This is a genomic window from Fischerella sp. JS2 (assembly GCF_032393985.1).
Classification (GTDB): domain Bacteria; phylum Cyanobacteriota; class Cyanobacteriia; order Cyanobacteriales; family Nostocaceae; genus Fischerella.
This window is the reverse complement of record NZ_CP135918.1, coordinates 2364535-2422205: the sequence shown is the minus strand read 5'-3', so window position 1 is coordinate 2422205 and position 57671 is coordinate 2364535. Positions and strand designations below refer to the sequence as shown.

Here is a 57671-nt window from a genome sequence, read left to right as displayed (position 1 = left end):
CTGCTAAATAAAACGCATAGTTAGGAATACCCGAATTAATATGTACCCCGCCGTTATCTTCAAAACCAGTGTATTTATCATTCATATGTGCGGGCTGGGGGTCCTTACCTAAGACTGGGTCATCATATGCTGTTCCTGGTGCTTTCATGGAACGAATACCCACACCATTAACCTTATCTGTAAAAATACCCTCTCCAATAATCCAGTCAGCTTCCTGAGCAGTCTGTTTTTTAACCCATTGTTTCACCAATGAACCAAATACATCGGAAAATGACTCATTGAGCGCTCCAGATTCACCGTAATATTGCAGTCCTGCTTCGTATTGAGTTACACCATGTGTTAGCTCATGACCAATAACATCTATGCACTTAGTGAATCGTTGAAATATTTCACCATCTCCATCACCATAAACCATTTGATCGCCATTCCAAAAGGCGTTATCATATCTGACGCCATAATGTACGGTTGAGTCTAAACGCAGACCTTTATCATCAATAGAATTACGCTCAAATACCTCATAATACAAATCGTAAGTAGCCCCAGCCCCATCGTAAGCTTCGTCAACTTCGATATCATTGCTAGGAGGATCGCCCTCACTACGTGCCAATGTACCTGGGAGTTGTTCAGTGCTTTTAGCATCGTAGACAGTGCGGCGCTTTTCACCAGGAGAGACTGCAAAATTGACTGCGCCTACCACATTTCGCCGTCCCCGAAATTGTGACGAAATATTTAAGGTGTGAAACGCCCAACTACGTTGTTGTTCATTACCATTGACTACGATATGTTCTAGCATATGAGGTGGCACAACACAACAAATAGGGCATCTTGAATATTGTTGATGCTCACACCTAAATCCTAATGGTCTTTTATTCTTTCGAGCCATCCTACATATTCTCCTTCTGTATTAAATAGAGTGATGGCAAATAACTGTTTTAACTCTAATGTGTACTCATGTACTTAACGGGTTAATATGATAGTCCCTGTATCTGGTTATTGTGTAAATTTTTACGTTTTTTAACTACAAATCTATCAAACAAGCATATTTCACTGTCCGTGGCGATCGCTTCTAGCAAAAGAGTATCAACTTAAGGCATATCTTTTTGGACTAAATCCTATGATTTATTTAACATAGTTGTAGACCTCACTAGTTATGTGTGGTTGTGTGTTGTAAAACTTGATTAAGTTTGGTCAAGGAGTTACACTCCTTGACTTTTTCTTTTTTTGAATTACCCTGAATAAAATGTATAAATAAATACAACGAATCATATATTCTCTGCTTTCAATAGCTGGTTGCAACGTTCTCAAAAAACAGTGCTGTTATTTGATTCGATTACTGCTGCTCATGAAATTGCCTTTATGCTCAACGGGGAGTGGGATCAGTGTAACGGTGTGAGCATGTCTAAGTTTGACAAAGTAGCCATTAATACTGCCGCTTGTCTAGTAGACACCTCATGGTGTTATCAAGGTACTTCAGTTGCTGTTTTAAGTAAATTAACAACCGATGAACTTCTACGTCGTTATGCAATCGGAGAAAGAAATTTTACTAATGTGAATTTGAGATGTGCCAATCTCTGTTCGCTTTTGTTGAGTGAAGTTCATTTCAATTGGGCTAAACTAAATTGGGCTAATTTCAGTGGAGCGAACCTAAGCAACTCAGATTTAATCGCGGCGGATATGCAAAATGCTAATTTAAGCGATGTCAACTTGAGTAAGTCACGCTTGATTAGAGCTAACTTAGTATCCGCAAATCTATCAAAAGCAGATTTGAAGGGAGCAGATTTAAGTCACGCTTGCTTAAGAAATGCTAATTTATATCAAGCAGATTTGAGAGGTGCAAAAGTTTTCCAGACAGACTTCCAAGGTGCTGATTGTAGTGGAGCTATTTTTGATCCTGTAATTTCCCAATAAATAAAAAGCCTGGTTACTTTAATGCAACCAGGCTAAAATTTATCTCACACAATCATACACAATGAGGCTCAAGTTAGAGGACTAATGGCAACTAATTAAGCTGTAGTTTCTTACAGATTAACTTTGACAACCTTATTCTTTTCTGCTTCGGTTTTTGGTAGTGTCAGATTCAATATTCCGTCTTTATAATCAGCAGTAACATTGGTATTTTGAATGCGAGCAGGAAGAGGAATCACACGTTGGAATTTACCATAGTGGAATTCGCTTTTAGTATAACCTTTTTCTTCTGTTTTGCTTTCAGATTTACGTTCACCACTGACATAAACTGCATCTTCTGTCACTTGTACATCCAAGTCTTTAGCTTCCATACCAGGAATTTCTAACTTCAGAAGAATTGCTTCTTCTGTTTCTTGCAACTCAGCAGCAGGAACTTTCACATCATCATCTTTCCACAGTCCAGATGGGATAAAACTTTCATCAAATAAACGATTTAGTTGACTTTGGAGAGCATTAATTTCTTGCCAGGGATTGTAACGAACCAGTGCCATAATTATTCCTCTCTTTACGATATTTTTTACTACTTAATTCAGGTATTTATCCTTTGATTCTTATCTTAATGAAGGATAACAACGAAGTAAATTCGGTTTTTGTCACTTTCAAAATGATGATTGCCGAACTTGAAGAACTATTAACAAATGTGTGGAAAACTGGAGTGTTATTGGTTCGGTAAACCCTATGATCTCAAACTTACATCAATGTTAGTAAGCCTTAAATCCTACTCAGAACTCAAGTTCTGGGCTAGTAGCTTAACTTTATAAAATAGAGTGAACTTCCTTAGCAGTCTTGTTTAGAAAACTTTCGCTATCAGGCTGGGGTTGAACCCCAAGCAGGTAATCACATAAGTCGCAATTACCCTTTTTGGGTTGCATTACACAAAATTTGATGGTTTGGATAGTTCAAGATAAGCTTTAAATTGAAAAATATGTGTTTAGTGCTACAAAAATAATTATTAATTAACTCCTTCTTCAAGTAGAAGCTAATAAGTATTAATAATCAATATGATGCTTATTTAATAAGCATATAAGTATTTGCTAACAGATACTAAACTTAGTTGTTATAATTTAATTGCTAAAAAGTTTAATATTCAAAAATTAATCCATTATAAAGTGGTAATTTATATTTAGTTTACTTTTATAATAGGAGTAAATCATAGTGCAACATAATCAAAAAGATTTAAACAAGTTTCTTTATCCCCATAGTTCTTATCGTGGTCAAGTTAAACCAGAAAATCTATTATTTAATGCCAATTTACAGGAATTTGCTCAAAAAGTTAGTTACATTGCAAATTTAGAAACAAGCGGAAAACTTTCTCCTGAGGAAGCCTACAGCCAAATTAAGATGCTGTGGAAAAAGTTAAAACTTAGCAAAAAGGAACTAAAAATTGGTAGTCAAGCACTGTTAGATAATCAATAAATTGTCTTTAAACTACTTCCATTAAATTGGAATTATTTGGAGTAAATAAAATTAAAAATATTAAGTGATAAATATTAAACCTTTAGCAAAAATATTTTTACCCCACCCTAACCCTGGGTAAAATCGCTTAGGGAACAAAATCTTCCATCCATGAACGGGGGGATTAAGAGGGTTAATTCAACTTTTGCAAGAGGACTATTAATAATTAGCTAAACTTTTATCTGTGTTTACCAAACAACAATGAGGCAAAAACGCCTCATTTTTTTGCCTCATTGTCATTCAATCTTCATAGATTAACTAACCTATATGAGGTAGATCTTTGACGATTATGTGTTTTTTGTGGTCAAAACAAATTTTTCCTTGTTTTTTTAACTGAGATAACAATCGTGTAACCGTGACTCGGGTAGTACAACAGGCGTTGGCTAAATCTTCATGAGTTAAGCGAACTGAGAGGCGGGTTCCTTGGGCTACCTTTTCACCAATTTCGCGTTTGAGAAGCTGTAAAAGACCATATAAGCGGTCTTGTACTCGTCGCAACCCAGAAATTACTAAAAAAGATTCTGTTTGCTGTAGCCGTTGATTTATTTTTGGTAAAAAGGCATGACTTAAGGCTGGGGAAGCTAGTATTTCTGACACATCAATTGCTACTAACCTCACATCCGATATAGCTGTGGCTTGGTAAGTATGCAGGGAAGTTAAATAAGAGCCGAAAACCATTCCTGGGACTGCCAATCCTACTAGTACTTCTTCACTGGTTTCACCAAGGGTAGTCAGTTTTACTAGGCCTTGACGAACATACCAAATTATTTGTGTGTTGAGAGGAATGGTATCTCCTTTGGAATACTTATGTATGGGGCGATCGCCATCAAAATCACGGTCTTTTGTAATCTTTACTAATTCTGCTCGTTTGCTTTCATTAATGCTGCGTAGCAGCCAGCGCAGGGTTTGAGCTTTACCCTGATTGTTATAGGAAATCGCCACTGTTAATGCTGCATTAAAGAGTTCATTGCCATGTTGTTGCAAGGCTATGATTAACTCCTGGCTTCTACCGTTTTGACTTACTTGGGTGAGGAAATTGCGAAACTCATGTTTCTGTTTTAAGGCAACGAAATTAATAATTGGTTTACCCACCAAAGATTCTTTTTTTAAATTAAGCAATTTGGTAGCCTTACGGTTAGCTAGTTGGATTTTACCTTGGGCATCAGTCACTAAATAGCCGTCTGGTGCTTCCTCAAATAATTCCTCATAACGTTTGCACTCTGCTTGTAAAGTTTTTTTTGTTTCTTCTAACTGCTCATGTTGATGGTAAAGTTCCTCAATAGCAAAATGTACTGATTGTGAAGCCCAGCTGAGTTCGGTCAAAGCTTCCGGCATTTCATGTGACATCACAGGCTTTTTGACAACATTTTCGTACAGTCTAGCTATACGTTTGTCCATTTCCTGTGTTGACTGTGCAAATTTGTCTATTTTTATCTTATCCACGTTAAATTTCTACCACTTGTTTGCAGAAATGGGACAAAAATATTGATTTGAAAAAGGCAAGCTACGCTTAGACGGATAGGATAAGCTATCGTAGTCGCATCATGTCAGCAACTAAGTCTAAGTAGCACTTCAAATTGTCTTGGTAGATGACATGCACTATTTCAAAATCAATCTGGCATAAACAGTTTACGGATGCGATCGCGATTCATTCAACTTTCATACAAAAACATTGCAACATGCTTCAAAAATATTGCAAAACAAAAAATTGCTGAGGTTAGCACTCCTCACTATGTACTCGCATTCTAAAAAGATTTTCTAAGTTAGATAAATTTGAGAGTACTCTCTTTCTAAATATTATGACCTTGTTGCTCCAACAGATTATTATGCCATATTTGTGAAAACAAAGTGAATAATTGAGATTTTAATTTTTGCTAAATGATACTTATTATCCGTATAAAATATTTGTTTGTATCAATAATGAGTTGCCTAGAATCAGCACAAATAATTTAGATTAACGAAAAAACTAATAAGCAAGAGATTGGTAAAACTGTATCAATTGACTATCAGTTTCTATTTGATACAAACATACTTTTAATACTTAAATCTCAAGCAGACTCCTTTACCTGATTAATATAGAATTCTAGGCACTTAAAAAGAGATGTAATAAGGCTTTGACTGACTTTTGTTCTATCTAGCTCAAAAGCTTTATATTGATAATACTGTTAGTTAATAAATGAGGGGTTTCGCCCCTCATAATTAAAATTCTAATTTTGCCTTGTTATCTTAATTTAAGATAAATGAGCGATTCTAATAGACATAATTATAGACTAATAGCTTAATTGCACTAAAAGTACTGAAATGAATATAGAGTAAAAATTAAAAGTTAGACCATCCATTGCTCAGCAACATTCATTCATAGATAATTTTCTATGCCATAATTTCATTCTTTCTTATTAAATCAATTTTCATGCTCTAAGAAAGCAATAATAATCTGCCACATTTTTCAGCAGACCGACACATAAAGTTAACTCATGAATACGATCATTTGTCAAAAGTCATTCGTTATTAGTAGAGATTTTATATCAAGTTCGGTCAATCGCTTCCGAGATCGTGTTTGATAGTTGGAAATTGGGTAGGTAACTTTGTTTTAAACTACTAACTCGAGATCAAGCATGTTTACTGTTCAAAGTATTAAAATCTTATTAATTAAAAATAATGAAAAAATAAGAAGAAAATAAGAATGAAATAAGCTAAAAAATTAGCAATATATATTTAGCTCAAGTTTAATAAGCTGTTTGTAGATTATTGGGATCTACACCTAATACCAATTTGAAAAAAGAATGCAACACATAAATAATGATAAAATCCCTCCCCAATCCTCCTCAATCTTGGGGCTACCATATACATAGAAGTTGGATTTACCCCTCTTAATTCCCCAAAATATCGTGGGGAAACAACAAATCCAGTCTCCTCTTGTAAAGGGGAGGGTTAGAGTGGGGTAAACCCAGGATTCATAAGCTATTTCAGACTTGTGTGTCTAAGGTAGGATCTCGCTTAAGGTAATGTTAGGCGGGTGGGGTGGGGTGGGGATCTGCCCTTAAATATTTTTTGAATTAGTATAAGGAACTGCAAGTTCCAATGGTACTGCTTTGACTATGGCATGCAACCATCTTTCCTGTATCTTTTGCTGCAACCCAATCAAGCGCAGCTTTACAAAATGCAGTTGCGATCGCCTATCTAACACTGAAGTAATCCCGGCGCGTTAGATATACTTTAATATCCAGTTGATGCTAAGCTGCTATAGCTAATTTCTTCAGCTATATAATTTCCCACAGGTAGGTATTGCCTTCTACAACAACGACAATCCCACAACTCACCAGTAGCTCAACTCTATCGTTTATTCCTAGAGTTTGATTATGGTACTCTTTCTTGAAGCGGGTAACGCGATTCGAACGCGCGACATTCACCTTGGCAAGGTGACGCTCTACCACTGAGCTATACCCGCAAACTTGCATATATACAAATATGTCAAATGAAGAGATGATTGTCAAGAGGTAAAGGAAAATTTTTTGGTGGCTGCTGCAATTCTCTTCCCCTTCTCTGTTAACCTTGACTCAACTGCGAAAGTCATGAAGCTAAGACACTAAAGTATTTGATTTACTTCCATAGGTATATTTGATGTATTTTGTATAAATGTAAAGCTATAACTGATCATCTGTTATTGTTACTTGACATCAAGCAACGTGAGTGCTAAGCGTTTACCACAAACAACTGCCCATGTTAGGATTACCCGTCAATCTTGGCAACAGGGCTTACTGGAAGGAGAAGTCAGAGCGGGAGATTTTGAGTGGCAGTTTCAATGGCATTTTCCCCGAGGAGAATTGTCTGTCAAACCATCACAAGGTCGTGCTTTAATTAAAGAGCCTCTTGGTCGTTTTTTAGAGCAAAAAGATTATCAACTAGAACCAGGAGGAGACTATGCTTTTACTATTCGGGCAGAACTGTAAAAATTATGAATGATGAGTTATGAAATATAAAATTTTATTATTCATAATTCATCATTTATTTTACTGACTCTGTCAGGCGACTAAGATATCTTTCGATGAGGAGAATAGCAACAATGTCATCTATTGGTCTTGGAGGTGTTCTCATTCCTTGTGGTAACAGTTTAGTGATTCCCTGGGGTGGGAACATTTGCCAATAGCGATCACGTGCTTCTAAACTGGTGTAGCGTTCATCGACCAACATAATATTTAACGGATCTGACAATTGTTGCTGTAGTTGCTGTTTCCAGCCTTTAGCTGTGGTTTGATCGCCCATAACCATTAGAGAGATGGGAAATTTTTGTCGCAGTGTTTCAATGGTAGCGATCGCTTCAGTCGAAGGTACAACCCGATGATAGTGTAGCTTTCGATCCAGTCCCATCACTGCTAAGCCACATTTATCTTTACCCGGGTCGAATCCTAAGATCACTGGTTGAGTTGGTGTAAATTCATTTAAATTCATATTAAATACGATTTTAGATAATGGTTATTGGTTAGTGGTTAGTGATGATTGGTTAATGGTTATTGGTTATTGGTTATTATTTATTGGCTACTAACTACTAATGTACAGACGCGATTAATCGTAATGTACAGACGCGATTAATCGTAATGTACAGACGCGATTAATCGCGTCTCTACCTACTAAAAAATTAAGTACTAAAAATCACTTGTCCATTTTTAATTGCTAACAATCTTACTTTCAACGGCCCGGCGGTATATGTGTCTTGTGCGGCAACTGCTTTAATATCTATTGCTTGGTCATATTGTCGCAACTGGGCAATAAAGCGCAGAAAAGTACCATCTATTTGAATATCTTCTAAAATTCCAGCATTCCGTGCGCGAAATTGAGAAGCAGAAATCAACAGTTCTAGGCGCTGTCGCAGTTGGTAGGATGTCATGTTTTTGGGATCAGCTGTAGTTGTAGCTAGTACTTCGCCTCCAGAGAACACAATTTGATTTAGTGATGCATCAGCAAAAAATTCGATTGGTTTTTCTCCTCTGACGTAGTTACCCGCAGAGAAAATCCGCACCACGTAATCTCGACCATCTTTAATCTGATTACTTAACTGTTCAACTTGTTCTTCAGTGACACGTAGTATCTGCAAATTTGGAGGGGTGGTAGTGCCAGGTTCACTTAATTCCATACTGGCATTTTTATTAGCTTCTTTTAATAGCTGGATTACTGCTTGGCGCGCAGCAGCAGGTTTTTCTATACGCACAACCCCAGCCGCTAGAACTTGACCCCGGGCTATAGCCAGTTTTCCTAAACGAAGATCACGATAAGACCGATAATATTTCTCTAGACGTGCAACTTCCTGTTCGAGAAAATCCTGTTGTGTTTCTAGTTCTTTGAGGCGGGTTTCTCGTTGAGCAATAATTTTCTCCCTAGCTGTAATTTCGAGATTACGCTTTTGAATAACCGCATCCAGTTTGGCAATTGTCTGGTCACGCTGTTGAATCACTTCCTGACGCTTGGCTAGTTCGCGATCGCGTTTGTCTATAGCAGCTTGCGCTTCAGCAACGGCTTGTTTCGCTTGCTCATAAAGTTTTTGGCGTTCTGCTTTTAGTCGTTTAATTTCCTCTAGTTGTCTGTTCCTTTCTTGATAAACGTTTTGTAGCTGGGCTATGGCTTTTTCATATTGATTTGCCACTTGACTCAATTGCTTTTGAGTGCCTTGGAGTTGGGTTTGAGTTTTTGCTTGTTGATTAATTGTACGGTTGAGTTGGGCTTGCGTTTGCTGTTGCTTAGCGTTGGCTGCTTGTAAAGATTTGTTAATTTCTTGCAGATCCTGCTGAGCTTTGGCTTGTTCTTTCCTGGCTTGCTCTAGTTCGGTTTTGGTTGTATCAAGTTGCTGGGTCGTATTTTCTAGTTGTACGCGTTTACGCCTAAGGTCTTTTTGAATATCTTCTAACTCAAAAACTCCTTTACGCAAACCTTCATCAGCTAAAAATAAAATGCCCAGGGTTGATGCAGAAATGCCCAACCCTGTCAAGATTGTTACTAATACAGCTGTATTTTTGGGTCTAAGGTTGAAAAGTGAGAGCCGTTTTTTGCCAACCCGCGTGCCAATGCGATCGCCGACGGTGGCAATAACGCCTCCCAAAATTAAGATTGCAATAATGAGGATGTACCCGGTGGCCATCTGTTTGTATTTACCGAAGAAATCCTTCCAGATACAGCCTACTACTTTCAGGCATTTTCTGTGGCGAATTGCAGGTTGATAAATTACTGGGTAAAGGGGTAAAGAGAAAGGGGAAAAGGAATTAACAAGTATTTATCCATTACCCATTACCTATTACTCATTACCCATTACCTATTTCTACAAGAGTGTCTATATTTCTGAATGCCGCTCTCTGTGTACAATTAAGTGAATTGCCGACTTAGTGTCACAGGTTTGTGGACAGTAATTTTTTTCTTGTGTATGGAAATCATCTTCTTTTCGCGCAAATCGCCTAGTAGTCTAGTGACAGTCACACGAGTCGAACCAATTGCTTCAGCGATCGCCTGATGAGATAGCTTGAGATCAATTGTGATTCCATCTGCACAAGGAAGACCAAAATCTCGACAAAGAATTAATAAGAAACTTATTAATCTTGAACCCATATCGCGGTGAGCGAGAGTTTCAATCATCATCTCTGTCTGAAGAATGCGCGAAGATAAACCCCGCAGCATTAACATCGATAATTCTGGATTTTCCTTGAGTGCTTGTTCCACCTGTTCGATAGGTGCTGAAAGCAATTCCACAGGCGTAAAAGCAACTGCATGATAAAAACGATCAGACTTGTTTCCCGTTAGTAGGGACAAAACCCCAAATACACTGTTTTCTCGCAGTAGCGCTACAGTTATCTCTTCTCCTGCTTCGTACACCCTGGAGAGTTTAACTGCACCTTTTAAGAGAAAATAAACTCTTTCAGCAGGATCGCCGGGGAAAAAGATCGTCTTGTTGCGCTCGAACGATTCCACCACTGGCGGAAACGCTCCAGTCGCCATCTGACGAAAAACATTTGCTAGGGCTTTATCTTGTGTCACGATCATCTATCTCCCTTCCCCTACCCAATGCCAGAAAAACGAATATGGATTTCCTAAGAATACACTCGAAAATTCAATAAAACATTGTCAACCTTTCTGTACTTTCCTATACTTAACCCTTTATCTAATTGATGTTTGTTTAACATGATACAAAATTTGTAGTGCAGGAATCTAGTACTTTTTGTTAGGTACTTCCAAAATTGTAGACAATAAGTTTTTTAAGAAAAAAGTAAGATTCATAGAGAATTTATGAAAACATAAAATGGTAAATTGATGGTAAAAAGCAATTTTGGCACGATGGATGTTGAAAATACGGATGTAAAAACTTAGGGTAATGGAGACGCAAGGGAAACCACAAATAAATTTAGTTACTTACAAAAGAAAAATATCTTTTTCTAAAACCTTTACTCTGTTTAAAAATCCTTTTGATCATTCATCTTTAAAAGAAGCAGTTTGTATCCAATTTTAGTTGGTGCAAGATAGAGTCTCTTCTGTTACATCTACCCTGAAGTACAATCAAAAATCAAATTTATAAAACGAAGACAAACCAAGCTCAGATTCATGTATGCTCCTAATGAAACATCACATCAATAATTTCTATGCTGGATCTGACTGGAAAAAATGCCCTTGTTACAGGCATTGTCAACAACCGCTCTATAGCCTGGGGTATTGCCCAACAACTGCACAAAGCCGGAGCTAACTTGGGGATCACCTACCTACCAGATGAGCGTGGCAAAATGGAGAAAAAGGTTGCTGAACTTGTCGAACCTCTCAACCCAAGTCTGTTTCTCCCTTGCAATGTCCAAGATGACGAACAGATTCAATCTACTTTTGAGACGATCCGCGATAAATGGGGCAAGTTGGACCTTCTCATCCATTCCATTGCCTTTGCCAATAAAGATGATTTGAGTGGAGACTTTAGCCAAACCTCTCGTGAAGGATTTCGTACAGCTTTAGATGTCAGCACCTATTCTTTGGTGCAACTAGCTGGTGCAGCTAAACCTTTGATGATCGCAGGTGGAAGCATAGTTACTCTCTCTTATTTAGGAGCCGTAAGAGCAGTTCCTAACTATAATGTGATGGGAGTTGCCAAGGCAGGATTAGAAGCTAGTGTGCGTTATTTAGCAGCAGAACTCGGTTCTGCCAATATCCGCGTCAATGCCATCTCCGCCGGGCCAATCCGTACTTTAGCTTCTAGTGCCGTTGGCGGTATTTTAGATATGATTCATCATGTCGAGCAAGTAGCTCCCTTGGGACGCACCGTCACACAGATCGAGGTAGGTAATGCAGCAGCGTTCTTGTGTAGCGACTTGGCAAGTGGAATTACAGGACAAGTCCTGTATGTTGATGCAGGATATGAAATTATGGGAATGTAAGAATTTGTTAGTAGTTAGTGGTTAGTAGTTAGTAGTAAATCACTAACCACTAACCACTAACCACTAACTATTAACCACTAACCAAATACTATGCAAATCAGCGATCGCCAAACTCTATCTTCACCCAACAACCTCACACAAACTCCCCGTATTGCTTCTGTACATCGCACTACGGAGGAAACAGATGTCCAGGTTACGATTAATTTGGATGGTACAGGAGTTTGTAATGCAGCTACAGGTATTCCATTTTTAGATCACATGCTACATCAAATTGCCTCCCACGGACTAATAGACTTGGATATCCAAGCCACAGGAGACTTGCACATTGATGACCATCATACCAACGAAGATGTAGGCATTACCTTAGGAAAAGCTATCAGCAAAGCATTAGGTGACAAAAAAGGCATTGTCCGGTTTGGTAATTTTCTTGCACCTCTTGATGAAGCCTTAATTCAGGTAGCACTGGATTTTTCGGGTCGTCCTCATCTCAGCTACGGTTTGCAAATTCCTACCCAGCGAGTTGGGACTTATGACACCCAGCTAGTACGAGAATTTTTTGTCGCCTTGGCAGGTAATAGTCAGATGACGCTGCACATTCGTCAGTTGGATGGGATTAATTCTCATCACATTATTGAAGCCACATTTAAGGCATTTGCGAGGGCGATGCGGATGGCAATGGAGATTGATCCCCGTCGTGCTGGGTTGATCCCCAGTTCCAAAGGGGTGTTATAGAAGGTAGAAGAAGTACAATGATTTCGCACGAGACAAGTTCTTGTTTCTCCTCTGGTATTTTATTATGGGTTCTGTCCCCCTATTCGCCAGCCGTATATTCATAAGGGGAGGGGACTTGATTTGTTGTTTCCCCTCAAGATTTAGGGGGATGAAGGGGGATAAATTTAATACCAATTTGAAAAAAGAATACAACATATGGATTATATAACACCCCACCCCAATCCTCCCCTTTCTAAGGGGAGGGTGGGGTTATCTGTCGCAAACATTATTTGAATTGGTATAACTTGTGTATACACGATAAGATAAATTTGGCACAGGGTATAGAGTAGTTATTTAAATTTTTTGTGCGCCTGGTTGACCATTTTCAACTATAAACGAAGCTAGGGTACTGATAGAGGCGTTTTGCTCAGTAATTGTTGAGACAACACGGTAATCACTTTGCCAGCGATCGCGTGTGAGATTGCAACGGACATAACCCCGATAAGCACCATCAAAAAATTTAGTGTGGGGATTGTCACTCAAAGCAGCTTTGATTGGAGAAATAAATTCGGTGGAAAAATCTGATGTAATTGAGGTTCCCACAAATTCGGTACCGACTGTAGCTGAGTCTGGGTTTTTGAAGTTTACTTTGAGGTCATGTACCCAACTAGAATGGATATCTCCGCTAATCACTACTAGGTTGGAAGGTCGGCGTTGAGCTAAAAAATTCAAAATGCGATTCCGTGCAGCTACGTAACCATCCCACTGATCCATGTTGAACAGTCCTGTTTCTGGACGAGGATCAAAATCGTATTCAGCAAACATAACTTGTTGAGCAATCACATTCCAGCGTGCTGATGAGTTATCTAGACCTTTGAGTAACCACTGCTGTTGTTCTTTGCCTGTCATCGTAGCTTCTTCAGCCAAAGCTTGGGAGCAACGGGGCTTAAGTCCGTCATCACAAGGCTGATCAGTCCGATATTGACGGGTATCCAAGACGTTAAACTCAGCTAAATCACCAAAAGTAAAGCGTCGATATAACTGCATGTCAAGCCCTTTAGGCAACGAAAAGCGGCGTAGCGGCATATGTTCGTAGTAAGCTTGGTAAGCGTAAGCCCGCCGAGTCACAAAGGCTTCCTGACTTTGATTGTCTTCTGGTATCAAACCAGCGTAATTGTTTTCCACTTCATGATCATCCCAGGTAACAATCCAAGGAAACTTGGCATGAACAGCTTGCAGATTTGGGTCAGTTTTGTACTGGGCGTGACGGTTACGATAGTCTTCTAGGGTAAGAATTTCAGAACCAATATGCTGGCGTAGCTTGTCAGGTTGGGCCTCGTACTCGTAAATATAGTCACCTAAATGCACCACTAGATCGAGTTCTTCATCCGCCATGTGCTTGTAGGCTGTGTAGTAGCCGTTTTGCCAATCTTGACAAGAAGCAAAAGCAAAGTTTAGTTGTGGGATAGAGGTATTCAAGGCTGGCGCTGTGCGAGTCCGCCCAATTGGGCTAACTTCATTACCCACCCGGAATTGATACCAATACCAACGATCAGGTTCTAATCCGCGCACATCAACGTGTACTGAGTGGGCTAGTTCAGGAGTTGCCAAGGTTTGCCCACGTCGCACTATCTTGGTCATGTTTTTGTCAAGGGCAATCAACCACCGCACTACGATATTTTCTGGTGGCATTCCACCACCATGAAGTGGGTCGATCGCTAGACGTGTCCATAACACTACACTATTGGGTAATGGATCACCAGAGGCCACACCAAGACTGAAAGGATAGCTAGAAAACCTTGGTTGCGCTATTACTGGACGCCATTGACTAGCTACTGCTAACCCTGTGAAGAATCCTGCACCCAGTAAAAAATCTCGCCGTCTGCACCGAATTGGTAGCAAGCGATCACCATCCATCAGTTTCATATTGCCCCACTTAGTAGTATTAATTAATTCGTTTCTAGGTAATTTGTCCATGCAAAATGAACATACCAATTCATAACCAAATGGGGATTAAGGTAATGTTAAAGTTGATCTATAAATTAATAATTCACCGTACTTTTACTAGTAGTGGTAAAAATTAATTATGATTTGTTCACTAAGTGGTGGCAGTTACTCCAATCTTTTCAAGTAGAACAAACTGTTGCTGAAGAAGCCTTTTCGCAACTAGTTGCAGCTTATTCTGCTCCGGGTCGCTATTATCACACCTTAGAACACATCTACTATGTACTCTCTACAATAGAGACATTACAAAACCAGGTTCAAGATTTGCCTCCTGTTCAACTTGCGGTTTGGTTTCATGATGTAGTGTATAATACTCTGACACAAGATAATGAACAACAGAGTGCTAGTTATGCTCTTGAAGTTTTAGGTTCGCTGCAAATTCCTCATAGTATTATTGCTAGAGTTATAAGTCTAATTTTAAACACCAAGCATGATCAAGCCGAACCAGATGATTTTGATGCTCAAGTGTTCTTGGATGCAGATTTAGAAATTTTAGGTAGCAATCCCCAACGCTACCATCAATATGCACTTTTAATTCGTCAGGAATATCTTTGGATGCCAGATGTAGAGTATCTTGCAGGGAGAAAGCAAGTTTTGCGGCAGTTTTTACATAGAGATCGCATTTACCTGACAGACTTGATGTTTAATAAATTTGAATCATCTGCTCGGCAAAACCTACGAGCAGAGATCATGAGGATTGAACAGATTTCTCAAGCAAATCAATTATAGTGTCAATGATGCGATCGCCTTTCATTGGTATTATATTCTCACCATGCAGCACTTCCTGCGTAATATGGAAATGCACTAAAGATCCAAGTAAAATTCTCGCCATTGCCTCTGAATCTGCTATTTTCAGTTCTGGATGAGATGCTAAATATTGATTGAGAGCATCCAAGGTTGGCTTAATCATTGAATTCACACAAATTTGAGCTAACTCTGGGAAGCGACCAGATTCCCCAATTAACACACGCATAAACGCAGAATGTTCTTGGTCAGTACTCATCTGTTCTAAAGCTCTAGTTCCTACCTGGCGCAAAACTTGTAGTGGTTCCCCTTCTAAAGGTTCGCTACCAAATATCAACTGAAACTTCTTGCGTGCTAGTTGCTCGATTAATGCTTTGAATAGCCCCTCTTTATCTGCAAAGTGGCTGTAAACAGTAGCTTTAGAAACGCCTGCTGCTGCTGCTACCCTATCCATACTTGTACCAGCAAAGCCATGCGCCAGAAATTCCTGCATTGCTCCTTGGAGAATTTGTTCTACTTTCTCAGGTGAACTCTCACGCTCAATTTCATTTGCTTTTACACGTATCATTTTTTACTCATTCCTGCTATGTACCAGAGATATTAGGGTAAGGGGTAAAGGAAAATTTCATTCCTTTCACATGCATCCCGACTTCTATAAGAGACACCATGAACAGAGTTTACAATCAAGGAGCAAAATTTCTCTTCCTCTACACCCCACACCCTTTCTCCCTTATATCTTTACACCCTAAACCCCTAGCACCTTATTTTTTCTATAAATTTTTGTCTATAGATTGTGATGCTTAAAGAGAGAAACACGCACACGACAATAGTATTTCTGAAAAAGCCAGAGGTTAACCCTTAACCTTTTCCCTAATATTTGTCGTGCCGTGTTTATCAAGAAACTGCAAGGAATATGACTAAACGATACAGTTTAGTTTATTTACATTATAGTACTTGCAAAACTAAACTGTTCGGTTTAGTCTAGTTATATTATAAAACTAAACAGTTTAGTTTTGGGGCAAAGATGCTATGCTGCAAAACATCAAAGAGGGTTCTTTCTTCCCACAATCGATATTTCGTCCGTCAATTGCGATCGCAGCAGTTGTAACTTTAACTATAGGTGGCATCAGTGTTTACACGCTTCAGCAGTCTCGGAGTGCTGAACAACAGAAAGCACAACAACAGTTAGTGCAACTACCAGAAGTCAAAACAGTCACAGCTTTGGGTAGATTAGAACCAAAGGGAGAAGTGATCAAACTATCCGCACCTGCTTCCTCAGAAGGGAGTCGGGTAGAACAATTGTTGGTGCAAGAGGGGGATACAGTCAAAACAGGACAAATAGTCGCAATTTTAGACAGTCGCGATCGCCTAGCAGCTGCCTTAGAAGAAGCCAAAGAAGCAGTACAAGTAGCCCAAGCTAATCTGTTGCAAGTTAAGGCAGGTGCAAAGCAAGGTGAAATTGCCGCCCAGACAGCAGAGATTGATCGGCTGCAAGTAGAAAGAGAAACCCAAATCACAGCCCAAAAAGCCACAATCGCGCGTCTGGAAGCAGAAAAAAACACACAAATCGAAGCCCAAAAAGCAACTATTGCTCAGTTGCAAGCACAGCTAGATAATGCCCAAGCCGAATACCAGCGCTATCAAAAGTTGTATCAACAAGGAGCGATTTCGGCATCCTCCCAGGATAGCAAGCGCCTGACTTGGCAAACAGCACAACAACAACTAGCAGAGGCCAAAGCAAACCTCAAGCGCATAGAAGAATCTTTGCAAGAACAATTAGCAGAAGCAAGAGCAAACCTGACACGCATTCAAGCATCTGGACAAAAACAAATCGAATCAGGTAAAGCTACCCTCAATCGCATCGCCGAAGTTCGCCCTGTGGATATAGCAGCAGTCCAAGCGGAAGTAAATAAAGCGATCGCGTCTGTCAAAAGAGCAGAAGCCAACTTAAAACAAGCTTACGTGCAATCGCCTCAAGATGGTCAGGTTTTCAAAATATACACCCGTCCAGGTGAATTAGTATCTAATGACGGCATCGCCGAAATAGGGCAAACAAACCAGATGTATGCAGTAGTAGAAGTTTACCAAAGTGATATTAGTAAAGTGCATCCCGGGCAAAAAGTCCGCTTAGAAAGTGACTCTATTCCTGGTGAATTGTACGCAACTGTAGAAAGAATTGGCTGGCAAATCCAACGACAAAACGTCATCAACAGCGATCCCTCCAGCAACATTGACGCCAGAGTCGTAGAAGTCCACGCACAGTTAGACCAAGCCTCCACCCAGAAAGCAGCAAAATTTACCAATCTGCAAGTGAAGGCAGTGATTGGGGATCAGGGATCAAGGATTGAGGACAAGGAGGACAAGGGGGAGAGTGAGGAAATAACCACTAAACACTAACCACTAACTACCAACTACTGACCAATAACCAATGACCAATGACAAATGACTTAATACAAAGCGATCATGATTGGATTTATTCAGCAATTACAGCGACGCACACCTTTAGGATGGCTGCAACTCAACCGTCATAAAAGTCGTTTTCTCGTAGCATTATCAGGCATTGCCTTCGCTGACCTATTAATGTTTATGCAAACAGGCTTCCAAGCAGCTCTATACAACAGTAACACCAGATTGCATCGCAGTTTAGAAGCAGACATTGTTTTAATTAATCCCCAAGCGCGTAACATCGCCAATTTATCAACATTTACTCGGCGGCGACTATTCCAAACAATGGACGTACCAGGGGTGAAGTCAGCAGAAGCGATGTACATCAACACCGTCTCTTGGAAGAATCCCCAAACTCGCAAAGAGACAATGGTTTTGGTAATTGGCTTCAATCCAGATCAAATAGCATTTAATTTACCAGAAGTCAATAGCCAACTGAATAAAATTAAACTACCAGATACCGTCTTATTTGATCGTGGTTCGAGGGGAGACTACCAAGAAGCGATCGCTCAAATTGAGCAAGGTAAAACCGTCACTACTGAAATCGAACGCCGGACAATTACTGTCAGTGGGTTATTTAAAGTTGGGGCTTCCTTTATCGCTGATGGTAGTTTAATTACTAGCGACCAGAACTATTTGCGGTTATTTCCTAGAAAAGAAGCAGGTAGCGTCAACTTAGGATTAATTCAAGTTCAACCAGGTTATGACCCGCAACAAGTAGCAACAACTTTGCAAAAATATCTTGAAAATGAGCAAGATGTCAAAGTTTTAACTAAAGAAGAATTTGTCAAATTTGAAGAATATTACTGGCAAACCAACACTGCGATCGGCTTTATCTTTAGTTTGGGTGTATCAATGGGATTTATAGTCGGGGTGATTATCGTTTATCAAGTCCTCTCCACCGACGTCAACGCTCATATGAAAGAATACGCCACCTTCAGAGCTATGGGTTATCAAAATAGGTACTTGTTGAGTGTGGTATTTGAAGAAGCCATCATTATGGCAGCGTTAGGTTTTTTACCTGGATTTGCCATATCTACGGGACTCTACGCCCTTACCCGGAGTGCGACAAATTTGCCACTATACATGACCTTGGCCCGAGCCTTGCAAGTGTTAATTATGACGATAGTTATGTGTATGATTTCAGGAGCGATCGCTACTCGCAAAGTCTTAGCTGCTGATCCCGCAGATATGTTTTAAATTTGTCAATTGTCAATTGTCAATTGTCATTGGTCGTTTGGTGATTATTTAGTAACCACTAACCACTAACTAAATATGGTCATTTCTGTTCAAAATCTGAATCACTACTTTGGTAAAGGACAACTCTGCAAACAAGCGTTATTTGATATTAATTTAGAAATTAACGCTGGTGAAATTGTGATCATGACAGGCCCTTCTGGTTCTGGCAAAACTACCCTATTAACCTTAGTTGGTGGGTTGCGTTCTGCTCAAGAAGGGAGTTTGCGGGTGTTGGGAAGAGAACTGTGTGGTGCTAATGACAAAGCACTGACACTAGCGCGACGTAATAATGGTTATATCTTCCAAGCGCATAATTTGCACGGTAGCTTGACTGCTGTACAAAATGTCAGGATGGGGTTGGAACTACATGACGGACTTTCACCAAAAGAAATGTACACTCGCGCCGCCGAGATGTTAGAGATGGTAGGGTTGGGGAATCGTCTTAATTATTACCCAAATGATTTATCGGGAGGACAAAAACAACGAGTAGCGATCGCTCGTGCATTAGTAAGTCATCCAAAAATTGTCCTTGCGGATGAACCAACAGCAGCGTTAGATAGCAAATCTGGTCGAGATGTGGTTAATTTGATGCAGAAGCTAGCTAAAGAGCAAGGTTGTACTATTCTTTTAGTAACTCACGACAACCGGATTTTAGACATAGCCGATCGCATTGTTTATATGGAAGATGGTAGGCTAGCAAATGTTCCTGTGGCAGCATAATTTATAGTTATGCTGCAAGTGATAGTTTTGGAACAACTTACCGTGAAGTTATCAGTAGAGCAGGGTTATCAGTAAAAAGTTGTATTATTTAATAATTCTAAATTTTGGGAATTTGGTACTTATGATTCGCTAGCAACGCCTTACAACTCCTTTTTCATCAATAATGAATACCAGAGAAATTGTATCTGTCCCTTGCAATAATTGGATGGGTAATTTTTATGTGGAGTTATAAGGCTTCTACTTGGATTCATCAGCAACTTGATGCCTTAAGTTTAAGTGCAACCGCTCCGATTGAGCAAGTTAAATCTCAAACTCGCTCTTGTTTATTGCGTGTGAGAACAACAGTTGGAACACTTTATTTGAAGACTGGGTATGGGATTTTTGGCACAGAAGCCACATTCACTGATTTTCTAGCTCAACTTTATCCCAATTGCTTGCCTAAACTAATTGCTGTAGATACAGAACAACAATGGATGTTAATGAGAGAGTTCGAGGGTCAGCATTTGGGGAAAACCGCTGATATCTCTCGATGGGAAGCAGCACTACGACGATATGCTGAAATTCAAGTTCAGATGGCGATAATGGTTAATCAATTGCTAGATATTGGTTTTCCTGACAGACGAATCAATCAGCTTACTCAAAGAATAGAACCGTTATTTGCAGATGATGCTGCGCTACTGCTCCCTCAGAATAATCCATTTCTCCAGCAGTCAGACTTGGAGGAGTTACGCACTCTCATACCTCAACTGCTGTCATGGTGTGAAGTTTTGGAAACTTGTGGTATCCCTCAAACCCTAATACATGGTGATTTTTATTGTCAAAATGTGATTGACGCGCAAGAAAGCTATATTTATTTCGATTGGTCTGATAGTGCAGTTTCACATCCGTTTTTCGATGCAGGATTCTTTCTGTTCGATATTGCACAAGAACTTCCTAATGTAGTGGATGTGCAAACGCATCTACGGAATGCTTATTTAGAGCCTTGGACAGTTTACTTGCCAATGAAACAATTAACTTCTGTATTTCAAATAACACAGCCCTTGGCTGCTTTATATCATGCGATCGTCAGTTACGAAATTATTCAGCATCTGGAACCTGCTCATCGCTGGGAGACTGAAAATACTGTTCCCTATTATCTAAAAACGATGCTTGGACAAATTTCGTCATAGCAGGTGTGAGTTCCACACAGACGCATGTTGAATAACAAATTTAGTGTCTCTTGTCAAAAATATTATTATTTTGGCAATAAAGATGTTAAAGTTACAGCCTATAAACGTCTGTGTCATCTAAAAATGTCCGTTTTATATGAACAAGTTTAGATTATGGAAATGCTTGCCTCACCCAAATGCATGGCTGAATGCCCTAATCCTATCTGTGGTGATGACAGGGTTTGTAACCATGATCCGACGCGATCATGACTTATGGCTAAACTTAGCAAAATGGTCAGAAAAACCTGAGTCAGCTACACTACTGGCAATATTTGTACTTGTATTACCCATACCAGCGATCGCTTTTCTACATCACTTTTTTTTCAGCCGTTTTGTTCCCGCGATTCCAGGGGAAAAGATTAATGTAATTCAAGGGTTTTTCCCAGGATTTGTAAGTTGGAGAGAAAGTTTATATGGTTGGTTGGTACTTGTTTTATCTACACTGACAGCTATTTTAATTTGTACCCCTCTTTTACCTTTATTTCAGCTGAACTATAGTCAGGTAATTGCTGAATCTGGTCAACATTACAGCAAACTCAAAGCTGTGTTTGCTGTGATCTGGCTAATTAGTGCTGCTGCTTTTTACCAAATTGAGTATTTATTTAAGTGTCGTTTGGTTTTTGGTAATAATGTTAATTTTCAAGCTGAAAGTATAAATGTCTCGGTAGCAGATACGCTTCCAAGTAATAACTCACATCCAGAAGTTAATGTTACAGAAATACCAAAAACGGAAGAAGTAACGAAAAAGAAGTCAAGCTTCTTTAGCTTTAGTAACAAATCTCACAAAACATCTAGGCAAATATTTACATTTGTTTTAATTCCCTTGGTTGCTCTATGGCTGTATTCATTTGCTAAATTGCCAGAATTTCAGCAAAGTATCTCAGCAAATGTCTCTGCTCAAAATTCATCTACACTTACTGCTAATGAAGTTAAACCAAAGGATAATTATCTTCAGGCAATTAATCAAGCTAGACGTACAGCAAAACTGGCAAAGTTAGCACAATCTGAAGATGAGTGGAAGATAGTTGTCGAAAATTGGGACGAAGCGATCGCTCTTTTAAAGACTGTACCATACACTAGCTCCAATTATAGTATTGCTCAGCAAAAAATCATACAATATCAAATTCATAGAGACTTTGCTCAGCAATACGCTATGGGTAGTAATTAAAGTATTTATAAAGTTTGTATAAACTATATTAAATTTAGATTGAGAGGTGGTTAAAAGTAAAGTCAACATCTGTTATATATCATCTTTGTATCTAATTTTTTGGTGAAAACACTGAGGAAAAAACTTTAGATATAAGGTTATATTTTATGCAATAAGTATGTTTTTAGCCCTTCAATGTAACCATTTATGACACAAGTAAAAATTTTTGAACTTGCAAGACAAGGCGATGTTCAAGCTCTTACATCTTTGATGAATAGCCAATTACAGCTAAAAAATGTCATAGCAAAAGTTAGTATTAAGAATGGTTATTTGCGGGTAAGATTGGAATCTAATCAAATACCAGACAAACAAAACTTGGTGAAATACGTACGTCAAGAAATAATTGGTTTAAAGTCTGAATCGATTAAAAAAGTTAAGGTTGACGGTTTTCAACAAGGAAAAAGTTTTCCTTGTTGGAGTCAAGTATTAAATTTAGAATTACAACAGAAATGTACTGCCGCATCTTTAGGTAAGCAACCGAAAAGTAAAGTTTTAATAAAAACAAAAAAGTTTGATAATGTTAGCATTAATAAATATATTTTGAAACCAACTTTATCTCTTTTTCAAAAGGAACTTAAACCAAAATTTATATTTATCCCTTTAGTGTTCATCAGTATTTATCTGATTGGAGAAAACTATCTATTTAAAAAACAGGGATGTATTGCTCAAAGCAATTTGCAAAGTAAAAATATAAATTATTGTAAATAAGAAGATTGATTGAGTCAGGCTTTGTTATATCTTCAAAATCATCTTCTTAACATGTTTTTTAGACACATTCATATTTTGAGAATGCTAGAAATACAGCTATCATACCGAATAAAGACAAAAGCCCTTATTTTGGGCTTTTTTAATTTTTATTCTATGTATTCTCTTTTACTCAAAATATACAATATTTCTACAGGTAGATGAATTTAATAGATTAGAGTTTATTTTGAATTTATATAAATATAATAATTAATATCTTGTAGCAATCGTAAAAAATTTTTCTATATTAGGTAAACATAGCTGATACAAATACTAAATAAAAAATAATCATGAATATTTATAATCAAAAATTACCCAATTCTAACTCAAGTTATTTAGCACAAAAAATTATAGAAACCCCACAACAAAATGGTCAACAGCAAGATCCACTGATTGCTAAAGGTTTGCAAAAAGAACAGTATATTGGTATTTTTAGCCTTGCGATTGCTATGATTGCAGCTGTCGGAATAATCAGTCGCCGAGTCGAATATGCTATTTTGTTCGCTATTTTTCTCAGCCTGATTCTCATTGCCATATTTTTAGTTATATAGCAATCGTAAAATTTCTTTAGCGGCGCGATCGCACACCCCCAATTCTCCCATAGCTCGTTGCATTTCTTGATAATCTGCTTGGATTTGCTGTTTACGTTCCTGGTTTAGCAAAAATTCCATTGCTGCTTGAATAATATTCTCTGGCGACGCTTGTTCTTGGATAAATTCTGGCACAATTGCCTTCATTACCATCAGGTTAACTGGTGAGGCAAAGGGAAAAGTTATTTTCAGGATATTACGAGCAACCCAGTAAGTAAAAGGATTGAGACGATAAACAACTACCTGCGGCACTTTTAACAAGGCAAGTTCTAAATTTACAGTCCCGCACTTAGTAATTGCTAAATCAGCAGCAGCAAGTACTTCTTGTTGTTGACCAGAAACTACAGTAGCTTGTAAACCATGTCGTTGTATCTCTTTTTCTATTCTTTCTCGATATATTTCCAGAGATAAAGGAATCCAGAAATGTACCTGTGATAGTTTAGCTTGAATTGCCTGTGCTGCTTGAAACATTACGGGTAGAAGATACTTGAGTTCTTGGTGACGGGAGGCAGGTAAAAGTGCCACAGCGATCGCATCATCGGCAATTCCCAACTGTCTGCGTGCTGCTTCTCGGCGAGGAAATTTTTCTATTCTGTCTACAAGAGGATGACCGACCCAAGTAACTTTTGCACCTTTGTTTTGAAAGTAACGTGCTTCTTGCGGAAAAATAGCTAATAATTTATCACTAACATGAATAATCCGCTCTGTATTACCAAGAGAAATTGAAGAAACCCAAACTTGCGGAGCAATATAATATACTATTGGGACTTGTGGCATATAGCGGCGAAGATAATTGCCGATACCGAGATTTGGTCCCATGTAGTCAATCAACACTACCAAGTCAGGTGGGTTTTGCTTGAGATAAGCGATCGCCCGACGCTGGACTTGCAGAGTTGGCAGTACAAAAGGTAGAGATTCCAACAGACCAAAGGAACCTATTTCAGTGGTGTTACCCAACAAAATTGCTCCTGCTGCCGTCATTTTATCACCACCAAGAGCCACAATTTCTAATTTCAACCCAGCAGCAATAGCTTGCTTTCGCATTGCAGTCACCAATAGCGACCCCTGTAAATCGCCGGACACTTCACCAGTACTAATAAATATTCGCATTTTGGAATGGGGTATCGGGGAAAGGGAAGAGGGTGTTGGGGAAAGGGAACAGGGAATGAAGAACCGGGATTGGGGAACTGGTGTTTCTTTTCTCCCTTGTCTGGTTTGTCCCCCTTCCTCTCCCCGATCCCTTATTTTCAAGATTCATCATCTCTACTATTTGCTTTTCCTTTTCCAGGAATTAAACCGCGTCTTCCTGGCATTTGCGAAAGTAGGAGGAAACGACGCAAGTGCTGTAAATGTTCTGTATCTCCTAAGAGTTCTAGTTCTTCTAAAGCATCTTTAAAGAGTAAATCTGAACGGTAGAGAATACGGAAGGCTTTTTTCAATATTTGTAAGTCATTAGCAGACAAACCAGCGCGTTTGAGTCCTACGAGGTTGAGCGATCGCACTCGTGTAGGATTTCCCTCTACCAACATATATGGCGGGACATCCCGGTCAATACGGCTCATTCCTCCTACCATCGCGTGCTTACCAATATGCACAAATTGATGGATACCTAGAACCCCACTAATTGTTGCTCGTGACTCAATATGAACATGACCTGCGATCGCTACCGCGTTGGAAATAGTCACAGAGTCTTCAATCACACAGTTATGTGCTACATGGACGTAAGCCATCAACAGATTGCCGTTACCAATCATCGTGGCTTCTCCTAAACCAGTAGCACGGTTAATTGTCACGTATTCGCGAATGCGATTGTCGTTACCAATTTTGACCCAGCTAGTTTCACCAGCATATTTTCGGTCTTGGGGTTCCATACCAATGGCAGCCCCCGGAAAAATTTGATTTCGCGCTCCAATTTCCACAGGCCCATCTAGCACTACATGAGCGCCAATTGTAGTATCAGGGCCTACTTTCACATGCCCACCAATCACAGCATAGGCACCGACTTCCACTGTCGGGTGCAGCTCCGCGTTAGGATGAATTACAGCAGTTGGATGAATAAGCGTCTTCAAGGGTGCATCTCCAGAACAGTAAGCGTGCTAAGTTTTTTGCCAGACGCGCCACGGAGCGTCTGAGTTCAGTAGCCGAAAGCATCAAATTGGTACAAGTGTGAGGGCAGTGAATATATGGAAATCAGACTGTAACAGATGTTGTTTGTTGTTGCTGATATCCCTAATACAAAATTTTGTAGAGGCGCTTTACGGTAATGCCTCTACCGCGAGAATAAATTTTTAGCTTACTAGGGAAAACATTAATTCACCTTCAGCAACTAACTGAGCGTCAACCTCGGCGCGAGCTTGCATCTTACCGAAACGACGTTGTTTTATCCATAACAGTTCCACAGTCATGACCAGTTGATCACCAGGAACAACTTGGCGACGGAAGCGGACTTTATCTATACCAGCAAATAGAAAAAGTCCGCCTTCCAATTGTGGCACTTGTGTCATGACAACGCCACCAACTTGTGCCATTGCTTCTACAATTAGAACACCTGGCATAATTGGACGTCCTGGAAAATGCCCTTGAAAATGGGGTTCGTTAATTGTGACGTTTTTAATGCCAACAGCTCTTTTACCAGGCGTGTAGTCGATAATTTTGTCTACAAGTGCAAAGGGATAGCGATGCGGTAGAAGTTTCTGAATTTCTTCCGCTGTAAAAGTAACTTTTGTTTCAGAGTTACTTGTAGTGGAATGATCTGGCTGCACCTGGGTAGGTGCTGATGTGGGGTTATCTGTAGAATTTACTTCGGTGACGGTAGCCATTGATGGGTGGGGTTGATTTTTAGTTGTGGTCTTGTAGGTGATTGAATTATGTTTGTTAGTAGTTAGTAGATAGTAGTTAGTAGTCAAAGTACCACTAGCTATTTACTACTAACCACTAACCAATAGCCACTAACGCAATTCCCAAATTTTCTGTGCCAGTTGCACATGTAAATTGTGGCTGGCTTTGTATGCCAAAAAATGAGCATGGGGGAAAAGCCCTAGTAAACTCAAATCTCCTACTAGATCCAAAATTTTATGACGTACTGGCTCATTTGCAAATCTTAATGGTGGATTTAGCCAACCATCAGGCCCACACACAAGAGCATTTTCTAAGCTTCCACCCTTAATTAACCCGGATTTTTGTAGGTATTCAATTTGATGTACTAAACCGAAGGTACGGGCAGGGGCAATTTCTGTGATGAAGCTAGCATTAGACTTTCCTGGTTCAGAAGTTGGAGACCAACTGTGCCATTGATTACCAATAGCAGGTAGTTCAAAATCAATACCGTAAGTAAAGCGAGTACTTGGTGCAGGGAAAGCGCAAACGAATGCATCGTCCTGACGCACCCATATAGGCTCGTTGATCAACAAAGCCTGAGATTTTGTAGTTGGGGTTTGCGATACTAACCCCACTTGGGTAATACTTTCTGCCCATATCTTTGCTGAACCATCTAACAGTGGTACCTCTGGACCATCAATTTCAATACGGGCGTTATCTACACCCATACCCGCCAATGCAGCCAATAAATGCTCTACAGTCCGAACACTTTCCTCATCTTTACCTAGCTGGGTTGACAGAACTGTCTGAGTAACGGCAGGCACTTGGGCTGGAATAATTGGAGTATTGGGCAAATCTATCCGTACAAAGTAACGTCCGCTGTCTACCCCGGCTGGTTGTATCCGTACTTGGGTCGTTACACCGCTATGCAGTCCCACTCCAGTAAGAGTAATTTCAGATGCGAGGGTTTGTTGCTGCATATAGTCTTTTGTCATTTGTTATTTGTCCTTTGTCCCTTGTCATTAGTCATTTGTCTATAACTAATGACCAATGACTAATGACCAATGACCAATGACTAAATTAGAATCTTTCCCCAATACCAAAATTGATGCGGCTATCTCCTTGATCGTTGAAGCCGTAGTCAATGCGGATGGGGCCAAGCGGGGACTGTACACGCACACCAAGACCGTAGCCATAGCCACTACCGCTTTTATCGAGTAAATCTCCAGCCTCTGTTTCTGTCCCCAAGTCCGTAGCAGCATCAAAAAATAGTGCGCCGCTAACTACAGAGAAAACAGGGAAGCGATACTCTACTGTAGCTTGCAAGAAACTACTACTACTAGCTAATGCACCTTCTTCATAGCCTCGAACGGAGTTACTTCCACCGAGAGTAAAAGCTTCGTAGGGAGGTACATCACCAAGTATGGTTCCTCCTTGCACGTTAAAAGCAATAGTTTGTGCCCCTTTGGTAAAGTTAGTAAATCTTACGGGAAGATAGTAGCTATAGCTTCCCCGTACTTTACTCATAAAGATATTACCTAGCCCTACTGGTACGGACTGTTCCAAACCTAAGCGGAAGAAGGAACCTTTTGTTGGTTGTAAAGCATTGTCACGTTTATCACGCACTGCTGCTAATTGCAATGTCAGTAAGTCATCTTGACCAGTCCCAGATTCGGTCAGTTCAATAATTTTTGTCGGCTGGTCATTTTTATATATTGTTCCTTCCTCTCTGATATCACCGTCAGAATCACGAGTGGAAACTCGTTGATATCTTATACCAGCTGAAGCTGTCCATTCTGCACGCTCATAGGGATTTTTAGACAAAGGACGGCTAAAGTTGATACCGCCACCTAAACGTAAAATCCGAGGGGTATCACCATCGTTCTTACCTGGTTCAAAGGTTTCGATGTTATCGTCTTGCCCTTCAAAAATCAAGGAAATTGATCGACTACGGAAAAGATTTGCTGTATAAGAAGTTCGGTATGGGTCTCCAGCTATCCAAGGATCTGTAAAGCGGACATCAAACAGCAATTCCCGTTGACCAACTTCTAACTCGGCCCCTAATTTTTGGTTTCTGCCGTTCAGGTTTTGCTCTTGATAGCTGATAGTACCAAACAATCCACTAGCAGAACTAATACCTGCACCAGCGGCGATGGAACCACTGTTGCGTTCAACTACATTAACTTGGACATCCACTTGGCTGGGGTTAGTACCAGGGTTGAGGGAAACGTTTACATCTTCAAACAGTCCTAGACCGTAGACTCGTTGTAAATCTCTTTGTATGACGTTGCGGTTGAATACTTGTCCGGGCTTTAATTGGATTTCCCGTGTAACAATATACGGCTGCGTCCGTCCCCTAATCGGTTTTCCGTTTTTGTCTGTTTCTTGACCTTCTTTATTACGATATTGGACACTAATATCTTCTACGACCCCTTCTGCCACAGTGAGGGTGACAACTCCATCAGGAGATACCTGTGGTGATCCAACTACTTGTGCTAATACGTAGCCTTGGTCTTGATATACCTTGAGTAACTGTTTAATACCTTCTTGTAACTCACGTAAGTTCAAGATTCTTCCATACTGGTTGCTAAAGATTTTATTGACAGTATTTGGAGGCAGTACAGAAGGTACATTCGTACCAGGGTTAGCATTAATTCTTACTTGACTGAGGGTGGGATTTAACTGAACTAAAAATGTGACTCGTACCCCTAATGGTGTATCTTCTGGTACTGCTTGCACATTTGAGAAAAAGCCAGTAGCAAAGACGGAATTAATATCTTCTTGCAGTTGCGATCGCGTTGTCGTCCGTCCTGGTTGAGTCCGAATTACCCCGTACACTTGGTTTTCTTGTTCTGCTGGTAGTGGTTGTCCAGTCTCCGTCCTAATCACAACCTCTGATACTAATACGCGAGGTTCTGCTTCTGTTGTTGGTTGTTGTTGGTTGGTTGGTGGTTGTTGTTCACTATCTGGTTGTTGGTTTGTTGGTGGTTGATTGATTAATGGTTGTTGGTTGTTGCTTGGTTGTTGGTTTGTTGGTGGTTGATTCTGAGAAGGTGGTTTTTGATTATTGGGAGGTTGAGTGTTCTGAGGAACAATCGTGGGAGAATTCTGGGCAGTTTTTGGGGTTGTTGATACTGATGTTATGGTCTGTGGTGTTGTTTTTAGTGCTGACGCACCAGGAGTGCTAACAGAGACTTGTTGGTTGGTTGTTTGTGTCCTAAGTGTTGTTGGCTTTGTTTTTGGAGATTTTTGTATATTTTTTGACTGATTATTAGTTAATTTTGTTAACTCTTGTGTCGTCTTTTTTGTGGAAAATACCTCAAAAACTTCTTGTTCTGGACTTGCTGTTGATGTTGTATCTTGAACAGTTTGTGTAGTATTTGGAATATTAGAAGTTGGAATTGTTACCTCTTGTGTTGGATCAGGAGTTGGCAATTCCGCGACAACTTCTTGGTCTTGAGTTGTTGTCGGTACAACAACATCTGCTGTTTTTTTGGAATTGTTAGCGGTTTGCGCGCTAGCATGAAGCGAACCGCTTAGAGGTGTGGCGATCGCCACCATTGTCATCAAAACTGGAGACAAGCGCATTTTATTTTGATTTTTCTTCACTTCCACGCACCATCAAAGAAAGATTTTGCTTTATATCAAAGTTAGTTGTTGGTTGTTGGGTTAGTAGTTAGTAGTTAGTGGTTAGTAGAGACGCGAGGAACATCGCGTCTCTACAATAGTGGTTAGTTGTTCACACTCCCCACCTCCCCACCTCCCCACCTCCCCACCTCCCCACCTCCCACACCCCTAATTACCCTTTTTCCACTGCTTCTAGCACTCTTGTTAAAACCTCCTGGTAAGCATCCTCAACATTGCCTAAATCCCTGCGAAAGCGGTCTTTATCTAGTACACGACGGTTAGGGTCATCCCCTGCGGATATGTCCCATAAACGACAAGTATCAGGACTAATCTCATCTGCTAATAGCAACTGCTGTTGTGAGTCCAAACCAAATTCTAGTTTGAAGTCCACTAAGGTAATGCCACATCCCTGGAAAAACTCTTTGAGAAATTCGTTAATTTGCAATGCAAGATGGATTATACTGTCAACTTGTTCCGGAGTTGCTAATTCCATCAGCAGTATGCGATCGCGCGTCAACAAAGGATCTCCCAATTGGTCATTTTTGTAATAAAATTCCACCAATGGCATCTTGAGTACAGTTCCCAAAGGTAATCCTGTTTGTTGACAAAGGCTACCCGCAGCAATGTTCCTGACAACTACTTCCAATGGCAATATTTTTACTGCCTTGATTCGCATTTGATTGGGAGCAGGACTATCAATAAAGTGGGTCTTGACACCAAGAGCCTCTAGCTGTTGAAATATTTTACTAGAGATGATATTGTTTATGTTTCCTTTATTTTCGATACTGCCGCGTTTTTGAGCGTTAAATGCTGTCGCATCATCTTTAAAAACAGCCAATAAAATTTCCGGGTTATCTGTAGGATAAATAATTTTGGCTTTGCCTTCGTATAGCTTAGTTTGGGCAGTCATGGCAGGAAGTAAATTTAGGTTCAATGGCTGGCTTTTATGCATTTAAGCTTAACCATTTTATCTTTTGTTTTTAGCTATTAGTCATCAGTAAAATACTTAAGTAAAACTGTTGACGAAAGATAGATGCATAAACTAATGGTGGGAATTTAACATAAATTATGTATTGTTTATATTCCTAGAAGTGGTAACTATTTGTCACAATAAATATAAATTAAGTCTAATGTATAAATTAATACAGTTACATTCAATCTACTAATTAAAGTTAAATACGATTAGTATTTAACAAAAATTCTGAAAGATCGGCAAACTTACTCAAAACGAAATAATAAATCTTTGCCAAAATTGACATTGGCAAGTGTTTGGGTAAAGGTTAAAAAGTGAGGAACAAAAAAATCCTTTAGCCTTTATCGTCTATCAGTTCTCATATTTTGAGACAAATACAAGAATTCTTAGTAGTTCAGTTTGAGATTAAAAACAATGAGGTGAAAATTGGCTAACAAAGATGATTTTCTTTATCCTCGGGGTCGCTACTACGGTCAGGTAAAGCCAGAAAATTTGGTATTCAATGCTAATTTGCAAGAATTTGCCCAAAAAGTCAGCTATATCTGCAATCTGGAGACAGCTGGTAAAATTTCTCCTGAAGAGGCCTATGAGAACATCAAGGATCTTTGGAAAAGTTTGAAACAAGCAAAAAAACAGTTAAGAATTGGTGAAAATCCTTTCCGAATGGATGATGATGGTAATCAACCAGAATAGTCAATAGTCAATTTTCACTTGTCATTAGCTATTCACCACGTCTTTACGTCCTCTGTCTCTCATTCTTATTTATTCATCATTGTCCAAACTCCATCCCAAGAGTTTGGTAGACTTTGCTTGAGGTAATTACGAGCGCGTTCTAGGTGAATATCAACAGCCTGATCTATTGGTCGGATTCTTTTTGCTGCTTCAAAGTAGACGATCGCACTTTCAAAATTGCGATTAAGATAGGCGTCCCGTCCAGCATGGTAGAAACAGAGAAATTCGTGGGTTGTGGCGTCTAAATAGGTAGTGCGATCGCCTATTAATTCATAAATATTCACAGCCTGATGTTTACCTTTGACGCGAATTTTATCTAATTCGCGCACCCAAATGCGATCGCGGCATAATTGATAAGTAAATTCACTGACAATGATATCACAGCCATATTCCTTTGTGATTGCTTCTAAACGCGAGCTTAAGTTTACACCATCACCGATGACCGTATAATCCATACGTTTGTGAGAACCGATATTGCCTGAAACTACTTCCCCGGAACTAATCCCAATACCAATATAAATTTTGGGTTGTTCTTGAATCACGCGTCGTTGGTTAAATTCTTCTAATCGCTGTCGCATTTCCAAAGCAGCTTGCACAGCTTTCCAAGCATGATTTTCTGTAAGCGGGAGTGGCGCACCAAACACCGCCATTAAAGCATCGCCAATGAACTTATCGAGAGTACCTTCGTGATTAAATACCGCCTCTACCATAGTTTCAAAATACTGGTTTAGCAGCGATACCACCTCAGCCGCACCGAAATTTTCTGTCAGAGTAGTGTAACCTCTGATATCAGAAAACAAAATGGTGACTTCTTTGCGTTCACCCACCATTAAAGCATCTTCTCCTAATGCCATAACTTGTTCAGCGACACGAGGAGTTAGGTAGCGGTACATAGTATTTTTCATCCGCTTTTCCTGGCTGATGTCTTCTAAAACTACCAAGCCACCTCGCACCCCTCCTTCTGGGTTTGTCAGAGGGTTAACAGTTAAGTTAATGCTACGTTCAATTTGATTAACACTATCAGCACTGAGTAACTTTGATTGCGGGGTTAAAGGTTGGTTCCAGGGAATAAAAAGATCAGTTTGAGTGCGATCGCGAATTGCTAAAATGTAAGTCTTGGTATCTTGGTCTGTAGTATCTAAATATAATCCTACCGTCAAACTTTGCTCCGGCACATAATGTCTTGCACCTATTTTTAAACTATCTTGCAGTCGCATCTGCAAATTATCAATTGGTACAACCTCCCACACAAAGCGACCAATTATATTTTGTTCCCAGGCAAGTTTATTATGTTTAGCATTTCCATCTGTTAAGGGACAACCCAGCAATTCTAAAGCTGCATCATTGATAGTCACGATGCAACCTTCCATGTCTGTAGAAATTACCGCATCGGAAAGACTTTGGAGAATATCTTTTTGATATTGTTTTTCTAATAGTACATTTTCAAATAAACGGGCATTTTCTAAAGCGATTCCAGCTTGAATATTAAAAGCCCGCATAAATTCTTCATCTGAAGCACTAAAACTACCTTGCTGTTTATTAATTAATTGTGTCACACCAATTAATTCATTAGCAGAATTAAATACTGGTAAACATAAAATATTGCGAGTTACATATCCAGTTTTTTTATCTGTACTGGGGTCAAAACGGGGATCTTTATAAGCATCAGGAATATTCAGTGCTTCACCTGTAGAAGCTACATAGCCAACAATCCCACGGTTAGCGGGAATGCGAATTTCCATCATTTTTTTGCCATCTGCCGCCGCTATTTTTGTCCAGAGTTCTCCCATTTCCTTACGATATAAAAATAGTGTACTGCGGTCTGCTTGCATCAAAATTCTTGCTTGTTCCATCACTATTTGCAAAGTCGCTTCTAAGTCTAGACTTTGCCCTAGTGTTTGAGTTGCCCGCAAAAGCGCTGTTGCACCCCTTTGATTGCGCGCTGCAACATAGAAAGATTGACAACTTTCTAAGATAATACCTATAGCAGAAGCAAAATCCCGAAACCGTTCTTCATCTTCACTATCAAAAGGGATATTTCCAGCTTTGTTTGCTAGTTGTACTACAGCAACAACTTGATTTTTACTGCTTAAAACTGGCATACATAAAAGATTATCAATCTTATAGCCCATTTGTTTTTCTAAATCTGAGCTAAACAGAGAATGAGTAGCAGTATCAGATATATTTAAATATTCACCTGTACTAGCAACATAACCAGGGATACCAACAGTAATCGGAATACGAATTTCTAAAGGCTTATGAATATTATCTTGAATAATTTTTGTCCAAAGTTGACCTTTATCCTTGTCTACTAAAAAAATAGTAGTATGTTCAGCTTGGAGAATTTGACCTATTTTTAATGTAATAGCCTCTAAAACTTTCTCCAACATTGTTTCTAAGGCTTCGTTATTTATCAGTTCAATTGCCCGCAGAAATTGCTGAAATTCCGCAGTAATAAAATCTAGTAAGCAAACAAATTCATTAACAGAAAGGTCTTTAACCCGACGTAATAAAGCGTGAGTGCGATTAACTTGAGTCAGTTCGGTTAATGTAGCTAGGACACTACCAGTATTTAGAAGTGACATGAAATTTTGGATTTTAGATTTTGCGAAAAGTTTGTAGACACGAAGTGGCTTCCCATAAGGGTGCTAGGGCTTCCGGCGTTCGCGCAGCGTCCCGGAGGGAACCTCAAAGCTTTTCAAGACGGATTTTAAATTTTAGATTTAGATTTTGGACTAGTAACCAGGTAATAGTTAATGTTTTATAGTAATTAGAAATCAACAATTAACTACTACATGCATCCCAATCCAAAATCCATAATCAAATTACGCTGCTTTCAGTAATTCAGAATAAATTACCTTTTGGTAGTAATCTTGCAACTGACGAGTGGCAGCTGCCCATCCCCAGCGTTCAGCTTCTCGGCGGGCATTTTGACGAATAGATTCTCGTTCTTGTTTCATTTCTAGTAGGCGAAGCGTAGCAGCGATCGCACCTTCATCACCAGTATCAGGAGCAAAAAGGTATCCATTGACACCATCTGTCACAATATCTGGAATGCCACCAGAACAGGCTGCTACTACTGGACAACCCGCCGCCATTGCTTCTAGAAGTACTAGACCCAATGTTTCTGTGCGAGAAGGGAAAATAAAGGCATCAGCACTAGCAAAAGCTGAAGCTAATTCTTTGCCAACCAGGTAGCCAACAAAATGAGTGTTTGTGTCGGCAAAGTGCTTTTCTAAGGCTTGGCGGTGGGGTCCATCTCCCACTAATGCCAGCCTAGCTGTGGGGATAGCTTCGAGTATGGGTTTGATCCGCTCAATTTCTTTTTCAGCAGAAAGACGTCCAACGTATAATAACAAGGGACTATCTGGGTGATTTTGGGACAGATGCGATCGCATTTCCTCGGAGACTAAGCTAGGATGAAATGTTTCTGTGTCTACTCCCCTCTGCCACAAGTTTACTCTTTCAATACCGTGGGTTGTGAGTTCCTCCATCATTGCTGTAGAGGTACATAAATTTAAAGCTGCTTGATTGTGACCTGCTTTAAGTAATTCCCACAATAACCCTTCTAGCATTCCCAAGCCGTAATGCTGGAGATATTGAGGCAAGTGGGTATGATAAGAAGCCACTAAGGGAATATCAAGCACCTTGCTATAGAATATACCAGCTAATCCCAAAACTGCTGGGTTGACTACATGAATAATATCTGGCTGAAACTGTTCCAAAATCTGACCAATGGCTGGGCGAGGTAGTGCCATTTTTAACTCAGGATACAGAGGCAGCGGAAAGCCAGAGACACCATATATTTTGGCTTGTTTGTATTCTGTAATACCACCATCCGGACAAATGACTAGTACTTGGTCGCCACTGCGTTGTAAATGTTCAATAGTATGACGTAGGCGTGTGACAATGCCGTCAACCTTAGGCAGAAAGGTTTCGGTAAAAAGAGCAATCCTCATAAAATATCATTCACTACAGGCAGGGTGTTCAGATAATTCCAGCTTCTGGGCAATTTCAGCATTACTTACAGCGTAAACTGTCTCATGCACTACAATCAATTTCACACATCAACAGTTATCAGTTGCTCTCTACTTAGTGACTTTTACCATGTTCCAATACGGTTGGGTTAAAAGTGAAGGGTGTAAAAACATTTGTTGTTCTTCCTTTCCCTTTCTTGTTTACCTCTTAACCGAATGGTATTGGTGCTGTACCAATGTATAAACAACAGACTGGTCGTCATATTGTGCGAAAATGTGACGACCAGTTTTAGGCCAGCAACTAACTTGAGTGAAATAGGGTTGTGTAACCAGCCTCATTCAGGTTTTACCCTGTGTTCTAAGTGTGATTGAAGTCAATCAATTTTGGATTTTGGAGCAAGCGATTTTGCGAAAAGTTTGTAGACACGAAGTGGCTTCCCATAAGGGTGCTAGGGCTTAGGTCGTACTCTAACGAGAAACCGCTCTGTGGGCGTCTACAAAGCAGCGTCCCGGAGGAAACCTCAAAGCTTTTCAAGACGGATTGCAATCTTAATCCAAAATCCAAAATCTAAAATTGGTGCGGTCAAAATGTCTTGTTAGGCAGGATGCAAATACCATGAATACCAATGGCAGTGATCGCCACACCTAACAAAACTCCGACTCCTTCAGCAAAGCAATTGATTCTGTGTCTGTTTTCTGCGGCTTGGGCAATGAGTAAGTCACCCACCTTTGCAGATGGAGACTTTGCCACTTGTTGATAATTTTTATGAGCTGCATCCAGTGTTGTCCATTCAGGAAACAGATAGTAAAGACTAATGCTACTAAATGCCACACCAGGCAACACAACAAACACAAACAGAACAAGCGATCGCATATTCATGGTTCGCTATTTGCGATGCCAAGTAACTTTTGGCAGAATTTGATTTTTATCGACTCGATTTTGATATTTGACAGCAAAGTTCAATAGAGAATCAAGCAGGGAATCAGAGAGATAGTGAGGTTGTAAACCTAAATCCAATAGTTTGGTGTTTTTGGCATTGAAATAGTGTTCTTCTTTTTCGATTCTGGGATTATCTAAGTTATTAACTTCTACATTTAGCCCCATTGCGTTCCCGGCTTTTTTCACCATCATTGCCAAGTCACCGACGCTGAATTGTTCGGTAAATTGGTTAAACACGCGGAATTCACCTGATTGGGCGGGATTGGCGATCGCCAGTTCAATACATCGCACTGTATCCCGAATATCCAAAAATCCCCGCGTTTGTCCACCTTTACCGTAAACAGTCAGGGGGTGTCCAATTGCAGCTTGGATACAGAAACGGTTCAACGCTGTCCCAAATACACCATCGTAATCTAGGCGGTTAATTAACAGTTCGTCCATACCAGTTTCTTCAGTGAGGACACCATAAACCACACCTTGATTTAAGTCTGTTGCCTTTAGTCCCCAAATTCGGCAGGCAAAGTGGATATTATGACTATCATGGACTTTGCTTAAGTGGTACATTGAACCAGGTTGCTTGGGATAAGGCAAAGTATCTTTGCGCCCGTTGTGTTCAATGGTGATATAGCCTTCTTCTATGTCTATGTTGGGTGTACCGTATTCACCCATTGTTCCCAATTTTACCAAATGGCACTCTGGGAAATCTTCTTTCATCGCGTACAACAAATTCAGCGTACCGACAACGTTATTGACTTGCGTCATGACAGCATGTTCGCGGTCAATCATCGAAAATGGTGCGGAACGCTGTTCGCCAAAATGCACGATCGCATTTGGTTCAAATTGATGCAGGGCTTTTTGGAGAAATTCGTAATTAGTGATATCACCAATAAACAAATCGATGGTTTTACCAGTTAAGTCTTTCCAGCGTTGAATGCGTTGCTGAATTGGTGCGACCGGGGTTAGAGTTTCTACACCCAATTCATTATCCCAGTGCCGCCGCACCAAGCTGTCCAGAATACCAACTTCGTAACCTCGATTGGAAAGATAAAGCGCGGTTGCCCAACCGCAATAGCCATCGCCACCAATAACCAGGACTTTCATTTTCACCTGTTTTTACTCGCTGATAGCTAAATCTATCAGGTTTGTGTCACCTCTAGGCCATGAAGATTAGGGATTGGGGAGTAAACAATTAAAAATTAAAAATTAAAAATTAAAAACTTAGGAAGAGGTGTGAGGTGTGCTTTAAGTGGGGGCATTGAGCATGGCTAACAACAACTAACTACTAACTGTTGATCATTGACTATTGACCAATTTTATAGTTGCTAGCGATGTAAGAAAAAAAGCGGTAGTAGCTACTAAATTCTTGGCTAGGTGCTTTTCCCTGCCAGTAGTATTTCAGTTTTCCTTGGGCTAATTGCAGTGTGATTACACTTTCTTTTTGCCTGACTTCTACCGTTAGCACTCCAGCGACTCCTTGGGTAGTTGTAAAGTTGGGACTTATTGATGTTTTGCCCTTTTTGTCTTGGGTTATATCTTCTGGCAGTTGCATTCCTGCCCAACTGCGAATCTCTACAGTGTTGTTTCTTGGGGAAATCAAAACGATGCCGTCGGCATTGTCTGATGGCAAAGATTTCCAGGTGCTGGGATAAGGAAATTTAAAGCCATACCGAGCATTTCTATAGGTTTTCCAAGTGTGATTGGAAGTGTGGAAACCAGGAGTTGTTCTACAGCCTCCCAGAATTACAGATAAGGCGATCGCGTAAATAAAGTATCTTACACTCCTTTGAAAGTAGGAGGCAGGAGGTAGAAGACAGAATGTATAAGGGGTAAAGACTTTCATTAATTAGCTGGAAGAGGAAATTTATGTGTATCTCACTAAATATTCTGAAAATGTTGTTGCTTTTTTACCATTACTTCTTCTTAGGGTCAAAACCTTACGCCCAATTTATCGTAAATAAATATTACAATATTGACGTTAAAGCGTCTTACTGTCTTGACAAGCCAAACAGGAGTAGATATCGTAAGATACATACCCGGGTAAGACCGTTAACAGAGTTATGCAAGCTAATAAAGCTAATAAGCAAAAAGTTACTTTGTATTTGTCGCCAGAACTGCACAGAAAACTGAAAATACGTTCAGCTATTGATTCAGAACCAATGTCGGATCTTGCCGAACGCGCCCTCGTTTTCTACCTGGCAAATTCGGAACTAGTTGATGAAGTAGCTATCTACGGAAAAACTCATAGAGTTTACACCTGTCCTAACTGTGAAAGCTCATTGGTTATACGTGATGGTGAATTGGTTGGTTTGGGCAAACAACCGGGAGTAATTAGTAGCAATCAAGAACATCTGCAAGTGGAAGAGATGGAACAAGCCCATCCCAAAGGTGAGGAAGAGTTGGTTCCTTGCTAAGCTCAGAATTGTGAATACATAACTTAATATGTGTATGAATTCCTAAAATTCTGCCATCTTTGCCAACTGCGATGTCTAGAGTTTCTGTAAAAGGTCTCAAGTAGGTCGATGTATGAAAGAAGAGCTCAATATCCTCATTCAAGCTCAATACCCTTTAATCTACCTTGTGACCTCCGAGGAAGAGCGGGCTGAGCAGGCAATCTTTACAATCGCTCAATCGTCAAAACCACAACGGCGAGTGTACGTTTGGACAGTAACTCACGGCATCGTGGAGTATGGTCAACCCCGGAATGTAGGTCAGCATAATACTGTTTCACCAGAAGCGGCGATTGATTGGATTATCCGGCAAAGAGAACCAGGTATATTTATTCTTAAAGATTTACATCCTTTTATAGATGCGCCTGCGACAACAAGATCCTTACGGGATGCGATCGCTAGCTTCAAAGGCACGCAAAAGAACATCATCTTGATGTCACCAATGCAGCAAGTACCCATTGAACTGGAAAAAGAAGTTGTCGTATTGGACTTTCCACTGCCAGATATGGGTGAGTTGAATAAAGTCTTGACTCACCATATAGACAATCATCGTGGGCGACGGCTAGCAACAGAGGCGCGGGAAAAACTTCTCAGAGCTGCCTTAGGATTAACTAAGGACGAAGCGGAAAAAGTATATCGTAAAGCTCAGGTTACAACTGGACGCTTAACAGAAGAAGAAGTTGATATAGTTTTATCAGAGAAAAAGCAATTAATCCGGCGCAATGGTATATTAGAATACATAGAAGAAGATGCAACCATTGATGCTGTTGGTGGCTTGGAAGAACTGAAAAAATGGCTAAAACAGCGTTCCAACGCATTTACAGAAAGGGCGCGGGAATATGGTTTGCCTCAACCAAAAGGGATGTTAATTCTTGGTGTTCCAGGCTGTGGAAAGTCGTTGATTGCTAAAACGACATCTCGACTTTGGGGTTTGCCACTGTTGCGCTTAGATATGGGGCGAGTTTATGATGGCTCAATGGTAGGACGTTCAGAAGCGAACTTACGTAACGCCCTCAAAACGGCAGAATCTATTTCCCCTGCAATATTATTCATCGATGAATTAGATAAATCTTTTGCTGGTAGTACAGGGTCTTCTGATTCTGATGGTGGTACTTCTAGCAGGATATTTGGCTCTTTCCTCACCTGGATGCAAGAGAAAAAATCCCCGGTATTTGTTATGGCAACTGCCAACCGAGTGGAAAGATTACCAGGAGAATTTTTAAGGAAAGGTCGTTTTGATGAAATTTTCTTTGTGGATCTGCCCACACCAGAAGAAAGGCAAGATATATTTAAGATCCACTTGCATAAGCGTCGGGAAGACATCTCTAGGTTTGACCTAGAACAGTTGTCTAAAATGTCTGATGGCTTCTCTGGGGCGGAAATTGAACAGGCGATCGTAGCGGCGATGTATGAAGCTTTCGCCCAAGATCGTGAGTTCACCCAATTAGATATTATTGCTGCACTGAAAGCGACATTGCCGCTGTCTCGAACGATGCAAGAACAAGTTACAGCCCTCAGAGATTGGGCCAGACAGCGTGCTAGACCTGCAGCAGCTTCCATTGCTGAATATCAGCGAATGGAATTCTAAAAGCTTTCTCCTGTCAACACAGGGGGGAAGAGCTAGCCCAAAAGCTAGCTGTTAATAAAAAACCGCGTTCTGCTAAACGCGGCTTACTCTCAAAACAAACTGTTGTCCTTTTTCTCTACTCTCTTTGGAGGAAACCCAAATGTCTCATTTTAGCACTCTGCGTACCAAAATTACCGACGCTGAAATCCTCAAGCAGTCTCTGCGCGATCTTGGTATTAGCGTAAAGACTGAAGCTGATGTTCGCGGTTACAACGGTCAGCGTGTTCGTGCTGACATTGTAGCAGTATTGGAAGGCGAATATGACCTCGGTTGGTCTCGCAACAGCGATGGTTCTTTTGACCTAATCGCAGACCTGTGGGGTGTTGCTAAGAAGCATAATCAGACCGAACTGATTAACTCTATCAATCAGAAGTATGCTGTTAACAAGACCTTAACAGAAGTGAAACAGCGCGGTTTGCAAAATGCCAACGTTAAGTTGGTATTGCAATAGTAATTTCTCTGCGCGTTCCCAAAGCTGCACGGGTTAACCATGTTAATAGCGGTTAGCCCGCTTTTTTCCCGGCTGGATTTACTTCCAGTCTTTGTTTTTTGCAGCAACTTCTTTTATTTGGTTGAATTGATTTTGTTTGATATTTTTAATTTAACATTTTTTAATAAAAAATTTTAGTTGTTTTTAATCAAAACCCAGTTGCCAATAAAGTTACTGGGTTTACAAATTTTGTTCAAGCCTGAGTTACAGGAAATTGCACCTCGGTGATGTAAGACTCGTTATCCTGTTGATTACCACCTGTAATGTAAACCTCACGGTTGGGGCCGATAATTTGATAACCATTGGCTTCAATCCAAGATACTAAGGCAGCGTAAGCTTGGTTGAGAGTGTTGTAACTCCCGTGATGAACTAAGGAAGCCGCTTTTTCAAATCTTGGTAACTCATATATCCGAATTTGTTCAGTATTGGGTATGTCTTTCTCAATTGAGATGACTGCTTCACCGTCTACATTTGAATCTTTGTATCCAGGATCGTGCCAAATGGCAGCCCAGTAAGTTCCCTCTTTAACTCTTTGCTGCTTAAGATATGTCAACAGTTCATCATAAAGTCGCCCTACACTTGAATAATCTGGCAGTATTTCTCGGATAGATGCTACTTTTATCGGTTCCATCTTCTTAATCACAACTTCGTAATTGGGCATACTACTCTCCTGTTCAATTTGCTTGAGTCGTGCTTCTACTCGCAAAAGACGTGCCTGTTCTTCTTCCACTAAATGTTGCAACTCAGCTTGCTTGAGTCGCAGCATTCCACGAATTTCTGCGGATGGCAAATTTTCATCCAGCAGCTTAGCAATTTGTTCTAAAGAAAAGCCCAAGTCTTTCAGTGCCAAAATACGATTGAGTCGTGACAACTGTTCAGCACTGTAGTAGCGGTATCCTGTAAAGTTATCCACATTAACTGGTTTGAGAAGTCCCAGTTGATCGTAGAGGCGTATTGCTTTCACTGATACTAGGCTAAGTTTAGAAAAGTCACCGATTTTCAGCATATTTAGTACTCATAATATTTAGTACTCATATAAGTGTTTAAGTTTCAGCTGGCCAGTTAGGAATGTGTGTAAGTTCCAGCTTGATACTATCTGGATCTAAAAAGTACAAAGCATAGTAATCCGGCATATAGTCATATTCGGCAGGTGGGTCTAGGATTTCCACTCCATGTTCTGTTAATAGTTGATACAGCTTATCCACCTGTTCTCGGTTGTCTGCACTAAAAGCAAGGTGATGTAAACCTGGAGAATAACGGTCATGTTTTTGATTTAGTGATTTTGGGTTTGAAGGAGAAATGGTAATGACTCCATCAGGACTGGTCCAGAGTATCAACTGCGGTGTGTTTTCTGCTTGTGCATAACCCAGAAATTCTAAAAGTGTGTTGTAAAATGCTTCTGATCGCTCTAAATCGGAAACAGTTAGGGCTATGTGATTAATAGTTCCAAGTTTCATCATTGCTTGCCTTAATCTATTGTTTTCCAGTAGACACCCTCCCATAAGGGCAAAGTCAATCCATGAAAAAATCCAAAATCCAAAATTTACAATCCAAAATCGTGAGATGCTGGTTGATTGATTAGTTAAATTTTTTCAATGGCTGCTGTTGATTCTGTATCTGTTATCGTCCCCGCAACTACCGCAAATTTGGGGCCGGGTTTTGATTGTATCGGTGCTGCTTTAACGCTGTACAACGAGTTTAAGTTTACCCGTGTTGACTTATCCCCTTATCAAGGTGGGGAAACAGCAAAGGTGATCATAACTGTCACTGGTGCAGAAGCTGAACGGGTGCAAACTGATGAAGGAAATTTGCTCTATCAGGCGTTTGTAAAGTTATATCAACACTTGGGGCAAACTCCGCCACCTATAGAAATTGAGATCAAGTTGGGTGTACCACTAGCAAGGGGTTTGGGTAGTTCGGCAACGGCTATTGTTGGAGGTTTAGTAGGTGCGAATGTGTTGGTGGGTAAACCTCTGAGTCAATCGCAGGTGATGGAGTTGGCGATCGCTATGGAAGGACACCCAGATAATGTAGTGCCGGCGTTGTTGGGGGGTTGTCGTTTGGCGGCTACGGGGGTAGAAGTTGAACCGCCATACACGCAAAGCGGGTTCCCGAAGGGTAGACGCCAAGAGTGGGAAATTTGTGAGGTTCCTTGGTGTGAGAATATTGTCCCTGTGGTGGCAATTCCTGATTTTGAGCTTTCTACAAAGGAGGCTAGGCAGGTGTTACCTTCTCAGGTGAGTCGGGCAGATGCGATTTTTAACACGGCGCATCTAGGGTTGTTATTGCGTGGTTTGGAGACTGGCAACGGAGATTGGTTAAGGGCTGCTTTACAAGATAAATTACATCAACCTTACAGGAAAACACTTATTCAAGGATACGATATTGTCAAGGTAGCTGCTGTTGCTGCGGGTGGTTATGGTATGGTGATTAGTGGTGCTGGGCCAACATTGTTAGTTTTAACTGATACAATGAATTCAGAAGCAGTAGGGGCAGCGATGTCAGCAGCTTGGCGATCGCAAGGAATTTCGCCTGTTGTGCAATCGCTTGGAATTGATACGCAAGGGGCAAGAAGTTTTTATTAGTCAATTGTCAAAGACTCTAGACTATGGACAATGGACTATTGACAATGGACAAATGACAACAGAGCAAATTCTGGCAGAAATTGCAGCACTTCGCTCTCAAATTGAGGTTCTGCGTGAGGAACGTGCTTCTTTGAGTGTTAGCATCACACTTCCCGACAATAAATCACCTCAAGTAATCGCTGAAGCTTATCGTCGTTATGCCCGTGAAAATGCCCAATTGGTTGCGGAACTCAAGGGTATAGATGATGCGATCGCTGCTTTGGAAGCTCAGATGACACAAAAACAAGCCCAATTACAGCAATGGCAAATCCAAGCTAAACAACTTTCCTTACAAGAACAACTAGATGAAGCAAGAAAGATTGCTCAGATTCACGCTAAGCGGATTAATGAACTGGCTGCGGAACTTGCCACAGAAATACGCAGTCTCAAGGCTTGCGCTGATGAACTCAGTCCGCTGTATTGGCAAGTGTATTACAAGCCATTTATTACTGGGTTCAAGACAATTTCGGTTCCCCATGTCCGTTCTGACGGAGATGTCTGGACAATTGTCAACCGTATTGTTTAAGTAGGAGTGTACTACATAGATTCCCAACTTCTCTAACAAGTCGGGAATCTTAATTTTTTCAAATATTATTGACAGGTGATATTAAGATTTATAACGGTGGTTGGAGCCACCGTTTTTTATAGGCTTAGCAAAAGTTTACATTTAGAATAAATTTGCAAATCGTACTGAGTATTTATTACTGGTTTTATTGAAGATTTAAAATTTATAGGGATAAATCTCGTTTACAAAACTATGAAGTGCTTAATATAATGTAATTAAAAGTAAAAACGAAAAACGATTGTCAGTGATGATTGCTCAATTTCCTTGGTTAACAACCATAATTATCTTGCCGCTAGTGGCTGCCTTAGCCATTCCTCTCATCCCAGATAAAGAAGGCAAAACTGCTCGTTGGTATGGTCTGGGAGTAGCGCTAACAGACTTCGCTTTAATGATTTATGCCTTTTGGCAAAACTACGATTTTCAAAGTTCAGCATTTCAACTGGTAGAAAAATATCCTTGGGTTCCACAGTTGGGCTTGAACTGGTCTGTTGCAGTAGATGGATTATCAATGCCTTTAGTCCTGCTAACAGGCTTAATTAACACCCTCGCAATCTTCGCGGCTTGGAAAGTCACCAACAAGCCGCGTTTATTTTATGGTTTGATGCTGGCGTTATATAGCGCTCAGCTTGGCGTATTTGTCGCCCAAGATTTGCTGCTGTTCTTCTTAATGTGGGAAATCGAATTAGTACCTGTCTACCTATTGATTTCCATCTGGGGAGGACAAAAGCGCCGTTATGCAGCTACTAAATTTATTCTCTATACCGCCCTTGCTTCTATATTTATCTTGGTAGCAGCTTTTGCAATGGCATTCTCTGGCGATACCGTCAGTTTCGATATAGCAACCTTGGGAGCCAAGCAATATCCTAGAGTTTTAGAATTACTGGTTTATGCAGGTTTCTTAATTGCTTTTGGTGTCAAACTACCAATATTCCCTCTCCACACTTGGCTACCTGATGCTCACGGTGAAGCTTCTGCACCTGGTTCGATGATTTTGGCTGGTGTGTTGTTAAAAATGGGTGGTTATGCACTCATTCGCATCAACATGGAGATGCTAACCAATGCTCATGTCTACTTTGCTCCTGTTCTAGCAGTTTTAGGTGTAGTCAATATTATCTACGGTGCTTGCTGCGCTTTCGCTCAAACCAATCTCAAGCGTCGCTTAGCCTATTCTTCTATTGCCCACATGGGATTTGTGCTAGTTGGTATCGCTTCCTATACAGAAATTGGTATGAGTGGTGCTGTACTGCAAATGATTTCTCACGGTTTGATTGCTGCTAGTTTGTTCTTCCTCTCTGGCGTCACTTACGAGCGTACCCACACCTTGATGATGGATCAAATGGGTGGTATTGCCAAAGTAATGCCTAAAACCTTCGCTCTATTTACTGCTGGTGCAATGGCTTCTTTAGCATTACCAGGAATGAGCGGCTTTGTCGGTGAGTTGATGGTATTCTTGGGTATTGCTAGCAGCGATGTTTACAGTTCCAGTTTCAAAGTAGTAGTTGTACTACTTTCTGCTGTAGGTGTGATTCTCACTCCAATTTACCTACTGTCGATGCTACGTCAAGTCTTCTACGGTAAGCAGAATACAGAATTACATCTGGATGCAGTAGTACCCGATGTCAAACCCCGCGAATTGTTCATCACTGCTTGTCTGTTGCTTCCAATCATCGGTATCGGTTTGTATCCAAAATTGGCAACCCAAACCTATGATGTCAAAACTGTAGAAGTAGCCGCTCACGCTCGTCAGTTTCTACCAGTAGTCGCTAAACAACAACCATCAAGTTTATATTCAACTATTATTACCGCGCCAACATTGGCTAATTCACAAGTTCCAAGTTTGGTTAATATTGCTGATTAAATATTTCACAAGGGCTGGTGCTACTTAAAATTGTAGAAAGAATTAAAGTGGGGGTGATTTTGCGATCGCCCCCACAGTTGTTTATATTGCTTACAGGCAAATACTCTATCGAAATGTAGAGAAGAAAGTAGTGAGTGCTTCATATACCGGAGGCTGTCAATGTGGACAGGTTCGTTATGAAATTCGCGCTGAACCCCTAACCCTTTATTTGTGCCATTGCAAAGAATGTCAACAACAATCATCTAGTGCTTTTGGTATGTCTCTCACAGTCTCAACAGATGCTGTTGTCATATTCAAGGACAACCAAAAGCCTGGATTCGGAAAGCTGATAGTGGACGTGAGGTGAAGTGTCTATTTTGCGATAATTGCGGAACAAGATTGTTTCATGATCGTGCTTACAATCGAGAGACAATCAACGTCAAAGCCGGAACTTTAGATGATACAAGTTGGTTACGTCCTGTCGGAAACATCTGGACACGCAGCGCCCAGCCGTGGGTGTTAATTTCTGACGAGCTGCTCAATTATGAAGGACAGCCACCAGATGTGCGTCCATTGTGGGAAAAATGGACACAACACCTCGGATAAGTCTATTTATCTTTATAGGGTAATTTTCTCAAGTTGCTGGACAATTGCAGTTGCATTTTTTCCAAAAAAAGTTTGAAAATCCCATAACTTATATAAACAAAGCAAATACCGGATAAACACAGATGGGTTTTTTGTCTGTATTTATCCGGTTGATTTTTGCTTGATTGTGAAAAATCCTCTTGGGTTTTTTGATTTAACTCATAGGCAATCCTATTCAATCAATTTCAAATTTATCCAGTAGCTTCTTTCCGTAAATCACTGCGGCAACAGTAACAATATCTCCCTGAATACGATAGATGATTCTGTAGCTATATGCCTGATATTCTCTGATGTTATCGTTGCCAAATTCTGGTACAATACGACCGGAAAAAGGTTCTTTGCTTAAGTTGACACTTGTGTCAAGTATCTTTTTGACAACTGTTGCAGCATAGGAAGCCGAGTCACGAGCTATATATATGGCAATTGCTTCTACATCATCTAATGCTTTGGGAGACCATTCTACTTGATAAGCCATTTGTTCAATCGTTCTTCGGCCTCGTTTTGGGTTCTGGTTGCTTGATGTTCGGCCACTTCTAAACCGCGCCGGACTTTTTCAATGACGTACAAATGATATTGGACATCTTCTATAGAACAATTATCGGGTAATTGGTTCAAAAGAGATTGTATCTTTTGTTTTGTAGAACTCATAATGTAATTTCTAGTTAATTTATATTGCAATATAGTCAGGTGGGCAATACCCACCTAATACATTGTTAAAAATTCTCGAAGTTTGCGATAGCTTCCTTAATCTTATCTAAAACTTCGTCCACAGGCATAGCCCCCAATTCCCCATTTGCACGAGTGCGGATGCTTAAAGAATTGGTTTCGACTTCTTTAGCACCAATCACAGCCATGACAGGGATCTTTTCTTTTTCGGCATTGCGAATTAGTTTACCCAGGCGATCGCCACTGGTATCCACTTCTGCTCGAATACCTAACGCTCTCATTTTTGCTGCTACTTCTTTGGCAAAATCGAGTTGCACTTCACTAACTGGTAGTAATCTTGCTTGTACTGGCGCTAACCACAAAGGGAAATCTCCAGCGTATTCTTCGATTAAGATGCCAATGAGTCTTTCTAGAGAACCGAAAGGCGCACGGTGAATCATCACTGGACGTTTACGAGAACCATCTTCAGCGACGTACTCTAAATCAAATCTTTCTGGCAAGTTATAATCGACTTGCACCGTTCCCAACTGCCATTCTCTCTCCAAAGCATCACGGACGATAAAATCTAGTTTAGGGCCGTAGAAAGCAGCCTCACCAATTCCCTCAAAGTGATCCATTCCTAAAGTTTCGACAGCGCGACGAATGGCGCTTTCGGCTTTGTCCCAAGCTTCATCAGAACCTATGTATTTATCGCTAGCTGGATCGCGAAAACTCAGCCGTGCTTGAAAGTTCTGATCAAGTTTGAGAGTTTTAATCACAGACAAGATCAAATCCACCACGTTGAGGAACTCGCTGTCTAGCTGCTCCGGGGTAACAAATATGTGAGCATCGTCCTGAGTAAAGCCCCGCACTCGCGTTAAACCACCCAATTCCCCAGATTGCTCGAAGCGGTAGACAGTGCCAAATTCCGCCAACCGTATCGGTAACTCGCGATAAGAACGCAACTCGCTCTTATATATTTGGATGTGAAAAGGACAATTCATGGCTTTGAGAACAAAGCCTTGCTCATGGGCGGCTGCATCTTCGTTTTCTGCCATCATCGGGAATAAGTCTTCTTTATACTTCTGCCAATGGCCAGAGGTTTTAAATAAGTCGACTCTACCGATGTGAGGAGTGACAACTGGTTGATAACCACGTTTTATTTGTTCTTGCTTGAGGAAGTCTTCTAAAAGACTCCGCAGTAGGGTTCCTTTGGGTGTCCATAATGGTAATCCTGGTCCTACTAAATCGGAAAAGATAAATAATCCCAGTTCCTTACCCAGTTTGCGGTGATCACGTCGTAGTGCTTCTTCTTTACGCCGCTTGTACTCTGCTAGTTGTTCTGGGCTTTCCCATGCAGTACCATAGATGCGTTGTAGCTGTGCTTTGGTTTCGTCTCCACGCCAGTAAGCACCAGCAACACTTTCTAATTCAATGGCTTTTGGATTTAATTCCTTGGTATTTTCTAGGTGTGGTCCGGCGCACAAATCCCACCATTCATTGCCCAAGTGATAGATTGTAATCGGTTCTTCTTTAATATCCGCCAGGATTTCTAACTTATAAGGTTCGTGAATTTCCTTAATCCGACGTTCAGCTTCTTCTCGACTAACTTCTTCCCGGATAACTGGTAGTTTACGATTAATAATCTTATCCATCTCTTTTTTGATGGCTTTGAGATCCTTATCAGTAAAAGGCTCCGGATTATCAAAATCGTAGTAAAAGCCATTTTCAATCCACGGGCCAATGGTAACTTGCGCCTTGGGAAACAGCTTTTGCACTGCCATTGCCATCACGTGGGATGTAGTGTGACGAATTTTTTTTAAGTTTTCTGATTCGTTTGTACGCGGTAAATAAATTTTTTTCTCTGGCTGTTCTGATGGACTAGATCGTTCAGAAGGCGACATTGGCTGCTGATCCATTAGCGAAGTGATGGTTTATGAGTAATTTGCGACTGACATATATATTAGCGACCTTGAGAAATTAGGGTTCGGGGATCAGGGATTGGGGATCGGGCTTGGGGAATTAATTAGAGATGAGGGAATCAAGAAAAATAATAATTAAATAATTCCCGATCACCAATACCTTATCCCTGATCCCCGATCCGTCATCCCCAATTCATAGATAATTTTTTATATAAATTGAAGATGCTATGTTTTTGATCGTTATTACTTAATGTTATTTCTATTTTCCCTAAAGACTTAAGAAATATTTAAATACTTTGCTTGAATCTACCTTGAGGATAGGTACAAATAATATTGAATATATATATAATATTAATAAGTAGCACAAAACACATTTTTTTGAGAGATAATGGTATAATAAGCATCTTTTTAATGTTAAGAATCGTAAATAGCGTTAATATTAGTAAGAAAGTTAGAAATATGCTTGTCAATTATGCGAGACTCAAACTTATCAGAGCCTGAGTTGCTCAAGACAATTTTGCAACCACTACTGGATGATTTTCAGTATTGGTTTGTGCGATCACGTGATTTTCTAGAAACAGAGCAACTTAATTTTATGAGCACTCAAGAGCAATCTGCTTTGCTAGAGCGAGTTAAGCAAGCTCAAGAAGAGGTGAATACAGCCAAGATGCTGTTTACTGCAACAGAAGGACAAGTTGGAATTGATATGGCAACCTTAATGCCTTGGCATCAATTGTTATCAGAATGCTGGAAGGTAGCGATGTATTTCCGCACTGAAAACCCAAGCTCACAACAGCAAGATAACAGATAAATTCTTGAAGCGAATCAAACCCTTGATAGGATTTCTGACTTAAGAGAACCATGTAATTTATTATACAGCGCTTTTTGATTCCCAGATTAAAACCGCAAATATAGGCGTAAGAACAGAGTTTTTCCTATTTGCCATAGTTTTCAATTCAAACTAGGCAGAACAAATCATTGTTATAAATGCTTTTAAAAATTTTGCCTCTGGAGGAAAATCCGATGTTACATCTGCTTTACATTCTGGCTTTTACAATTCTTGCTTGTATAGCTGTTGCGAATTTAATTCGCAATTTAATCATGTTCAGCTTTGATCGAGACCGGAGTTATCCAGCGAGGTACTCGTCAATGGCAAATCAAGGTAACTATCCCTATGTAGCATCTAGAAGAGCATTTACACCTCATCCAGAATTATTAGATGATTCTGGCAACATCATCAAAGAACCCTTGTTAGTAATGCGTTCGATCAACGTCGATGATGCCCGTCAACAACTTGATGCCCTTTACGAATCTTCACCAGGACAAAAAAGCGAAACCCAAGAAGAAGGCTGAAGGATGAATGATAAAAACTCAAGGATGAAGGATGAAGGATAAAAACTCAAGAATGTAAAGATTGAAATTAACACTTCACACTTCATACTTCACCCTTCATACTTCATCCTTCAATTAGGCTTCGATTACTACTCGGAGGTTTCCGCGTTTCTTAGCAACACGGCAAGCTGTGGTATTACCGGAACGCTCGAATTCTAAATCAAGGATGGTAGGGCCGACTCGCAGGTTATGCAGCGATAGGCGATTAATTGACTCAGGCAAAGCGGGGTCGATGATTCGTAAGCAGTTATTTGGTGCATCTGGGACTAGATTCACCATCATATGCAGCAGCTGAAAAATACTGCCAGTAGCCCAAGCTTGGGGTGTACAAGCCACAGGATACTGTACAGGGGAACTGTCATCACTGATGCGCTCGAAACCGCAAAATAATTCTGGAGGGCGATGATAGGGCTGCTTTTTAGTCATGTCGAATAAACCCTCAAAAAGTTCCAAGGCTTGATCAACTAAACCAAGCGATCGCAATCCCATCGCAATCAAAGAATTATCATGGGGCCATACAGAACCGATGTGATATCCCATCGGATTGTAAGCAGGTGACAAACTGCTAAGGGTGCGAATACCCCAACCATTAAACATATCAGGTGCGCGCAGTCGCTCTGCCACACTATAAGCTTTTTCTGGTGTAAAAATACCCAAGTGTAGACAATGCCCAGGATTTGAAGTAATACTGTCTACCTGTTTACCATCTCCATCTAAAGCTAAAGCACAGAAATCTTGGTCTTCCATCCAAAAATCTCTGTTGAACCGCAGCTTCAGATTTCTGGCTTCTTCCTGCCAACGATCTGATAAATCCAGCCGCTTCTTCATTCTAGCAATTTCTGCCAAGCGCATTTTAGCTGCATAGACGTAACCTTGCACTTCACAAAGAGCGATCGCTCCGTTAGCTAATTCACCTTTACGATTGACAATACAATCACCAGAATCTTTCCAACCTTGGTTAGCTAAACCACGTCTAGATTTACGTTGATAGCTGAGGTAGCCAGTGGCTTTCATGTTGCGATCAATCCACTCCATCGCCGCCAATGCATTCGACCACAGATTTTCTAGAGTTTCTGTATCATGTGTCCATGCATAGTACTCGGTGTATAGCATCAACCACAGAGGAGTAGCATCAACAGTACCGTAGTAAGGAGTATGGGGAATTTCCTGGCATCTAGCTAATTCTCCTAACCGTAGCTCGTGTAGAATCTTACCTGGTTCCTCTTCGCGCCACTCATCCTCGACTTTACCTTGGTATTGAGACAGGAGAATCAGAGTTTCTTTAGCAATTTGGGGATTTAACATCAAGGTTTGGGAAGCTGTAATGATAGAATCCCGCCCGAATAGTGCTGAAAACCAAGGTACTCCCGCCGAAACAGTCTTATATTTACCAAAAGACTGACGCAACAAATACATATCTTCCTCGGCCCGTTCAATTACACGATTGACAGCACCTTTTTCATCTGTGCGAATACGTGTAATTTCTTGCACCCAGTTTTGCTCTTCCATTGTCTCAGCAGCTTTTGCTTGACTCAAGGTTACAGGAGCGCTAACAGTAGAACTGGGCTTATAATTGGTGAGCATATTCACTCGATAGCCCAATTTTTGCTTCTCATGGGATGCTAACTCTAACTGCCAAATTGCTGTGTAACCTTTGAAGTAGTCTGGTAGCCGATGCTGAAAATTTATGCGAGATTCCATTACCAAGCCATCTACACCCTGGTAAGCCAGTGTTAAAGATTTGTCAGTAGGTATAGCAGGGTGAAGTTTGGGAGGCGAAGCACCATCCAGAGAAACTACCGTGTCTTCTATAAATGTCGGCTCTACGAGACGTAAAAGCTTGCCTTGCTTTTCTCTGCCAAAGCCTCTAACTTCAAATAAATCTACAAAATCAGCATCAAAGCTGATACTAAGTTCAAAATTGATTGTACTTGTACTATAATTAGATACTTCTAATTCTTCAAACAGGGCGCCATTTAGCACTATTTCTCGGCGAATTCCCACTGTATCAGCTTGGAGGCGATCATCAACTCTCGGATTAGTACATAAAACTGACAGTGAAAAACCTTTATCAGCAGTACTACTTAACAAAACAGGCGATCGCCCGTCAATTTGCAACTCTAAACGGCTCAAAAAGCGCGTATCAGCACAAAATAGCCCCATACTAGGGTTGCCATCAGCGAGTGAACATGCAGAAAGATTACCTAGAGTATCTGTAACTAAAAATAAGTCGTCATCTTTAACCGTAAGTGTTAACTGTGGTCTTTCACTAATTACACAAGGCCATTCAGGTATAGGTAGTAACTCTGCGGGGACAAAAGTTTTTCCGTCCAGGAAAATCCTCTCCGGTGTCATCAATATATCCGGTGTCATCAGCCAGTATTCCGTGTACAAATCTACATTTTTTTAGGTCAGTTCAGCGTCAACAGGAAAAAAGACGCTCTAGCAAAACTTTGTGAGCTTTGTTACCAAAGATAAATGATAATCACATTTAGCTAGTGGATAGAAACACATCAAAGTTAGATTATTAAATCTTTATAATTCTAATGTGAATTAAAAATTTGCGTAGATAAACACAAAATACAGGAACTTTTTTTCGTTATTTTGATTTACTTTTTGAATTTTTGAGCAATTAACTTTAAAGGTAATGGGTAATTGGTAATTGGGGTATTTGGGGTATTACTTAATAATTGCAATGGTCAAATACATTTCCTTGAGAGCATGGCAATGAGAATACAAAGTGATTATCCGGACTTAATATGACACCAATATGAACAGAATGCGATAACTATAAATATTTATTATAAATTTATTAGTTTAAATTTTAAAAAATAATACTTTTTTCCAAAATCATGCGCTAGTTTAGCTAGGACGGTAATTTTGTCTAATTATATTTCAAGGTAGGCTGAACAGCCTACCCCGTAATTGAATTAAACTACTAAAATTATTCCTAGCCAATCTTAGATTTGAGCAAGTACCATTTCGTAAGCCCTTTCATATTGATCGGTCATTGTTTCAACGCTAAAGCGACTAACAACATATTCCCGACAAGTTTGACGGTCTAGTTTCATCGCATCCGGAATGACTTCAATCATTTGTTCGAGGCAACCACATACAAAACCAGTTTTACCGTGGGCTATGACTTCTGGTACTGAACCTAGATTCATGCCAATGACGGGTGTACCTGTTGCCATTGACTCAATCATTACCAGACCAAAAGGTTCACGCCAAGTAATGGGGAACAAAGTTACAGTTGCGCCACTTAAAAGTTTTACTTTGTCTTCGTGGGAAATTTCACCCAAATACTGAATTTGTTCGCCGTCAATCAGTGGTTTGACTTGCTCGTGATAATATTTTTGGTCAACAACATCAACTTTACCAGCCATCTTTAGAGGTAGGCCTGTCGCATGGGCAATTTTAATTGCTTCTATGGGTCCTTTTTCTGGAGAAAGCCGTCCCACAAAAGCAAGGTAAGCAGGTTGTACAGGTTCACAATTGAAAGGGTAAACAGCTGTATCTATGCCGTTGTAGACGGTGTGGATGTAGTTTAATCCTAAACGTGGCTCTCGCTGTGCTTGACTAATACTAATGAAGGGTTGCTGAGCATAGCGCCGATACATTTTTTCATTATCTGGCGTGAAAATCCCATGCATCGTATGAACTGTGGGTGTTTTGACAAAACTGGTGTAAGGCAGAACAGAACAACCAACGTGGGAGTGAATTATATCGAAATGATGTGCGTTTTCATAAACTTCAGCCAACGACATCTGCTCATAAATGATTGGCTCTTTAACGCTAGGATCGAGCCGTAAAGCTTTGTCATGGACTGAGTAAAGCTTTGCTTTAGTAATTGAGTCACCAGAAGCAAACAAAGTAACATCATGACCACGTCGAACTAATTCATCCGTCAGCAACTTCACAATTAGTTCAATACCGCCATAACGAAAGGGGGGAACACGCTCCCACAAAGGGGAAATTTGAGCAATTCTCATGTTTCACCTAAACATGTCAATGTCAGCATATTTGTCCGCATAATTGTGAACGATGCTAGTGCGATCGCAACAAACCAACATATTTTCACAAATCTTAGGACAAACACACTTTATGTTCAATGCTGCTAATCTTGAGGACAGAAACAAGTTAAACCGCTTCTCGTATCTTCAAAAAATTTGTATCCTGCTATTTCTCTCCACCAAGATTTTTACTATTACCAGTAGTAATTGCAGACTTAAAATGCTTGACGTGAGACAAACTTGAATTGATTACATAATTTTAAGATTTTTGACAGTATTATTTTTGATCACAAATTTATATTACATTAACTAGTTACAATTAGCAATATACTTATATATAATAAATACGTTTATACAAATACTAATTATTTGTTTAGCAAGCTGGGATAAAGTAAACAAATACACATAATAACTACTAGAATTTTAAACTTAAAAGCTAGATTTAGTAAGAATCTTACTCTTATAATATCTGTAATAAAATCATAGTATTAATTATATTTAGATATAATTTTGAAAGGAAAAACAGTCAGTAAAATTACGCTTTTTGTGTAAAATAAATATCTATTAAATGTTGAATTTTTATGACATTGAGACTATTTTGCAGATGATTTTATTTTTTGGATTTATATATTCCTTGGCGACCTCTGCTTTGTTACTTACATCAAGAATAATTTGATTAGAGAAATTGCTTCTATCAAAAGTGAGAAATTTGTTAACAAGATATAAGTAAATAGGAAAAATTTATAAATTTTATCTACTTTGACTAAGATTACAAATAAATTAATATTATTTAGATATAGTTACAGACTTTATAAAAATTAACAATATTTGAGCTAAATAAATATAGACTGCCATTGGCTCTAGCAGTATAAACAATGTTTTGAAAAATTGTGGAAGTTCAGATGCTGAAAAGCAGGTTTAAAAAGTATTAAAATTTCATGCTAGAGGCTGATAGCAAAGGTAGGCAGTATTATAAAAAGTAGACTTGAAGAACTGAGTGTGTTTTCCTTACTTATCTAATAGGCTTAAAAACAGCTAATTTCTTGTTTTGAGTTCTGCCTCCACTATGTGGCGTCAGTCTGCTGGCAGTAGTTCACCATTCTTTACATATTGCAACGATATGCTTGATTGGAAAGTTCGTTGTAATTTGTACAATGCAGCTGTGACGTGAATTATGTCCAGATTGTGGCTTCTTTAGGACGTTCATGAGCATTTCAACTTCCGTGCTGATTGATTTGCTACAGGCTATACCCCACCTGCGGCCCCAACTATACTTCAAAGCTTCGCTAACGGCGTTGTCCCATGCGATGGAGGATCAGGTTTTAGCTGCTACTCTCGAGCAGCCCTTGGTTATTGCTAGCTTTCAAAGAGAGCGATTTTATCGCCAGGAAGCTCATCGCTATCAGCGGCTTGCTCAACGAAGTAACCAGGTATACGTATTAGCTGCGCCAGAAACTGATTTTACTAACAGCTCGGAATTTTATGAAAAGATAGCTTTTGAGGCAGACGATGCTCTCAGTCAAGAGTGGCATCTGGTGGTCATAGCCCAAAACTATGCCACTTGTTTAGTTTGCCGGGAAAGTCTTGGTTCTTTAGCCAAAAACATTCGACTAAGAGAATTAAGTCCTAGTCTGGATATGGACGCAGCGCGAAGATTTGAAGGAATTTGGACGGCGGAACGGGGAGTAAGCCTGCAAGCTGCCGAACTATTGTTGCAGAGGATTTTAGTTTATAGACCAGAGTTAACAGAGAAAATCGAGCAAGCCCGCCAGCGTTTTGGTATCGGGGGACGTAAGAAGATTACTTCAAATGCAAAGCAATTACTGAGTGAATATGCCTGCGATATTGACACCGATCCATTTGTGCAACGTTTGGTGACTTATTTGCAAGCGAGTCAGTACAAATTGCATAAAGCCTACCGTTCCATCTCCGCCCAAGCACGTAAAGAAAGACTAGTTAATTCAATTAGTACTGCGATTAGGCGATCGCTTGATCCTCAAGAAATCCTCACAGTAGCAGCCCAAGAACTAGGACAAAACTTGGGGGCTTGTCGCTGTTTGATTTACCGCGCTCAAGCTACAGATGCTCAAGCGATCATTGAACACGAGTTTTTAAGTCCTGGTGTTTCATCTTTTTTGGGACAAACTTGGCCCTTAGAAAACAATCCTCTGTTCCAAGAAGTGGTAATCCAGAGTGAAGGCGTCCGAGTTGTAGATACTCTTAATGACTCGCGGGTAATTAACTCGAAAGCACTGTGGCATATTGTAGAGAGATATGCCATTCGCTCTTGGCTCATGGAACCAGTACTTTTTCAAGGACGACTGTTGGGCATTGTAGAATTGCACTATTGTGGCGAAACTCCCCATGATTGGCATCCTGGAGAATTAGATTTGGTAGAAGCGATCGCCACTCAAATAGGGGCAGCTCTGATTCAAGCCGAAGCTTACGCCAACTTAGAAGAATTTAATCGGCAATTAGAAGCCTTAGACCGTACACGTACCAACTTGATTGCGATCACAGGTCATGAATTGCGTACACCTCTGTCTACAATTCAAGTGTGCTTGGAAAGCCTTGCTACAGAACCGGATATGCCTCTAGAATTGCGACAGGTGATGCTCAACACAGCTCTTTCTGACTCCGAACGGATGCGAAAACTCATCCAAGATTTCCTGACGCTTTCCAACTTAGAAAGTGGACGAGTAGAATGGCATCCGGAGTCATTAACTTTACAAGAGTGTGTAGACCTAGCACTTAGTCGTCTTCGCACTCGTCTAGCAGGGGATGAAAAATTGCCCCAAATCACAACAGAATTGGCAAGCAACCTGCCTTTAGTCAGGGCTGACGGTGATTGGTTGGTAGAGGTGATAGCAAAACTCGTAGACAACGGTTGCAAATTCACACCACCAGACGGGCAAATTACCATTAAGGCTATTCGCAATAATAGTAAGATGGTCGAGGTGACTGTGGCAGACA

At 40.2% G+C, this 57671-nt stretch carries 49 protein-coding genes, 1 tRNA gene and 1 pseudogene (2 of these 51 only partly in view); 24 read left to right on the top strand and 27 right to left on the bottom strand.

Going from position 1 to position 57671, the window contains the following annotated elements:
• On the bottom strand, positions 1-883 hold the 5' portion of the coding sequence (locus RS893_RS10025) for a M4 family metallopeptidase (protein ID WP_315791042.1). 197 nt of this gene lie to the left of the window's left edge; the window shows 883 of its 1080 coding nt (coding positions 1-883); it begins with the start codon at positions 881-883; the stop codon falls past the left edge of the window.
• A 407-nt stretch (positions 884-1290) separates the two neighbouring features.
• On the opposite strand from RS893_RS10025, the gene RS893_RS10020 reads away from it, so the two are divergent.
• Positions 1291-1908 (top strand): pentapeptide repeat-containing protein, encoded by a 618-nt coding sequence (locus RS893_RS10020; protein WP_315791041.1) that lies wholly within the window; start codon positions 1291-1293, stop codon positions 1906-1908.
• Positions 1909-2018: 110 nt separating this feature from the next.
• Here the strand turns inward: RS893_RS10020 and RS893_RS10015 are convergent, their stop codons facing one another.
• Complete coding sequence (locus RS893_RS10015) at positions 2019-2456, bottom strand: Hsp20/alpha crystallin family protein (protein WP_315791040.1); 438 nt, start codon at positions 2454-2456, stop codon at positions 2019-2021.
• Between the two features lie 664 nt (positions 2457-3120).
• Here RS893_RS10015 and RS893_RS10010 point away from each other — a divergent pair.
• Positions 3121-3381 carry a DUF7219 family protein gene (locus tag RS893_RS10010; RefSeq protein ID WP_315791039.1) on the top strand — a complete coding sequence of 87 codons (261 nt, stop codon included), beginning with the start codon at positions 3121-3123 and terminating at the stop codon, positions 3379-3381.
• A 297-nt stretch (positions 3382-3678) separates the two neighbouring features.
• On the opposite strand, the gene RS893_RS10005 is transcribed toward RS893_RS10010, so the two are convergent.
• The gene (locus RS893_RS10005; RefSeq protein WP_315791038.1) at positions 3679-4818 is read right to left on the bottom strand and encodes a helix-turn-helix domain-containing protein; all 1140 of its coding nucleotides are present in this window, start codon (positions 4816-4818) and stop codon (positions 3679-3681) included.
• A gap of 1978 nt (positions 4819-6796) precedes the next feature.
• Positions 6797-6868 (bottom strand) — tRNA-Gly (locus RS893_RS10000).
• 238 nt (positions 6869-7106) lie between these two features.
• On the opposite strand from RS893_RS10000, the gene RS893_RS09995 reads away from it, so the two are divergent.
• Entirely contained in the window at positions 7107-7370 is a 264-nt protein-coding gene (locus RS893_RS09995; protein ID WP_315791037.1) for a DUF3146 family protein, read from the top strand.
• A 55-nt stretch (positions 7371-7425) separates the two neighbouring features.
• Here the strand turns inward: RS893_RS09995 and RS893_RS09990 are convergent, their stop codons facing one another.
• The 3 genes from RS893_RS09990 to ntcA form a co-directional block, all read right to left on the bottom strand.
• Positions 7426-7869, bottom strand: a complete 444-nt coding sequence (locus RS893_RS09990; RefSeq protein ID WP_315791036.1) for a pre-16S rRNA-processing nuclease YqgF — start codon at positions 7867-7869, stop codon at positions 7426-7428.
• A gap of 187 nt (positions 7870-8056) precedes the next feature.
• Positions 8057-9550: a DUF3084 domain-containing protein gene (locus tag RS893_RS09985; protein WP_315791035.1), complete on the bottom strand. Its 1494-nt coding sequence runs from the start codon at positions 9548-9550 to the stop codon at positions 8057-8059.
• Positions 9551-9771: 221 nt separating this feature from the next.
• Positions 9772-10443: a global nitrogen regulator NtcA gene (ntcA, locus tag RS893_RS09980; protein ID WP_009459526.1), complete on the bottom strand. Its 672-nt coding sequence runs from the start codon at positions 10441-10443 to the stop codon at positions 9772-9774.
• A gap of 593 nt (positions 10444-11036) precedes the next feature.
• Between ntcA and fabI the strand changes: the two genes are divergently transcribed.
• Both fabI and hisB read left to right on the top strand, forming a co-directional pair.
• Complete coding sequence (gene fabI / locus RS893_RS09975; RefSeq protein ID WP_315791034.1) at positions 11037-11813, top strand: enoyl-ACP reductase FabI; 777 nt, start codon at positions 11037-11039, stop codon at positions 11811-11813.
• Positions 11814-11903: 90 nt separating this feature from the next.
• Positions 11904-12545: an imidazoleglycerol-phosphate dehydratase HisB gene (gene hisB, locus RS893_RS09970; protein WP_315791033.1), complete on the top strand. Its 642-nt coding sequence runs from the start codon at positions 11904-11906 to the stop codon at positions 12543-12545.
• Between the two features lie 333 nt (positions 12546-12878).
• Here hisB and RS893_RS09965 read toward each other — a convergent pair whose 3' ends face one another.
• Positions 12879-14450, bottom strand: coding sequence for an alkaline phosphatase (locus RS893_RS09965; protein WP_315791925.1), 1572 nt, complete (start codon positions 14448-14450; stop codon positions 12879-12881).
• A 144-nt stretch (positions 14451-14594) separates the two neighbouring features.
• On the opposite strand from RS893_RS09965, the gene RS893_RS09960 reads away from it, so the two are divergent.
• Entirely contained in the window at positions 14595-15257 is a 663-nt protein-coding gene (locus tag RS893_RS09960; protein ID WP_315791032.1) for a hypothetical protein, read from the top strand.
• Here the strand turns inward: RS893_RS09960 and RS893_RS09955 are convergent.
• Positions 15217-15840: a TetR/AcrR family transcriptional regulator gene (locus RS893_RS09955; protein ID WP_315791031.1), complete on the bottom strand. Its 624-nt coding sequence runs from the start codon at positions 15838-15840 to the stop codon at positions 15217-15219. The genes RS893_RS09960 and RS893_RS09955 overlap by 41 nt on opposite strands.
• A 461-nt stretch (positions 15841-16301) precedes the next feature.
• Here RS893_RS09955 and RS893_RS09950 point away from each other — a divergent pair, with 461 nt between their 5' ends.
• From RS893_RS09950 to RS893_RS09920, 7 genes are all read left to right on the top strand, one after another.
• Positions 16302-17669: an ABC exporter membrane fusion protein gene (locus tag RS893_RS09950; RefSeq protein WP_315791030.1), complete on the top strand. Its 1368-nt coding sequence runs from the start codon at positions 16302-16304 to the stop codon at positions 17667-17669.
• Positions 17670-17735: 66 nt separating this feature from the next.
• Entirely contained in the window at positions 17736-18917 is a 1182-nt protein-coding gene (devC, locus tag RS893_RS09945) for an ABC transporter permease DevC (protein WP_315791029.1), read from the top strand.
• 75 nt (positions 18918-18992) lie between these two features.
• Positions 18993-19676 carry a DevA family ABC transporter ATP-binding protein gene (locus tag RS893_RS09940; RefSeq protein WP_315791028.1) on the top strand — a complete coding sequence of 228 codons (684 nt, stop codon included), beginning with the start codon at positions 18993-18995 and terminating at the stop codon, positions 19674-19676.
• A 218-nt stretch (positions 19677-19894) separates the two neighbouring features.
• Positions 19895-20845, top strand: coding sequence for an aminoglycoside phosphotransferase family protein (locus tag RS893_RS09935; RefSeq protein ID WP_315791027.1), 951 nt, complete (start codon positions 19895-19897; stop codon positions 20843-20845).
• Between the two features lie 211 nt (positions 20846-21056).
• On the top strand, positions 21057-22052 hold the full coding sequence (locus RS893_RS09930) for a hypothetical protein (RefSeq protein ID WP_396336456.1): 996 nt from the start codon (positions 21057-21059) through the stop codon (positions 22050-22052).
• 186 nt (positions 22053-22238) lie between these two features.
• A complete protein-coding gene (locus RS893_RS09925; RefSeq protein WP_315791025.1) occupies positions 22239-22799 on the top strand; it encodes a hypothetical protein in 561 nt (186 codons plus the stop codon).
• A gap of 326 nt (positions 22800-23125) precedes the next feature.
• Complete coding sequence (locus tag RS893_RS09920; RefSeq protein ID WP_315791024.1) at positions 23126-23386, top strand: hypothetical protein; 261 nt, start codon at positions 23126-23128, stop codon at positions 23384-23386.
• Here the strand turns inward: RS893_RS09920 and lpxB are convergent.
• From lpxB to purC, 6 genes are all read right to left on the bottom strand, one after another.
• Entirely contained in the window at positions 23375-24535 is a 1161-nt protein-coding gene (gene lpxB / locus RS893_RS09915; RefSeq protein WP_315791023.1) for a lipid-A-disaccharide synthase, read from the bottom strand. The two genes, RS893_RS09920 and lpxB, sit on opposite strands and share 12 nt — an antisense overlap.
• Positions 24536-24672: 137 nt before the next feature.
• Positions 24673-25494, bottom strand: a complete 822-nt coding sequence (lpxA, locus tag RS893_RS09910; protein ID WP_315791022.1) for an acyl-ACP--UDP-N-acetylglucosamine O-acyltransferase — start codon at positions 25492-25494, stop codon at positions 24673-24675.
• A 219-nt stretch (positions 25495-25713) separates the two neighbouring features.
• Entirely contained in the window at positions 25714-26244 is a 531-nt protein-coding gene (fabZ, locus tag RS893_RS09905) for a 3-hydroxyacyl-ACP dehydratase FabZ (protein WP_315791924.1), read from the bottom strand.
• Positions 26245-26373: 129 nt separating this feature from the next.
• Entirely contained in the window at positions 26374-27222 is an 849-nt protein-coding gene (lpxC, locus tag RS893_RS09900; RefSeq protein ID WP_315791923.1) for a UDP-3-O-acyl-N-acetylglucosamine deacetylase, read from the bottom strand.
• A gap of 100 nt (positions 27223-27322) precedes the next feature.
• Positions 27323-29830 (bottom strand): BamA/TamA family outer membrane protein, encoded by a 2508-nt coding sequence (locus RS893_RS09895; protein WP_315791922.1) that lies wholly within the window; start codon positions 29828-29830, stop codon positions 27323-27325.
• 211 nt (positions 29831-30041) lie between these two features.
• Positions 30042-30779, bottom strand: a complete 738-nt coding sequence (gene purC / locus RS893_RS09890; RefSeq protein ID WP_315791921.1) for a phosphoribosylaminoimidazolesuccinocarboxamide synthase — start codon at positions 30777-30779, stop codon at positions 30042-30044.
• Between the two features lie 489 nt (positions 30780-31268).
• Between purC and RS893_RS09885 the strand changes: the two genes are divergently transcribed.
• Positions 31269-31535: a DUF7219 family protein gene (locus RS893_RS09885; protein ID WP_315791021.1), complete on the top strand. Its 267-nt coding sequence runs from the start codon at positions 31269-31271 to the stop codon at positions 31533-31535.
• A gap of 65 nt (positions 31536-31600) precedes the next feature.
• Here the strand turns inward: RS893_RS09885 and RS893_RS09880 are convergent, their stop codons facing one another.
• The 5 genes from RS893_RS09880 to RS893_RS09860 form a co-directional block, all read right to left on the bottom strand.
• Complete coding sequence (locus RS893_RS09880) at positions 31601-34159, bottom strand: GAF domain-containing protein (protein WP_315791020.1); 2559 nt, start codon at positions 34157-34159, stop codon at positions 31601-31603.
• A gap of 240 nt (positions 34160-34399) precedes the next feature.
• Complete coding sequence (locus RS893_RS09875) at positions 34400-35533, bottom strand: glycosyltransferase family 1 protein (RefSeq protein WP_315791019.1); 1134 nt, start codon at positions 35531-35533, stop codon at positions 34400-34402.
• 601 nt (positions 35534-36134) lie between these two features.
• Positions 36135-36425: a hypothetical protein gene (locus RS893_RS09870; protein ID WP_315791018.1), complete on the bottom strand. Its 291-nt coding sequence runs from the start codon at positions 36423-36425 to the stop codon at positions 36135-36137.
• 12 nt (positions 36426-36437) lie between these two features.
• On the bottom strand, positions 36438-37592 hold the full coding sequence (locus tag RS893_RS09865) for an NAD-dependent epimerase/dehydratase family protein (protein ID WP_315791017.1): 1155 nt from the start codon (positions 37590-37592) through the stop codon (positions 36438-36440).
• Between the two features lie 199 nt (positions 37593-37791).
• Positions 37792-38331, bottom strand: a complete 540-nt coding sequence (locus RS893_RS09860; RefSeq protein ID WP_315791016.1) for a hypothetical protein — start codon at positions 38329-38331, stop codon at positions 37792-37794.
• A 217-nt stretch (positions 38332-38548) separates the two neighbouring features.
• On the opposite strand from RS893_RS09860, the gene RS893_RS09855 reads away from it, so the two are divergent.
• The 3 genes from RS893_RS09855 (at position 38549) to RS893_RS09845 (ending at position 41016) form a co-directional block, all read left to right on the top strand.
• Complete coding sequence (locus RS893_RS09855; RefSeq protein WP_315791015.1) at positions 38549-38902, top strand: hypothetical protein; 354 nt, start codon at positions 38549-38551, stop codon at positions 38900-38902.
• Between the two features lie 112 nt (positions 38903-39014).
• Positions 39015-40526, top strand: a complete 1512-nt coding sequence (locus RS893_RS09850; RefSeq protein WP_102181214.1) for an AAA family ATPase — start codon at positions 39015-39017, stop codon at positions 40524-40526.
• 139 nt (positions 40527-40665) lie between these two features.
• Positions 40666-41016 carry a DUF1257 domain-containing protein gene (locus RS893_RS09845; protein WP_009456112.1) on the top strand — a complete coding sequence of 117 codons (351 nt, stop codon included), beginning with the start codon at positions 40666-40668 and terminating at the stop codon, positions 41014-41016.
• A 232-nt stretch (positions 41017-41248) separates the two neighbouring features.
• Here RS893_RS09845 and RS893_RS09840 read toward each other — a convergent pair whose 3' ends face one another.
• Positions 41249-42061, bottom strand: a complete 813-nt coding sequence (locus tag RS893_RS09840) for a MerR family transcriptional regulator (protein WP_315791014.1) — start codon at positions 42059-42061, stop codon at positions 41249-41251.
• A gap of 37 nt (positions 42062-42098) precedes the next feature.
• A complete protein-coding gene (locus RS893_RS09835; protein WP_315791013.1) occupies positions 42099-42515 on the bottom strand; it encodes a VOC family protein in 417 nt (138 codons plus the stop codon).
• A gap of 135 nt (positions 42516-42650) precedes the next feature.
• Between RS893_RS09835 and thrB the strand changes: the two genes are divergently transcribed.
• The 4 genes and pseudogenes from thrB (at position 42651) to RS893_RS09815 (ending at position 46687) form a co-directional block, all read left to right on the top strand.
• Positions 42651-43640 (top strand): homoserine kinase, encoded by a 990-nt coding sequence (thrB, locus tag RS893_RS09830; RefSeq protein WP_315791012.1) that lies wholly within the window; start codon positions 42651-42653, stop codon positions 43638-43640.
• 52 nt (positions 43641-43692) lie between these two features.
• Positions 43693-44205, top strand: a complete 513-nt coding sequence (locus RS893_RS09825) for a hypothetical protein (protein ID WP_315791011.1) — start codon at positions 43693-43695, stop codon at positions 44203-44205.
• A 286-nt stretch (positions 44206-44491) separates the two neighbouring features.
• Entirely contained in the window at positions 44492-46102 is a 1611-nt protein-coding gene (locus RS893_RS09820; RefSeq protein ID WP_315791010.1) for an NAD(P)H-quinone oxidoreductase subunit 4, read from the top strand.
• A gap of 256 nt (positions 46103-46358) precedes the next feature.
• A pseudogene (locus RS893_RS09815) lies at positions 46359-46687 on the top strand (GFA family protein).
• Between the two features lie 214 nt (positions 46688-46901).
• On the opposite strand, the gene RS893_RS09810 reads toward RS893_RS09815, so the two are convergent.
• The 3 genes from RS893_RS09810 to thrS all read right to left on the bottom strand — a co-directional run bounded on the left by RS893_RS09810 (position 46902) and on the right by thrS (position 49290).
• Positions 46902-47201: a type II toxin-antitoxin system RelE/ParE family toxin gene (locus RS893_RS09810; RefSeq protein WP_016866981.1), complete on the bottom strand. Its 300-nt coding sequence runs from the start codon at positions 47199-47201 to the stop codon at positions 46902-46904.
• Positions 47186-47374 (bottom strand): hypothetical protein, encoded by a 189-nt coding sequence (locus tag RS893_RS09805; protein WP_009456103.1) that lies wholly within the window; start codon positions 47372-47374, stop codon positions 47186-47188. The genes RS893_RS09810 and RS893_RS09805 overlap by 16 nt, the downstream gene beginning before the upstream one ends.
• A 65-nt stretch (positions 47375-47439) precedes the next feature.
• The gene (gene thrS / locus RS893_RS09800; RefSeq protein ID WP_315791008.1) at positions 47440-49290 is read right to left on the bottom strand and encodes a threonine--tRNA ligase; all 1851 of its coding nucleotides are present in this window, start codon (positions 49288-49290) and stop codon (positions 47440-47442) included.
• Between the two features lie 475 nt (positions 49291-49765).
• Between thrS and RS893_RS09795 the strand changes: the two genes are divergently transcribed.
• On the top strand, positions 49766-50104 hold the full coding sequence (locus RS893_RS09795) for a DUF2605 domain-containing protein (protein ID WP_315791007.1): 339 nt from the start codon (positions 49766-49768) through the stop codon (positions 50102-50104).
• Between the two features lie 212 nt (positions 50105-50316).
• Positions 50317-50646, top strand: coding sequence for a DUF2973 domain-containing protein (locus tag RS893_RS09790; protein WP_009456096.1), 330 nt, complete (start codon positions 50317-50319; stop codon positions 50644-50646).
• A gap of 114 nt (positions 50647-50760) precedes the next feature.
• On the opposite strand, the gene RS893_RS09785 is transcribed toward RS893_RS09790, so the two are convergent.
• Both RS893_RS09785 and RS893_RS09780 read right to left on the bottom strand, forming a co-directional pair.
• Positions 50761-53058, bottom strand: a complete 2298-nt coding sequence (locus RS893_RS09785; RefSeq protein ID WP_315791006.1) for an amylo-alpha-1,6-glucosidase — start codon at positions 53056-53058, stop codon at positions 50761-50763.
• 587 nt (positions 53059-53645) lie between these two features.
• A complete protein-coding gene (locus tag RS893_RS09780; RefSeq protein WP_315791005.1) occupies positions 53646-54677 on the bottom strand; it encodes a glycosyltransferase family 4 protein in 1032 nt (343 codons plus the stop codon).
• Between the two features lie 1226 nt (positions 54678-55903).
• Between RS893_RS09780 and RS893_RS09775 the strand changes: the two genes are divergently transcribed.
• Positions 55904-57671: the 5' portion of a DICT sensory domain-containing protein gene (locus RS893_RS09775; RefSeq protein ID WP_315791004.1), read on the top strand. It continues 248 nt past the right edge of the window; only the first 1768 of its 2016 coding nucleotides appear in the window; it begins with the start codon at positions 55904-55906; its stop codon lies beyond the right edge, outside the window.

Bases quoted from the DNA above. Each gene is read 5' to 3' on its own strand.
- devC (WP_315791029.1), top strand. From the start codon at position 17,736: ATGATTGGATTTATTCAGCAATTACAGCGACGCACACCTTTAGGATGG.
- RS893_RS09950 (WP_315791030.1), top strand. From the start codon at position 16,302: ATGCTGCAAAACATCAAAGAGGGTTCTTTCTTCCCACAATCGATATTT.
- RS893_RS09855 (WP_315791015.1), top strand. From the start codon at position 38,549: ATGCAAGCTAATAAAGCTAATAAGCAAAAAGTTACTTTGTATTTGTCG.
- fabZ (WP_315791924.1), bottom strand. From the start codon at position 26,244: ATGGCTACCGTCACCGAAGTAAATTCTACAGATAACCCCACATCAGCA.
- RS893_RS10005 (WP_315791038.1), bottom strand. From the start codon at position 4,818: ATGGACAAACGTATAGCTAGACTGTACGAAAATGTTGTCAAAAAGCCT.
- RS893_RS09865 (WP_315791017.1), bottom strand. From the start codon at position 37,592: ATGAAAGTCCTGGTTATTGGTGGCGATGGCTATTGCGGTTGGGCAACC.
- RS893_RS09935 (WP_315791027.1), top strand. From the start codon at position 19,895: ATGTGGAGTTATAAGGCTTCTACTTGGATTCATCAGCAACTTGATGCC.
- RS893_RS09820 (WP_315791010.1), top strand. From the start codon at position 44,492: ATGATTGCTCAATTTCCTTGGTTAACAACCATAATTATCTTGCCGCTA.
- thrB (WP_315791012.1), top strand. From the start codon at position 42,651: ATGGCTGCTGTTGATTCTGTATCTGTTATCGTCCCCGCAACTACCGCA.
- RS893_RS09850 (WP_102181214.1), top strand. From the start codon at position 39,015: ATGAAAGAAGAGCTCAATATCCTCATTCAAGCTCAATACCCTTTAATC.
- RS893_RS09780 (WP_315791005.1), bottom strand. From the start codon at position 54,677: ATGAGAATTGCTCAAATTTCCCCTTTGTGGGAGCGTGTTCCCCCCTTT.
- RS893_RS09880 (WP_315791020.1), bottom strand. From the start codon at position 34,159: ATGTCACTTCTAAATACTGGTAGTGTCCTAGCTACATTAACCGAACTG.
- fabI (WP_315791034.1), top strand. From the start codon at position 11,037: ATGCTGGATCTGACTGGAAAAAATGCCCTTGTTACAGGCATTGTCAAC.
- RS893_RS09785 (WP_315791006.1), bottom strand. From the start codon at position 53,058: ATGACACCGGATATATTGATGACACCGGAGAGGATTTTCCTGGACGGA.
- RS893_RS09925 (WP_315791025.1), top strand. From the start codon at position 22,239: ATGACACAAGTAAAAATTTTTGAACTTGCAAGACAAGGCGATGTTCAA.
- RS893_RS09990 (WP_315791036.1), bottom strand. From the start codon at position 7,869: ATGAATTTAAATGAATTTACACCAACTCAACCAGTGATCTTAGGATTC.
- RS893_RS09845 (WP_009456112.1), top strand. From the start codon at position 40,666: ATGTCTCATTTTAGCACTCTGCGTACCAAAATTACCGACGCTGAAATC.
- RS893_RS09860 (WP_315791016.1), bottom strand. From the start codon at position 38,331: ATGAAAGTCTTTACCCCTTATACATTCTGTCTTCTACCTCCTGCCTCC.
- RS893_RS09835 (WP_315791013.1), bottom strand. From the start codon at position 42,515: ATGATGAAACTTGGAACTATTAATCACATAGCCCTAACTGTTTCCGAT.
- hisB (WP_315791033.1), top strand. From the start codon at position 11,904: ATGCAAATCAGCGATCGCCAAACTCTATCTTCACCCAACAACCTCACA.
- RS893_RS09940 (WP_315791028.1), top strand. From the start codon at position 18,993: ATGGTCATTTCTGTTCAAAATCTGAATCACTACTTTGGTAAAGGACAA.
- RS893_RS10015 (WP_315791040.1), bottom strand. From the start codon at position 2,456: ATGGCACTGGTTCGTTACAATCCCTGGCAAGAAATTAATGCTCTCCAA.
- RS893_RS09825 (WP_315791011.1), top strand. From the start codon at position 43,693: ATGACAACAGAGCAAATTCTGGCAGAAATTGCAGCACTTCGCTCTCAA.
- RS893_RS09875 (WP_315791019.1), bottom strand. From the start codon at position 35,533: ATGAGGATTGCTCTTTTTACCGAAACCTTTCTGCCTAAGGTTGACGGC.
- lpxC (WP_315791923.1), bottom strand. From the start codon at position 27,222: ATGCAGCAACAAACCCTCGCATCTGAAATTACTCTTACTGGAGTGGGA.
- thrS (WP_315791008.1), bottom strand. From the start codon at position 49,290: ATGGATCAGCAGCCAATGTCGCCTTCTGAACGATCTAGTCCATCAGAA.
- RS893_RS09795 (WP_315791007.1), top strand. From the start codon at position 49,766: ATGCGAGACTCAAACTTATCAGAGCCTGAGTTGCTCAAGACAATTTTG.
- lpxB (WP_315791023.1), bottom strand. From the start codon at position 24,535: ATGCGAATATTTATTAGTACTGGTGAAGTGTCCGGCGATTTACAGGGG.
- RS893_RS09805 (WP_009456103.1), bottom strand. From the start codon at position 47,374: ATGAGTTCTACAAAACAAAAGATACAATCTCTTTTGAACCAATTACCC.
- purC (WP_315791921.1), bottom strand. From the start codon at position 30,779: ATGACTGCCCAAACTAAGCTATACGAAGGCAAAGCCAAAATTATTTAT.
- RS893_RS09895 (WP_315791922.1), bottom strand. From the start codon at position 29,830: ATGCGCTTGTCTCCAGTTTTGATGACAATGGTGGCGATCGCCACACCT.
- RS893_RS09985 (WP_315791035.1), bottom strand. From the start codon at position 9,550: ATGGCCACCGGGTACATCCTCATTATTGCAATCTTAATTTTGGGAGGC.
- RS893_RS09920 (WP_315791024.1), top strand. From the start codon at position 23,126: ATGAATATTTATAATCAAAAATTACCCAATTCTAACTCAAGTTATTTA.
- RS893_RS09790 (WP_009456096.1), top strand. From the start codon at position 50,317: ATGTTACATCTGCTTTACATTCTGGCTTTTACAATTCTTGCTTGTATA.
- RS893_RS09930 (WP_396336456.1), top strand. From the start codon at position 21,057: ATGACAGGGTTTGTAACCATGATCCGACGCGATCATGACTTATGGCTA.
- RS893_RS09965 (WP_315791925.1), bottom strand. From the start codon at position 14,450: ATGAAACTGATGGATGGTGATCGCTTGCTACCAATTCGGTGCAGACGG.
- RS893_RS09810 (WP_016866981.1), bottom strand. From the start codon at position 47,201: ATGGCTTATCAAGTAGAATGGTCTCCCAAAGCATTAGATGATGTAGAA.
- ntcA (WP_009459526.1), bottom strand. From the start codon at position 10,443: ATGATCGTGACACAAGATAAAGCCCTAGCAAATGTTTTTCGTCAGATG.
- RS893_RS09955 (WP_315791031.1), bottom strand. From the start codon at position 15,840: ATGATACGTGTAAAAGCAAATGAAATTGAGCGTGAGAGTTCACCTGAG.
- RS893_RS09840 (WP_315791014.1), bottom strand. From the start codon at position 42,061: ATGCTGAAAATCGGTGACTTTTCTAAACTTAGCCTAGTATCAGTGAAA.
- RS893_RS09870 (WP_315791018.1), bottom strand. From the start codon at position 36,425: ATGCGATCGCTTGTTCTGTTTGTGTTTGTTGTGTTGCCTGGTGTGGCA.